The sequence below is a fragment of the Janthinobacterium sp. BHSEK genome, from assembly GCF_056174685.1.
Genome location: NZ_JBWBYV010000042.1, coordinates 1 through 53,862, shown reverse-complemented (window position 1 = coordinate 53,862; position 53,862 = coordinate 1). Strand labels below are relative to the sequence as shown.

The window sequence follows — 53,862 nt, the reverse complement described above, 5'->3', positions numbered from 1 at the left end:
TCGACAAGATCGCCGCCGTGCTGGTGAAGATCCGCACGGCCAGCGAATCGGTCAAGGTCTCGTCGATGGAAATCGCCGCCGGCAACCAGGACCTGTCGTCGCGCACGGAACAGCAGGCGAGCTCGCTGGAAGAAACGGCCGCCTCGATGGAGGAGCTGACGTCCACCGTCAAGCAGAACGCGGACAATGCGCGCCAGGCCAATCAGATGGCGCAATCGGCGTCCGGCGTGGCCAGCAAGGGCGGGCAAGTGGTGGCGCAGGTGGTCGACACCATGGCTTCGATCAACGATTCATCGAAGAAGATCGTCGACATCATCAGCGTCATCGACGGCATCGCCTTCCAGACGAATATCCTGGCCCTGAATGCGGCCGTGGAAGCGGCGCGCGCCGGAGAACAAGGACGCGGCTTTGCCGTGGTGGCGACGGAAGTGCGCAGCCTGGCGCAACGCTCCGCTGGCGCGGCGAAGGAAATCAAGCTGCTGATCGACGATTCGGTGGGCAAGGTCGACTCGGGCGCGCGCCTGGTCGACGAGGCGGGGGCGACGATGCAGGAAATCGTCGACAGCGTGCGCCGCGTAACCGACATCATGGGCGAAATCACGGCCGCCAGCCAGGAACAAAGCTCGGGCATCGAACAGGTGAACCAGGCGATCGCGCAAATGGACCAGGTGACGCAGCAGAACGCGGCCCTGGTGGAGGAGGCGGCCGCCGCGGCGGAAAGCCTGCAGGACCAGGCCGGCACCCTGGCGCAGGTGGTGGGTGTGTTCAAGCTCGATGACGGGCAAGCGCCGCCGCCGCAGCAGCAGCAGCAGCCAGCCAGGCCCGTGGTGCGCGCGCCCATCGCGCCGCGCATCGCCAGCCGTCCCGCCGCAAAAACGCCCGTCGCCAAGCAGGAGCGCAGCGACGAGTGGGAGACGTTTTAAACTTTAAGTACGCCGGGGCGCCAGGGTCGGCGCCATCTGCTTGGCCACCTCGAAAAAAGCGTTGGTGGCCGGCGTGTTCTGGCGCCGGTCGCGCACGGCCAGGCCCACCTTGCGGCTGACGGGCGGACTCAAGGGCCGGGCCACCAGTTCCGGATATTGTTCCCGCAAGCGCTGCGGCAGGGCCAGTTCGGCGACGATGGAGACGCCGTCGCCGCGGCTGACCATGTCGAGGATGGTGATGACCTGGCTGATGCGGTAGGGGACATTCGGCTGCAGCCCCGCGTTGGCGAACAGGGGTTCGATCAGGCAGGCGCAGCCCGCCTCGGACATGATGAACGGCCCTTCGCACAGCTGCGCCAGGGTGATGGTGGTTTCGCTGGCCAGCGGGTGGCTGCGCGGCACCAGCGCCATCATCTGGTCTTCCACCAGCGGCGCCGTGTCGAAACGCTCGTCGGGCAGCACGACGAAGCCCACATCCACGCGGCGTTCGCGTATCCACTGCACCACTTCATGGTCGGCGCCTTCGTCGATGCGCAGGGCGATGCCCGGATAGCGCAGGCGGAATTGCGCCGTGATGGCCGGCAGCAGGTTCAAGGACGAAGTAGGGCCGAAGGAGCCGATGCGCAGGCTGCCCTGGCGCTGGCCCAGCACGTCGGCTGCTTCCTGGCGCATGGCTTCCGACAGGCCGAGGATTTCGCGCGCGCGCACCAGCAGCTGGCGGCCCACGTCCGTCAGCTCGGCCGACGCCTGGTGGCGCACGATCAGGTCCACGCGCATCTCCTTTTCCAGCGCTTTCAAGGCATGCGAGACGGCCGACTGGCTGATGCCCAGCTGCGCGGCGGCGGCGGAAAAGCCGTGCAGTTCGGCCACCAGGGTAAAGATTTCCAGTTGCGTGAAGGTCATCTGTGGTTTTCCTGCTCTATGAGTATTTGCTCATTATTTCATGAGTTTATATTAGTATTAATATATAAGTGTACAGCATGTACACCACCCGCCGCGCAAGCGGCCTCACAGGAAATCCCATGTCTTCATCCGCCTTGCCCTCTGCCGCCTTGCCTGCCGCGCAATCGCCGCTCGTCTACCTCAAACTGATTTTCGTCGCCCTGTTCTGGGGCGGCACCTTTATCGCGGGCCGCGTGCTGGCGCAGCAGATGCCGCCCATGACGGCCGCCAGCGGGCGCTTCGGCGTGGCCGTGCTGCTGCTGGTCGTGCTGGCATGGAAACTGGAAGGGGGCTTGCCGCGCCTGGACCGCAAGCAACTGGCGACGACGGCGGCGCTGGGCCTGACGGGCATCTTTTTATATAACCTGTGCTTCCTGGCGGCACTGTCGCGCATGCCGGCGGGGCGCACGGCCCTGTTCGTGGCCTTGAACCCCATCGTCACGGCGCTGGCCTCGGCCATGCTGTTCCGCGAGCGGCTGGGATCGTTCAAATGGCTGGGCATCATGCTGGCGTTTTGCGGCACGGCCATCGTCATCACGCGCGGCGACCTGGCCGGCGTGCTGCACGGCACGGGCGGCGGCATCGGCATGGGCGAAGTGTTCATGTTCTGCGGCATTTCCAGCTGGGCCGCCTATACCCTGATCGGCCGCGTCGCGCTGAAGGGACTGAGTCCGATTGCCGCCACCACGTATGCGTCGATGTGGGGCCTGGCCTTTTTGCTGGTGGGGGCGGTGGTGGAGTTTCCCACGGTGCCATGGCACAGCTTCGGCTGGCAAGTGTGGGCCGCCATCGGCTACCTGGGCGTGTTCGGCACGGTGATCGGTTTTGTCTGGTATTACGAGGGCGTGAAGGCGCTGGGATCGTCGCGCACGGCCGTGTTCAACAACCTCGTGCCCGTGTTCGGCATCGTGCTGGCGGCGGCGCTCCTGGGCGAGCCGGTGCTCGCCTCGATGCTGGTGGGCGGGGCGGTGACGATTGCCGGCGTGGTGATGACCAACCGGCAGGGGAAATAGTTATGGGGTCAGACCCGTCGGGTCCGACCCCGGCATTCAGCCGTGCTTAGCGGGCGCGGCGGCGCTTCGATGGCTTGGCCGGCGCCTTCTTGTGCCGGCTGACGGAAGCGCGCATCACTTTCGGCTCTTCGATGCCGTTCTCGGCCGCAAGCATGCGGCGGATGTTGACGGCGTCCATGGCGCGCACGGAATTGGCGCGCGCGTTGAGCAGGATCATGGTGGCGAACTTGCCGGCCGATTTGATGCGCATGATCAGGCAGCGGCCCGCTTCATTCGTGTAGCCCGTCTTCGACAGACCGATATCCCAGCCCTTGGCGCCCACCAGGCGGTTCGTGTTGTGGTATTCCACGTCGCGGCCCTTGATCTGGATGACGTCCTTCGAATCGGTGGTGATGCGGCTGATTTCCGGGTAGCGCGAGGCCGCCACGGCCATCTTGACCAGGTCGGCCGCCGTCGACTGGTTATTCGGCGACAAGCCCGTCGGCTCTTCGATCACGGTCTGGCGCATGCCCAGGGCCTTGATCTTGGCGTTGACGGCCACGGCAAACGCCGTCGGGCCGCCGGGGAAGGTGCGCGCCAGCGAGGCGGCGGCGCGGTTGTCGGACGACATCAGTGCCAGCTGCAGCACGTCGTGGCGGCTCAGGGTGGCGCCCACGGGCACGCGCGAGGTGCTGTGTTTCAGGGTATCGACGTCCTCGCGGTCGATGCTGATCTCTTCCTGCATATTCGCCTTGGAGTCGAGCACGACCATGGCTGTCATGAGTTTGGTCAGCGAGGCGATGGGCACCACCACGTTGGAATTTTTTTCAAGCAAGACTTTGCCTGTGCCGTCTTCGACCACCAGTATCGACTGGGAACCGAAGGGCACGGCGATGGCCGCTGTCGAAAGCGTCATCAGCACCGCGGCGAACATTTTTTTGAGCATGGGATCGTATGTGGAAAAGCAGTTTTGGGGCGCCATCGTGGGCGCTGCGCGCAAATCCGGAACAGGGCCGCGCGGGGACGCGGCATGTGTATCTCGGAGGCAATATTTGCCAAGCTTAAACAATACCATTAAAGATCAAGCGATGTCTACGGTACAAGCCCGCGACAGGCGGCGTTGCGGCCAATTTGGCAAATAAATGGGTCTATTCTTGCCGTAGTGAAAATTGTTGCGCAATTATTGATTTCATCCTGGAAACTTCGTATGATTTCAGCAAGATTGGCAGCCTTGATGCGGCAGGCGCCGCGCTTCGTCGTTCATGCCTACCCCTTCGTGCTTCGTCGCCCCGCGCTAGGCCCCGCAAGCGGGGCGCCGTAGACTGCGTTCATGCCTGCATCACGGACTACGGAGAACGCATCATGTTAAAAAAATATACGGACTGGTACCGCAGCATCGATGAGGAATCGCTGCGGGTGCTGAAACACCCCGAAATGGCGACGCAGGTGCAGGGACGGGTGCGCCGCTACGTCGCCATGAAGCTGGTCAAGCTGACGCCGATCGAGCGCCAGCAATTGCACGATTTCCTGCTCAAGTACCGTGGCGCCGGTTTTTACATCGCCGCGTTCAAGCTGATGCTGCTGTTCAGCGCCATCGGCGTCGTCCTGCACCTGCTGCTGCCGGCCAGGTTCGAACTGCTCAAGGCCCTGGTCTTCAGCAACGGCCTGGGTTTTGCGCTGGCGTGGGGCCTGGTGGGCGTCTGGTTCAATTACCGCAGTTCCGTGCGTTACAAGTTCAAGAAACTCCTGCTGATCGTCTCGACCTGCGCGGCTGGGGTGGCGGCCGGCGTGCTGCTGGCCGGCTTGAGCGATACCGGTTCCATGGCCATGGCTTTCGAGCGCTTGCTGCGCGTGGGCGGCGTTGCCCTGCTGGTGGCCGGTTTGTTCTACATGGTGCCGCTGGCGATCGTGACCACCTGGCGCAACCGCCAGTACGAAGCGCTGACCCTGCAGTTGCAGCAGGATGCCGAGCGCGACCGCCTGGCGCGCGAACTGAGCGAATCGCAGCTGCGCCTGCTGCGCGCGCAGATCGAGCCGCATTTCCTGTTCAATACCCTGGGCGCCGTGCAGCAGCTGGCCGAGCAGGGTGCGCCCAGGGCAGCGGCGCTGACGGCCGACCTGATCGCCTTCCTGCGCGCCAGCCTGGCGGAGATGCGCAGCGAGCAAGTGTCCTTGCAAAGCGAGTTCGACATGGTGGCCGCCTACCTGCGCGTGATGCAGGCGCGCATGGGCTCGCGCCTGCGCTGCGCGCTGGACTTGCCGGCCGAGCTGGCGCACGCGACGATACCGAGCATGATCTTGCTGACCCTGGCGGAAAATGCCATCAAGCATGGTATTGAACCATCGTTGCGCGGCGGCGAGATCAGCCTGTCGGCGCTGCGGGTGGACGGCATGCTGCGCCTGCGCGTGCGGGACACGGGCATGGGCTTGCCGGAAAGCGGCGAGGGCAGCGTGCCCGGAGGCGGCCTGGGCCTGGAAAACGTGCGCAGCCGGCTGTTGCTGTCCGCTCCCTCCGCCAGCTTGAGCCTGCGCAACGGCGAAGAGGGCGGCGTGATCGCTGACATAGTGTTGCCCATCAAAATTGCATCCAGCCTGAAAGAAGCCACCGCATGAATCCCACCATCCTGATCGCCGAAGACGAACCCCTGATGCGCGAGCGCCTGCAAATGCTGCTGGCGCAAGCCTGGCCCGAGGCACAGGTCGTGCTGGTGGCGGAAAACGGCAACGATGCCTGGGACGGTTTCCTCGAACATGAGCCGGACGTGGTCTTCCTCGACATCCGCATGCCGGGCCTGTCGGGTCTGGAAGTGGCCGAGCGCATCGGCAAGCGGGCCCACGTGGTGTTCGTCACGGCCTACGACCAGTACGCCGTCGACGCGTTCGACGCGGGCGCCGTCGATTACCTGCTGAAACCCGTGCAGGCCGAGCGGCTGCAGCGGGCGCTGGCCCGCCTGCGCGACAAGCTGGGCGCCCAGCCGGCCGACATGGCCCATTTGCTGCAGTCGCTGCGCGCCGCCTTGCCGGCGCCGCCGCGCGACAAGCTGAAATGGATCAGGGCCAGCGTGGGCAGGCAGATCCGCCTGATCGACATCGACGACGTGCTGTTCTTCCAGGCCGACACCAAGTACACGCGCGTGGTGCTGGCCGGCTCAGAAGCGCTGGTGCGCACGCCGCTGAAGGATTTATTGGGCGGCCTTGATCCGGAACAGTTCTGGCAAATCCACCGCGGCACCATGGTCAACGTGAAAGCCATCGAGGCGGCCGAACGCATCGACGCCGAGCGCATGCAGGTGCTGGTGCGGGGCAGCACGGAAAAGCTGCCCGTCAGCCGCACGTTTACCTATTTGTTCAGGGATTGATATGATGCCAATGTTTTTAATCTGACACTGAATGGACATCTCATGACAATCTTGCGCCGCTGGTTCACCGCCATCCTCCTCGCCTTGCTCTCCTGCACCGCCGCCACGGCCGCGCAGAAGGAGGAAAAGGTGGTGTACCACGTCAATGACGCCAGCAATGCCACGGCTGCGCTGAAAAATATCCGCAACCACCTCGACGCCAGCCCCAAAGCCACCATCGTGCTCGTCGCGCACGGCCCCGGCATCGATTTCCTGCTCGACGGCGCCACCGACAAGAACGGCACGCCGTATGACGCGGTGGTGCGCGAGCTGGTCCAGCGGGGCGTGAGCTTTCGCGTCTGTAATAACACCTTGCAAGGACGCAACATCGACCGCCAGCGCGTGCTGCCCGAAGCCGTCATCGTGCCCTCGGGCGTGGCCGAGCTGAGCCGCTTGCAGTGGCAGGAAGGCTATGCGTATATCAAGCCCTGAAGTCAGTGGGGGCGGGCAACGCTTACTGGATCTTGGCGATCGACACTTCCGTCGACTTGACCAGCGCGATGACCTCGCTGCCCACTTTCAGGTCCAGGTCCTTGATCGAGCGCGAGGTGATCACCGAAGTGACGATGCCGTGCGGCGTTTCCACGTCCACTTCGGACACCACGGGCCCAAAGATGATTTCCTTGATCTTGCCGCGAAACTGGTTGCGTACATTCACTTCCGAGATAGCCATGATGTTTCCTTTGTGCCCGTTATACGCCGTATGGCGCGACAGGGCCAGAGTACGGCGCGCGCACGCTTTTGACCACGAATCGATGCGCATATCGATATGCGAAAGTGTTCCAATGCACGCTGTTTTTATTGTGTCATCATCAATGTTTGTTGATCCGGGTTCGCCAGGTTTTTTTTGATGGCGGCCTCGAATACCTTTGTGCACAGCGCAGTCATGGCCTGAAATGGCGCGTCGCTGCGCTCCGGCTGCTGTTCTCGTATGGCACTCATGAAATTGATGCAGTTGTCGGTCATGTGACCCTTCTCCAGCACGGCTTTCACGATCTCGACGCTGGCCCTGGCCAGATGGCGCGCCGTGGCGGGCGACACATTGCTGCGGCCTCGGCCGCCGCTGAACTGTGCCGTTCCCGCTGCCGATGCGCTGCTGTCGGCCAATGCCGCGTCGAGTTTTTTCTCCAGGGTATCTCTTTCGCTTTCGGCCTTGTCGACGGCCTGCTGGGCGGCGGCCAGGCGCGCGTCGAGTTGGGCCAATTTCAGCTGTGCGGAACTCGCCGTATCCTGCAGGGCCTTGATTTCAGCGGCGGTTTTTTTGGGTTCTGTCTTGGCTGCTTCCTGCAGCGCCTGTTGTGCCTGCTCGCTTGCGCTGGCTTGGGCAATGCGCGCATCGCGGACATCATCGAGGTCAGCTTCGCGTTCTGCGAGTCGTTCCTCCGCCTTGTCAAGCTGGGCCTGGGTTGCAAGGACGCCAGCCGATGCGGCGGACTGGCCTTGCCCCGTCAATGCTGCCTGGCGCGCCACGACGGCGCCCGTCAGCTGTTCGATGGCGAGCACGCCCATCGTCAGGTCTTGCGAGCGTTCCATCAGCAGCATGGTGTCGGCAGGATTGATCGACTTGTTTTGCGCGTATTCGCAGATACGGAACAGATGTTCGCGCATCAGGGTGATCGACTGGGAATGCAAGCCGACGCTGGCGGCATTGGCGCTCAGGGCCGTTGAAATGGACGCGGCGTTCTGACCACTGTTCACGCCGGCGCCAGCCGACGAGATATAGGCTTGCAGGGCGTCTGGCGTCGGCTCCGCGCAAGTGTGCCCTTGAGCGTTTGAGTAGACCAGGCGCTGAGGGGCGTCCAGGTGGATGGCTTTTCCATGTAGAGGCAGTTCCGTCGTGCGGTTGATGGTATGCAAATTGGCGCAGGCCGAGAGCGACAGCAGGATGGCGCTGCCCACGGCCAGGCGCCGGAAGGCATGGGGAATGTGAGTCGGCACGGGAATCGACACGGTATGGGCGGAAGCGGTGGCAGGCATGATATGGCTCCTTGAACGTGGGTGGGTAGCAATCACCGGCTGGCGGCCGCACTGGATGCCGCCGCACTTGCTGCCATGATGCTGGCCTTGACGCGCATGCGCATCCTTCATCTGAAGGAGGTAGCGTGGTTAGGCGGGGAAAGAAGGCAAGAAGGCACGCATATGCTCATCGCTGCGTTTTGCCGGGCGGCTGCTGATGGGGAAGGCCATAAAAAAACCGGGACAAGTCCCGGTTTCTCGTTGATGCAGATCAGATTACTTCTGATAGATCTTGTCGAACTCGCCGCCATCGTCAAAGTGTTTCTTTTGTGCCTGTTTCCAGCCGCCAAACACGTCATCGATGGTGAACAGGGTGATCGGCTTGAAGCTGGCCGCGTATTTCTTCGCGACCGCGGCCGAACGGGGGCGCAGGTAGTGCTTGGCGACCAGTTCCTGACCCGCTTCCGAGTACAGGTATTGCAGGTAGGCCGTGGCTTCCTTGCGGATGCCGCGGCGGTCGACCACCTTGTCGACGACGGCCACGGGCGACTCGGCCAGGATGGAGATGCTTGGATACACCACTTCGAAGTTGTCGCCGAATTCGGCGCGCACCAGCTGCACTTCATTTTCAAACGTCACCAGCACGTCGCCGATTTCGCGCTGCGTGAAGGTGGTGGTGGCGCCGCGGCCGCCGCCGTCGAGCACGGGCACGTTCTTGAACAGCTTGGTCACCAGATCGCGCGCCTGCGCTTCGCTGCCGCCTTTTTTCACGGCATAGCCCCACGCCGCCAGGTAGGTGTAGCGGCCGTTGCCCGAGGTTTTCGGGTTCGGCACGATGACCTTGATGCCGGGCTTGGCCAGATCGTCCCAATCCTTGATGTGTTTCGGGTTGCCTTTGCGCACCAGATATACCATGGTGGAATAGAACGGCGCCGCATTGTTCGGGAATTTCCTGGCCCAGTCGGCCACCACGAGGCCGCGGTCAACGAGGATATCGATGTCATTGGCCTGATTCATGGTCACGACGGACGCTTCCAGGCCGTCGGCCACGGAGCGCGCCTGCTTGCTCGAACCGCCGTGCGACTGCTTGATGGTGATGGTTTCGCCCGTTTTGGCTTTCCAATCAGCAATAAACGCGGGATTCACATCCTTGAACAGTTCGCGCATCACGTCGTACGAGGCGTTCAGCAAGACCACGGGTTCGGCGGCGGACACGCTCATGGGCAGGCTCATGGCGGCAGCGGACGCGGCCAGGGCGCTGGCCAGGAACCAGCGGCGCGAGCGTTGGGTGAGTGTCGCTGCGGCAGTCGATACGGCGTTGGAATGGGGCATGTTGAACTCTTGTTGTGAGAATAGACAGTCATAGTCTAAAATTCCGGCCGGAAAAGAAACGAATTTTTCGTAATATGCTTAGATCCGATTCCCGTTTGCGCTAAAAAACAGATATCGTTTTTTGGAAACATTCGTGGGCAAGGCGCGCATCAGCACTTAGTCTGCAGGCATGGCGCCATAGGCAAAACCGGCGCGTGGCGCGCGGCAAAAAACCCGATTGCGCCGCTTGGTGTATAGTCGAATCGCACGATACAGGGGTAAAGCCGCCTGCATCGGCAACTGGAATATTTTGTGAGCGTACATGAGTCTTGAAATTCGTATTGCAACATCGACCGACGCTTTCGAGGCGTGCAACGTATTACGACGCTCCATCGTCGAATGCTGCAGCCTCGATCATCGGGACGATCCGGCCATCCTGGAAGCCTGGCTGGGCAATAAAACACCGCAGATGGTGGCGTGCTGGTTCGCGTCGCCCACCAATTTTTCGCTGGTCGCAGTCGAGCAGGGTGCCGTCGTCGGCGTCGGCTTGCTGACGCGCGCCGGCAAGCTGGCCCTGTGCTATCTGCTGCCCGAAGCGCAAGGCCGCGGCGCCGGCAAGGCGTTGGTGGAGCAGCTGGAAGCGCAGGCGCGCGAGTGGGGCATCAAGGCCCTGCAACTGCACAGCACGGCCAGCAGCCAGGCCTTTTTCGTCAAGCAGGGCTATATCGAGGCGGGCAATGTGCGTTCGCCGTATGGCGTGGAAACGATTTTTTGCTGGAAACAGATTGACCCCGCAGGCATCGCCAGCGGCGACCCCAAGCGCAAGCGCTTCTGCAACTGCAATTCGGCCTGACGGCCCGCCAGCATTTCAGCCCGCCCATCCGGCGGCGGGCCTTTCCCTCCATTTGAATATTTCCCTTTAGTTTCCCTTCAGTAGCTGATCTGGATATACACGCCTTGCGGCGCGGCATCGTTTGCCGGCAGCAAGGTGCCGCCGGCAAACAGTTTCAGTTCGCCGGGCGCGAACGCCAGCCAGTCTTCGTCCTGCGTCAGCGGATGCGTGGCGATGACGGCGATGCGGTCGTCCAGGTGGTTGTGCTGGCGAAAATCGATGCTGCGCTCGCAATCGATCAGGTGCGCCACGGAAAACGGGTATTCGCGGATCACGTAGTGCAGATGCGTGGAACAGTGGGCAAACAGCAGCTCGCCGTCCGACAGGATGAAATTGAAGCTGCCGTGCGCGGCAATCTCGCGCGCCACCTCGGCGATGGCGGCGCGCAAGTCGGCGCGCGCGGGTTCACCGGCGGGAAACCGCGTGCGCAGACGGGCCAGCAGGTGGCAGAACGCCTGTTCGCTGTCCGTGTCGCCGCTGGCCTGGTAGTGGGCATTGACGGGCGCGCGCCACGTCTTGAGGTCGCCGTTGTGGGCGAAGGACCAGGTCTTGCCCCACAGCTCGCGGGCGAACGGGTGGGTGTTTTCCGGCGCGATGCGGCCCTGCGTGGCCTTGCGGATGTGCGCGACGATGTTCTTCGCTTTCACGGGATGCCGCTGCACCGTGGCGGCCAGCGGGGAATCGATGGCGGCCAGATGATCCGTCAGCAAGGTGCAGCCGCTACTGGAATGATAGGCGATGCCCCAGCCGTCGCGGTGCTCGTCCGTGCGGCCGCCCCGCTCGGCAAAGCCGGCAAAGGAAAATCCCAGCGCGGCCGGCTTGCTGCTGTTCATTGCGAGTAACTGGCACATGGTGGCCCTTCCTGATGGTATCGGTACACGCCCACAGTAAAGGCCGGGGCAGGCCGCTGGAACGAATGTTTCCGACTATCGTTATGCGCTGGCCGTGGCATCCCTTATGTGCTGGACGCATATCAAATGGCGAAACCATTCGTTCTCCTTTGGTTCGCCTTGCCTTAGTCTGCACGCTTTGGCGCCGCTTTTCCCGCGAGGACAGCCTGGCGCAGCCTTACGAAGGAGCACGTATGCCATTTCCCGTCCTGAAAAACTACCTGGCCCGCCTGTCGCACCAAACCCAGGCCGGCACCAGCGTCTGGCTCGACGGGGAGGGCAGGGCGCTGGGGCGCTTTTTCAATTGCACCATGACCAGCGCCTTCCAGCCGCTGCGCGAACTCGACAGCGGCAAGCTGGTGGCGTTCGAGGGGCTGGCGCGCAGCGTGTCGAAGGCGGACGAGGGCTTGTCGCTGTGGCGCTTGCTGGACCACGCGGCCAGCGACGACGAATCGGTGGAGCTGGACCGGCTGTGCCGCATGCTGCACGCCATTAATTTCTTCCGCCAGGGCGAAGCGGAGCAGTCGGACCTGTACCTGAACGTGCATGACCGCTTGCTCAGCGCCGTCAGCAGCAATCATGGCCACGCCTTCCAGCGCATCCTCGACGCGCTGGGCTTGCCCATCGAGCGCATCGTGCTGCAATTGCCGACGGTCACGCCGAATCAGGGCTGGCTGCTCAACTACGTGGCCGACAATTACCGGCGCAACGGTTTCCGCCTGGCCATCAACGTGGCCAGCGTGCAGGAGGCGGCGGGCATGCTGGAACGTTTGCACCCGCACGCGTTCAAGCTCGACGCGGGTAACCTCAGCGACGAGCAGGCCGTCGCGAGCTTCGTCAGCGTGTGCCATGCGGCGAAGATCCGCGTCATCTTCAAGCGCCTCGACACGCCGGCCGCGCTGGCCGCGCTGCAGCGCATCGCCGCCATCACGGGCTTGCCCATCGTGGCCCAGGGATATTTATTGGACAAGCCCCTGACGGCGCTGGCGCAGGCAAATCGGGACGTTGCCGCCACTGCCTAGGGCGCCGGAAGTCGAAATGAGGGCGGCACGATAGGCATTGAGGGTTTTTCTTCGCAGCACAATACGCTATAGTATTCCCATCGTTACATTGGACTGACTATGGCATCGCGCAGAAATTTTCTACACCACGGTATGGGCCTGGCCGCGCTGGGCCTGGTAGCTACCCCTCTCATCGGCTGCGCCTCGCGCACGGCCGCTCCCGCCGCGGCTTCGGCCAGCGCCAAGCCGCGCGCGCCGCGCACGGGCGTGCTGCCCCAGCCGACGCAGCTGGCCAGCGTCGACCGCTCGATCACCGCGCAGTCGCGCCAGGCGATCACGGAACTGGAACCGCCACCCGACATCTTCGATGCGCAGGCGCTGGACCTGGAATTCTGGCTCAAGCCCCGCACCCTGGAAGTGGTGCGCCCGGCCAGCAATGAAAAGGCGAAATTGCTGTACTGGAAAGATGGCGAAGTCATCGATTCGGCCTACCAGGAACTGTGCCACCTGCTGCGCGACGTGAACGGCAAGAAGACGGCGCCCATCGACCCGAAACTGCTGGAAACCCTGTGGGGCACGCAAGCGTTCGTGGCCCGCTACGGCATCGAGCAGCCGCTGGAGATCCTGTCGGGCTACCGCACGGCCGAATCGAATGGCAAGCTGCGCGAAGCGGGCGTGCCGGCCGCGCGCCAGTCGCTGCACATCTCGGGCCGCGCCGCCGATATCCGCGTGGCGAATCTGAACGCGGAAGTGCTCGGTTCGCTGGTGCGCAGCTTCAAGCAGGGCGGCGTGGGCTTCTATTACCGCTCGGGACCCCGTGGCGGCTGGATCCATGCGGATACGGGATTGCAGCGCGTCTGGAAAGGCTAAGGCTTTCTAATCGTAGTGATACGGCGGCTCCGGCACGCTATCGGTGCTGGTGCGCCGCCATTCATCGAAATTCACGGGGCGTTCCCAGTAAATGCGCCAGCCCAGGCGCTGGCTGGTTTGCGCTTCGGGATGCTCGCGCAGATAGCCGTCGATAAAGCGGGTAAACTCCGAGACATAGCCGCCGCGGCGGTAGGGAAGTGGACGAGTCATGGCCCCTCCTGCTATCGAGATTTCTGCCATTCTATCGCCGGCGGCAGGAACGCGTCGCCCGTTTCCAGCTTCCCACGCTTCCCATTTCCCCTTCCCATGAAACTGTCCAGCCATAACATCGAACTGTTCCTGGCCGTCGTCGACGGCGGCTCGTTCTCGGCCGCCGCGCGCGCCTTGCGCCGGGCGCCGTCGGCCGTCAGCATGGCGATGGCCAATATCGAGGCGGAACTGGGCATCGCCCTGTTCGACCGGGGCGCGCGCGAAGCCGTGCCCACGCCGGCCGCGATGGCGCTGCTGCCCCACGCGCGCCTGATCGCCGAGCAGCTGAAGCAGTTGCACCTGCACGTGCAGGAATTGTCGCAGGGGCTGGAAAGCCGCATTTCGCTGGGTGTCGCGGCCGAACTCGACCATGCGCCTTTTCTCGCTGCCGTGCGCGCGCTGTCGCAGCGCCATCCGCTGCTCGACATCGAGGTGCTGACGGCGCCGCAGGACGATGTGCTCGACATGCTGCACCGGGGCCGCATCAGCGCCTGCATGGCCTTTGCCGGCGGGCGCATTAATCACGAGGAACAGTTCCAGCTGGTGGGCAGCGATGCCTTGCTGGCGATTATCTCCACCCAGCATCCGCCCGACGCGGCGGGCCGGCCCCTGTATATCGAGGAATTGGTGAATTTGCGCCAGATCATCGTCGCCAGCCGGGAACTCGACCTGGCCGATGCGCGCCCCGTGGTGGGGCTGTCCTACTGGCGCACGGACAGCTTGCCGATGGCGCTGGCGATGGTGGAAGCGGGGCTGGGCTGGGGCAACTTCGCCGCCTCGGCCATCCAGGACTCGCTGGCGGCGGGGCGCGTGCGCCGCGTGGCGTTCAAGAATACGGGTAATGGCCTGGTCGTGCCCATCCACCTGGTGTGGATGAAGGACCGGCCGCTGGGCATGGCGGCGCGGTCCTTTCTTCAGTTGCTCAGCGAAGCGGCCTGAACGTCGCTGGGCTCTTCCTTCGGCTGCTGCGCCGACAGGGGCACGCCGAACAGGCCGTCGAAGAAGTAGTTGAAGATGAAGCTGTAGCAGGGGATGATCAGCATCAGCGCGAAGTCCAGCACGAAGGCTTGCCACAGGCTGATATCGAGCCACCAGGCGATCAGCGGGATCAGGTAGATGACGAGCGTGATCTGGAAGCCGATCGCATGCAGGATGCGGCGCCAGACGGTGCGCGTGCGCGATACTTGCCGGATTTCCCAGTATTCGAACGCCGTGTTGTAGAGCAGGTTCCAGATCACGGCGATGGTGGTGATCATGATGGCCAGCGGGCCCGTGCTGGTGGGCGACTCGCCCGAAAGCAGGGTCAGCCAGGCCGTGGAAATGGCCATGCCAATGATTTCAAAGGCGGTGACGTAGACGATTTTGCGTTTGATGCCTTGCATGTAAAGCCTGTAAAGAAGAGATGGCGCGTATTTTAAGTCAGTCATGCTGATGTTAAAAGTTAATAGCTATCAGTTTTTCTGATGTGTTGATGCGCGTAATCGCATATTGCCTGCGAACGAGGGATAATGGCGTCTGGCGGGCCAACGCTCCCGCGCATCACCGCAGAACATCACCGCAGAAAAGGTCACGAGCATGCAAGGCGCAGCAGACAGCAACATCCCCGATATCCCCGATATCCCCGCCGGCGCGGACGAACGTCCCCGTTTCCGCCCCCGTCCGTGGGAGCACCTGGAGACGCCGTACGACGTGGAAGTGTGGATCGAGGAACATAACCGCAGCATGCAGGACAATATCCGCGCCACGGAAACGGGCGTGGGCATCTGCTTTACCCTGGCCGAGGGGGGCGACATCTATATGCAGACGAGCGCCGACGGCGCCGTCGTGCTCGACGTGACGCCGGACGCGGCCTGGGTGTCTCCCCTGATCAGCGCGGCCACGGGTTGCGAGACGCCCGCTTCGTCCTTGTGGATATTGCCTGACGATAAGCTGATCCAGCTGATCGTGGGACTGTCCAGCCTGGTGGCCAGCACCTTGCTGGTGGTCGGCCATGATTTCGGCTTGCGCCGGCGCGGTATGGGGCAGGGCCGCTGACCGGCTTTGTTGCGGAAACGTTATCCGCGGCAGGCATGGCTCGACACTGCGCGTGACGCGTGCTAGTCTCGCTACTGCACCCACCTGTTTGCCAGGGCGGCGGTGCAAAGGATAGCCATGGACACACCACCGTCAGCAGTACCTGCTCCGGATTCCTCCCCGCGCGTCCACGACGGCGTGCCGCGGCACGTCGCGCCCCTGCTTGACGATGGCGTCTTCAGTCCGGAACGGATGAAGGCCGAACGCGAGCAAGCCTATTTCAACGATTTATACCTGCTCGCGCCCGTCGCCTATTTCGTGCTGGGCCTCGATGGCGTGATCCTGCAGGTCAACCTGGTGGCGGCCGAACTGTTCGGCCTGGCGCGCGGGCATCCCGGCCACGTGCTGTTCCGTTCCTTTGTCCACGAGGCGTTCCGCCACGATTACGAGCGGTTCGTGCAGCGCGTGCTCAATAGCAGCGAGCCCGAGCGTATCCAGCTGCAGGTGCAGCTGCCGCCGCCGCGTCCCGGCGCGCGCGAGGCCAGCTTGCCCGTCAGCCTGCTGGGCAGCGCCGATCCGAACGGCCAGGCGCTGCGCCTGGTGCTGGAGCAGGCCGAGGGCAAGCTGGCCGCGCTCGAACGCAGCGAAGAGCGTTTCCGGCGCATCGTGCACAGCGCCGAGGAGGGCATCTGGGAAATCGATGCGCAGGCGCTGACGAGCTTTGTCAATCCGAAGATGGCGCACATGCTCGATTGCCAGATCGAGGATATGCTGGGCCAGCCGCTGGCCGCCTTCATGGATGAGGAGGGGCGCGCCATCCTGGAGCGCAACATTGCGCGGCGCCAGGATGGCATTGTCGAGCGCCACGAATTCAAGTTCCTGCGGCGTGACGGCAGCACCTTGTGGGCCACCCTGGCCACCAACCCCATCTTCGATTCCAGCGGCACCTATCTGGGCGCGCTGGCGCTGGTCAGCGACATCACGGCGCAGCGCGCGGCGTCCGAGCGCATCTGGCGGCAAGCCAATTTCGACCAGCTGACGGGCTTGCCGAACCGCCACATGTTTCTCGACCGCTTGCAGCACGAGGCGGCCCATGCCAAACGCGAGGGCGCCTGCCTGGCCCTGCTGTTCATCGACCTCGACCATTTCAAGCAGGTGAATGACCGTCTCGGCCACGAGAAGGGCGACATGCTGCTGCGCCAGGCGGCGCGCCGCATCAGCGAGCGCGTGCGCGCCACGGATACGGTGGCGCGGCTGGGGGGCGACGAATTTACCGTCATCCTGGCCGGCGTGGGACAGCTGGGCGGCATCGAGCGCGTGCTGCAGGAACTGACGGCCGCGCTGGCCCTGCCTTTCATGCTCGACGGCGACACGGCGCAAGTGTCGGCCAGCGTGGGCGTGGCCCTGTATCCGGCCGACGCCGAGTCGCCGGACGCCTTGCTGCGGCATGCCGACCAGGCCATGTACGCGGCCAAGAGTGCGGGGCGCAACGGCTACAGCTATTTCACGCCGGCCTTGCAGCAGGCGGCCGAACTGCGCCGCAGCACGGTGCGCGAGATGCGCCTGGCGCTGGCGCAGGACCAGTTCGAAGTGCACTACCAGCCCATCATCCGCCTGCGCGATGGCGCCATCGAGCGGGCCGAGGCGCTGCTGCGCTGGCGCCATCCGCTGCGCGGCTTGCTGGTGCCCGCCGATTTCATCGCCTTTGCCGAGGCGAACGGCCTGATCATCGATATCGGCGAGTGGGTGTTTCGCCAGGTCGTGCGCCAGGCGCGGCTGTGGCAGGATGAATATGGCCCTGCGTTCCAGATCTGCATCAACAAGTCGGCGATGGAATTTCGCTGCGACGCCGCGCTATACCAGGACTGGGGCGGCCATCTGGCGCGCCAGGGGCTGGCGCCGGGCGCCATCGCCATCGAGGCGAGGGAAGCGGTGCTGCTCGACGAGGGGCGCCAGGTGGTCGACCGCCTGCGCCAGTTCCGCGCCATGGGCCTGGCCCTGGCGCTCGACGATTTCGGCAGCGGGCAGGTGTCGCTCGCGTGCATCAAGAAGGCCGATATCGATTTTCTCAAGATCGGCCGTTCCCTGGTCGGCGAGCTGGGGCGCGAGGGCGCCGGGCAGGGCCTGTGCGAGGCGATCATCGCGCTGGCGCAGCGGCTGGGGCTGAAGGTCGTGGCCGAAGGCGTGGAGACGGCGTCGCAGCGCGATCTGCTGCGCGCCGCCGGCTGCGACTATGCGCAGGGCTATTTCTTCTCGCGCGCGCTGCCGGCGGGGCAGATGGACCGCCTGCTGGCGTCTCAGCCGGCGGCCTGAAGCGTCTCCTGCGTCTGCCCGGCGCCTTCCATCAGCTCTTCCACGGCGGCCAGCGTCTCGGCATCGCTGACCGAGGCCAGGGTCAGGCCCGGCGCCAGGATGACGCGGTAATGGCGGCTGGCCGGATAGAACCAGCGGTAGTTGTCGGTGCGGATGTAGTAGCCGACGATTTTCTTGTCGTACGCCGAGGCGATGTGGATCACCGACGTGTCGGGCGACAGCACCAGTTCGCAGCGCCGGATCAGGGCCGCCAGTTCCAGGATGTGGCCGGTGGGGGGCGCGCGCATCACGTTGGCATGGCCGGCGCCGCGCACGATCTCGGCGGCGCGCGCCTCGGTGCCCGGCGCGGCGATCACCAGCAGCGCATGGCGCGGATAGCGTGCCGCCAGGGCGGCGCAGCAGCGCTGGGCGTCGGCCACGCTGACCGTGCGCTGCGCATTGCTGCCCTGAAAATTGAGGCAAAACAAGCCTGCATGTGTGCGCAGCAGGGTGTCGCAGGCGGCATCGACCCGGGACGCGTGCGTGTCCACGCCGAACAGTTCGTAGCGCATATCGATGTCGCGCAAGCCAAATTGTTCGAACGTGGCGAAAAAGCTGTGCAGGATGTGGCGGCTGCGGTCGCACGGCACCGTATGGTCGAACATGCCCAGCTTCGCCGTCGAGGTGCCGTACTTGGGAATGGCAAAGCCCGTCAAGTAGCGCGCACCGAGCCATTTGATACGCAGCAGCAAGGGAATCGAAAAGCGGTTGTAGGGATTGAAGATGACGTCGTAGCGGCGCCGGCGCAGGTCGGCGATGGTGGTGCGCAAGTCGCGCAGCAGCGGCTGCTTGTCCCAGATGAGGATCTCGTTCACGTGCGGGTTGTCGGCGATGACATCGCGGTTGGCGCTGCTGGCGGCCACGTCGATCTGCCAGTGCGGATAGTTTTTCTTCAGCTCGCGCAGCAGGGCCGAGGTGACGATCATGTCGCCGATCTTGTCATTGCGCAAAATCAGTACCTTGCGCACCTTGGCAATATCGAGGGGCTGCTTGCCGGATTTGCCCAGCAGGGCATAGCTGATCAGCCGGGCGGCGGTTTTTATCAAGGAAACTCCGGAAGTGGATGGCGACAGCAGCATCTTACGGATTGGCTATGTCACCGTCAAATGTGGGAACTCTCCCAGCGTTGCCTTCAATAATGTTTCTGGGGAGCGGATGCGCCCGGCGTCCAGTATCCAGCGCCACCCCAGGTAATTCGGCAGATAACGGCTGGCCACGCCATGGAAGATGCGCAGCCAGCCGCGCAAGCGGCTGTGATACGCGTTGACGTTCTGCACGTGGGCGGCGCCCTGCACGCGGATGCCGGCACGCAAGTTGACGGCCTGGTGACTGATGCCCGCTTCACGCGCGAAGGCGCGATAGGCAGCGTGGCCGTCGGTCATCAGCAAGACGTCCTTGTCGATCACGGGTGGCAGGCAAGCATGCAGCTGCGCCTTGGTCAGCGCCCCTTTTCCCGCGACGAAATCGAGGGTTTGTCCCGTGCGGTCACGCGCCACCAGGATGCAGACTTGTTCACTGGAAATGCCGCGCTTGTGGGCATGGCCGCCACGGCGGCGCGCCGGCCGCGTCAGATGCCGCGCGCCCTTTTCTGACTCCAGCACATACAGCTCGTCCGCTTCGGCGATGCCATGCAGGCAATGGGGCCGGTCCGTCTTGGCCAGGCTTAAAAACCGGTGACGCCAGCGAAAGGCGGTGTTGCGGTGCACGCCCAGCTGGCTTGCTGCCTTGCGCACGGAAGCCGACTCGAGCAGGCAGTCGGCGTAGTCGAGCCACAAGGTCTTGTGGCGCAAGCGGGCCAGCGGCGTGCCGGTGAGCGCATTGAAGGTGCGCCCGCACGGCACGCAGCGGTAGCGCTGCAGTCCGTGCGCATGACCGTGCCGGTGCGCATGGCTGCTGTTGCAGGCGGGACAGTGTAGCCGCTGCCGGGCCACGCTTTCGACCAGTGCCACGACGGCGTTCTGCGATCCTGCCCCGCGCAGCAGAGCAGTGCTCGCCAGACGCTGGCGACGGCTCAGTGCGGCAAACTGGGCGATGAAGGTTTTCCATTCGGCTGGCTGCATGGAAGGCTCCCGTTTGTCTGATATGAACAGTCAGACAGCCGGGGCTGGGGAAGATTCCTTGAGTTCCCCTATTTGTCGGGGACAGAGCCTACGGATTTTCACCGTCCTGAGCCAGGGGGCGTGCCCCATTATTGTCGCGTGTCCCAAGGCACGCGCGAAGAGCGCTTATTCCAGGCCCAGCAGGGCGACGACTCTTTCGCGGCTGATGCCGACCAATGCCGAGCTGATCGCCAGCAGCGATTCGTAGCCGGGCTCGCTGGCCTTTTGCGTGAAGTTTTCCGCCAGGGTATCCATGCTGACGTTCACCTGCACCGGTTGTGCGCGGGCGACCCGTCCCGTCGCCTGCGCCAGGGCCAGGCTGACGGCGCTGCGCGCCGCCTGCAGCTGCGCCAGCGCCTGCACCACTTGCTGCAGGGTGGCGCGCAGGGCTTCCACGTCGCCCGTATTCCATTCTTCCGGGGCGATGGCGGCCGGCTCCGCATCCGTGCGCACGCGGCTCATCTGGCCGGTCGGGTAGCGGATGCCGCTGCCGCGCACGGACAGGCTGTCGCGCACGTTGGCCCAGGCCGCTTCCGGCGTGCTGAACACCAGTTCGCCGTTCTCGCCCTGCTTGACGCTGATGCCTGACGGCATGAGGGCGCGGTCGAAGCGCGAGACGATTTCGTTCGCGCTCAGGCCAGGCTCGATATTGACCGAGCGCAAGGCCTGGTTCGCGCCGCCCACGGAAAACGCCAGCACTTCCTGCGGGCCTTCCTGCAGGCTGGCCATGGTCAGGCCGCGGATGCTGAATTGCTGCTGTGCCGCCTGCGGGCTGGTATAGCTGAGCTGTGCGTCGAGCGTGCCGCCCGAGGCGCTGGCGCGCTGGCGCCAGGTATTGCTGAACTGGCGCACTCTTGCCTCGACTTGCCCTTCGCGGCCCTGGCGCGCGGCCAGCTTGGCCGCCAGCTCGCTTTTCAGCGCCTGCAGCTGGCTGCTGCTGCGTTCCAGGTAATCGAGTGTTTGCTGCGCGTTGGAAATCTCCCCCTGCAACTGGTGATCCCAGTTGCTCAGGCCACGCTGCAGGCTCGCCGTCGACCTCTTCGCCGCCGGCGCCTCGCCGCGCGCGCTGGCGCTGCCGCTGCCGTTGATCGCGGCGGACGCGTCATCGACGACGCGGGCGGTGCCGGCGCCTTTGGCATTGACGCCGGAAGAGGAGGAGGTCTGAACGATTTGCATGATGGTCAGAGAAGATCAAACAGGGAAATAGTGCCAACCTTGGCGTAGGCCTTGTATGTTGCCTGCAGGGCCGTCTGGTAGCCGGTCAGTTCAATGGCCGCCGCGCCCATGTCGGTCTTTTTCAGGTCCAGCAGGGCCGAATTGTTCGACAGCGAGACATTGGCCAGGTTGCCCGACAGCGTGGTAAGGATGTTTTGCGCGCCGCCGAAGATGGCGATCTTGCCTGAGAGTAAATCCATGCCGTCATCGGTGCCGCCGAGGCCGTCGTTGACGATGGCGCGCACGGCCGGATCGTTGGGGTTCACGCCCGGCGCACCGAGGGTGGCGACGACCTGGTCGATCTTGTTGAGCCATACTTCCAGGTTCTTCACGTCGACGTTGGCCGCCTGCGTCACGCCATTGCCGACCACCACGGTTTGCGTGTCGGTATTGCCGATGTAGCTGTAGCGCGAGCCGACGGCCGCCGCCGGGTCGTACTTGATCGCGGGCTGGTCGGTGGCGGTGCCGGAAAACATGTAGCGGCCTTCCTGGTCCTTCAGGTTGGCCGTGTACAGCACGCTGTCGCGCATGGCCGTCAGCGATTGCGTCATCGCGTTCAGGTCGCCCGGCGTATTGCTGCCGTCGGCGGCCCACACGAGCAGGTCGCGCGCCTGGCCCATGTCGGTGACCATGCTCGACAGGTAGTTTTCATTCTTCAGCAGGCGCACTTTGACCGTGGCGATATTGTCCTGGTACTGGGTGACCATGGCTTGCTCGCGCGTCAGGCGCGAAATGCGCACGTTGCCGATCGGATCGTCCGATGGCAGCTGGATGCGCAGGCCCGACGACATCTGCTGGGTCAGGAAGTTGATGCGTTCCTGATTTTGCTGAAGCGAAATATTGATCAGCGATTGGTACTGGCTACTGGCAACACGCATGATCTTCTCCTTAACCCATCATTTGCAAGGTGGCGTCAAACAAGCTGTTCGCCACGGAAATGACTTTCATGTTTGCTTGATACATATTCTGGAATTCGACCAGGCTCATCGCTTCTTCATCCTTGTTCACGCCGCTGGTCGATTTCCAGTCGTCGATCGCTTGCGAGCGCACCGTGTTGGCCGTCTTCAGCAAGGACTGGTTCTGCTGGCTGTAGATGCCCAGCTTGCCGACCAGCTGCGTATCCGCGTCGCTCATCAGGACAGAACCCACCCAGCTGACGGTGATCGGTTGATTCTTGATTTCGATCAATTTTTGCAAGTTGCCGCTGTCGCCGGCCTGGCCCGTCAGCGACAGGGCCAGATCCTTGGCGTTGAAGCCGGGGGTAATGCTCAACTTGCCATTCGCGTAGACCAGCAGGGGACCGCCGGCCGTGCCAGCCATGGTCTTGCCCAGGGCCAGCTGCGCGTTGACCTTGCTGGTCAGCTGGGTGGCCATGTCTTGCAGCGACTGCTGCAGCGGTTTCAGGGTGTTTTGCTCGAACTCGCCCAGGCCGCCCATCTGGCCGCCGATGGCCACCGGGTCGAGGGTGTACGTCGACTTGGCGAAATCGAGACTCAGGGTTTGTTCGCCCGTGTTCGTCATGTTGCTGCTCAGGGTGCCGGCCAGGCTGCCGATGACCAGTGGCTGGCCCGACTTCAGCGAGACATTGCGCGAGCCGTCCGGCTGGTCGAGCACTTCGATACCCATTTGCGAGGCCAGGCCATCGATCAGCTGGTCGCGCGCATCCATCAGCGACGACACATTCGTGCCCGCCGCCGTGGACGTGCTGATGCGCTGGTTCAGCGCGGCGATATTCGCCAGCGTGGTATTGGCTTGCGGCACGATCGCCGAGCGTTGCTGCTGCACCGACAGCAACTGGTTGCTCATGACGGTGCTGATGCTGTTGAAGCGCTGCGCCATGGCGTCGGCGGAGGTGACGATCTGCTGGCGCAGCGGCGTCGACGTCGGGTCGACGGCCGAGGCGTTCAGGGCGGCGAAAAAGCCGTCGATGCCGTTGCTGATGCTGGAAGCGTCGTCGCCCATCACGCGTTCGAGCTGGGTCAGGTAAGGCTGGGTCTGCGACCGGGCGCCCTGGTCGGACGCGGCGCGCCACATTTGCTGGCTCTTATAGGCATCGGCAAAGCGCAGCAGGGCGGACACTTCCACGCCATTGCCGGCCGAGCGCACGCCCACGCCGGCGCCAAGCGAGGACAACAGCACGCCCTGGCGCGTGTAGCCCGCCGTTTGCAGGTTGGCGATGTTCTGGCTGGCCGCGTTGAGTGCGGCCTGGGCGGCGATGCTGCCTGACAATGCATTGCTGATGATGCTCATTGGGCAAGTTTCTTTCGTGAAGAGAGTGGCGCGTGCGGGTAGGCAGGCATTGATTCGTTGTTACCTTGTACAGGCGACGCTTCAGACGGATTTATTAAGCGGCGCTGCAATATTGTCGGTCTTGACAGCGCCACGGGCCGCCACGGGAGCGCCGGCAGGCGGCAGCAGCTGGCGCAGGATGGCGTCGGCGATGCCGAACGCGCGCTGGCTGGCCATCTTGTCGGCCACCAGATTGTCGGCCATTTCCAGCATGTCGCTGTTGACGGGGTCCTTGAAGACGCTGTCCTCGCCCGCCATCTCGCGCGTGCCCGAACGCATCTGGCGCAGCATGTGCGAGATGAAGAAGGCTTCGAACTTGACGGCCGCCTCGGTGGCCTTGGCCGCATAGCGGGGATCGGCCGGCGTGGCTGCCGCAGGGGAGCGGTCGTCGAGCGCCGAGGGCAGGGCGCTGCTGCTGTCGTTTACATTCATTTCCATTCCGCTTTCAGTGCCACGTTAGATGACCACCAGTTCGCCTTCGATGGCGCCGGCCTGGTCGAGGGCTTGCAGAATTGCCATGATGTCGTCGGGCGAGGCGCCCAGGCTGTTGACGACGTCGATGATCGACTGCAGCTTGGCGCCGGCCGGCCATTTGAACATATTGCCGTTGCCCTGGTCGACGGACACTTTCGACTGCGGCGTGACGGTGGTCTGGCCGCGGCCGAACGGCGCCGGCTGGCTGACGGCCGAGCTTTCCGAAATGACCACTTTCAGCGAGCCGTGCGTGACGGCGGCGGCCTTGACGCGCAAGCCTTCGGCGATGACCACGGTGCCGGTGCGCGAATTGAACACCACTTTCGGCGTATCGACGCCCACGTCGACGGAGAGCGCTTCGAGCTTGGCCATGAAGGCCACGCGCTGGGTCGGGTTTTCCGGCGCCAGCACTTCCACGCTGGTGGCGTCGCGCGTGGTGGCGACGGCGCCGAAGCGGCGGTTGACGGCTTCGACGATATTGATGGCCGTCTCGAAATGCGGGTGGCGCAAGTTCAGGGTGACGGTCGGCTTGGTGGAGAAATCGCTGAGAATCTCGCGCTCGATGTTGGCGCCGTTGGGAATGCGGCCCGAGGTGGGCGTGTTGACGGTGACGGACGAGCCGCTCTTGCCGGTGGCGTTGAGGCCGCCGACGACGACGTTGCCTTGCGCCAGCGCATACGTTTCATTGTCGGCCGCGCGCAATGGCGTCAGCAGCAAGGTGCCGCCACGCAAGCTTTTCGCGTCGCCCAGGGAGGAGACGGTGACGTCGATGGCCTGGCCGCGGCGGTATCCTGGCGGAAATACGGCGCTGACCATGACGGTGGCGACGTTCTTGCTTTTCGCTTCGGCGCCGTCCGGCATCTTCACGCCGAACTGCTTGAGCATGTTGACCACGGACTGGCTGGAAAACTTCACCTGGGTGGTGTCGCCACTGCCGTTCAGGCCCACGACGAGGCCATAGCCGACCAGCGGGTTGTCGCGCACGCCTTCGATGCTGACCAGGTTGCGCAGCACTTGCGCGGCGCTGGCGGGCAGGGCGAGGCCGGAGAGCGCGGCCAGCATGGCTGCCAGGGGCAGGGCGGAACGAAATTTCATGAGCTCACCTTAAAACGGCATCCATGGGCCGACGAAGAAGCGCGTCAGCCAGCCTGGTGTATTGGCTTCGGCCAGGGTGCCCTGGCCGGAATAGGCGATCTGTGCATTGGCGATGCGCAAGGACGAGACCTGGTTGTTCGAATCGATGTCGGCCGCGCGCAGGTAGCCGCGCAGGCGCACGAATTCCTCGCCCTGGTTCAGGGTCAGCGTTTTTTCGCCCTGCACGCGCAGCAAGCCGTTCGGCAGCACTTCCTGCACGATCACGGTGATGGCGCCGGACAGCGCATTTTGCTGCGTGCTGGTCGAGTCGCCGGCGAAGTTGCGGTCGGCCGACAGGTCGATGCCCGTCTTCGGGAAGGTCTTGCCGAGGATGTTGGCCGCATTCACGCCGACGGACGAGCCCTTGTTGAACGAGGTGCCGGCCTTCTTGCTCGCCTGCGTGGTTTCCTGCAGGGCCACCGTGACGACGTCGCCCACGCGGAAGGCGCGGCTGTCCGAGATCAGGTCCAGGCCCGCATCGGCATTGAAGACGCCGCCGCCCACGCCGCCGCGCGCGGCGCTGCGCGGCGCCACGGGCAGCGGCGTATCGGAAAAGCTGGGCGCCACCGGCGCGGCCGGCCGGCTGGCGCAACCGGCGCCCAGCACCAGCAGCAGCGCCGCCGTGGCTTTCATGGCGACTGTCATCAGCGTGCCGCTTGCGCCAGGTATTGCAGCATATTGTCGGCGGCCGACAGCACCTTGGTGTTCATTTCATAGGTGCGCTGGGCAGCGATCATGTCGACCATCTCCTCGACCACCTGCACGTTCGAGCCTTCCAGCGCGAACTGCTTCAGCTTGCCCAGGGCGCCTTCGCCGGGACGGCCTTCCGTCGGCGTGCCGCTCGATGCCGTTTCCTGGAACAGGTTTTCACCGAGTGCCAGCAGGCCCGTCGGGTTGATGAAGCTGGACAGGTTCAGCTGGCCCAACTGGGTGCCGTTGACATTGCCCGGCACGGTGGCCGTGACCATGCCGTTTTCGCCGATGGTGATCGCCGTGGCATTGTTGGGCACGGTGATCTGCGGCACCAGCGGCAAGCCCTGGGCGTTGACCATCACGCCGTTTTCATTGATGCCCAGCTGGCCGGCGCGCGTGTAGGCCGCTTCGCCGTTCGGGCGCAGCACCTGCAGGAAGCCGTTGCCGGTGATGGCGACGTCGAATTCGCGGCTCGTCGTTTGCAGGCTGCCCGTGGTAAACACCTTTTGCGTGCCCACCATGTGCGTGCCGTTACCCAGCTGTACGCCCGATGGCGACAGGGTATTGTCGGCGCGCTGCGTGCCCGGCTGCTGCTCGACCTGGTAGAACAGGTCTTCGAAGACGACGCGGTCGCGCTTGAAGCCAACGGTATTGACGTTGGCCAGGTTGTTTGCGATGGCTTGCAGTTTGGCGTCCTGCGCCTGCACGCCGGTCTTGCTGATCCACATTGCTGGATTCATGATTTACTCCTGGTAATTGGTTGGCGTTGGGCTTAGGCGCCCAGCAGGCGGTTGCCGGACTCGGTCATCGCGTCGCTGGCCTTGAAAATTTTCATCTGCATCTCGAAACTGCGGTTCAGGCTCATGGTGGCGACCATTTCCTCGACGGCAGAGACGTTGCTGCCTTCCAGGTGGCGGTCGCGCAGGCGCACCGCCGGATCGGCCTGCAAGTCTTCGCCGCCGCGCGCCACGATCAGGCCCGCCTCGTTCTTCGTCAGCTCGCCCGCTTCCGCATTGACCAGCTTGAGCTTGTCGACGGTCTGCATCTGCGCCGTCCCCGGCACCTGGATGGAAATCGTGCCATCGGCGCCGATCGACAGGCTGGTGTGCTCGGGAATCGTGATGGGGCCGCCTTCGCCCAGCACGGGCCGGCCGTTGATGGTCAGCGCGCCCGTCTCATCGAGGTCCATGGCGCCAGCGCGCGTGTAGGCTTCGCCGTTTTGCCATTGCACCGCGAGAAAGCCGGGGCCCGTGACGGCCACGTCGAGTTCGCGTCCCGTTTCCTTGATGGTGCCCGTGCGCGTGCCGACGGCGCTCGACTGCGTCTGCGTCATGTGGCGGTCGTCGTAGCCATAGCCGTTTTGCAGCGGCTGGGCAGTGGACACTTCCAGGTTGGCGCGAAAGCCGCCCGTCTCGATATTGGCCAGATTGTTGGCGTGTACCTGCTGTGCCCGCAGGGCGCGGTCGGCCCCGCTCATGGCGGTATAAATCAGCGCATCCATTGCTCTTTACCTTTGCGTATCGTGGATTACAGCGCTTGCATCAGCGATTGCAGCATGGCGTTCTCGGTCGAGATGACCTTCGAGTTCGCCTGGTAGTTACGCTGCGACGTCATCAGGCCCACCAGTTCCGAGGTGATGTCGACGTTCGACTGTTCCAGCGAGCTCGTCACCAGTTTGCCGGCCATGCCCACGCCCGGGCGGTCATACATGGCGGTGCCGGAGGTGGTCGAGGCGACCCAGCTGGTATCGTTGACGGCCGTCAGCGCGCCTTCGTCGGGGAAGGTGGCCAGGGCGATCACGCCGATGCTCTGCTTTTGGCCGTTCGTGTACTTCGCCACGACGGAGCCGTCGTCGGCCAGTTCCACGCCCGTGTAGGTGCCCGAGGCATAGCCGTCGGCGCGGTCGGTCGAGGTCGTCGCCTCGCCGGCGAACTGGGTCGTGCCCGTGTAATCGATGGCGACCGTCATCGGCGCCGCGCCGGGCGGCGTCGGCAGCACTGGCGAGGCGGACGCGCCCGTCACCAGCTTGCCGTTCGTGTCGAAGGTCATGCTCGTTACTGGCGTCACGTCGGCGTTGTCGAAGGTGTAGTGCACGTCCACGCCCGTCGCCGTCTTGACGAAGTACTGGCCCAGCGAGTGCTTGGCGCCCAGCGAATCGTAGACGATCGAGGATTTGGCGCTGTTGTAGCTCAGTTCATTGGTCTTGCTGAAAGGCGGGGTTTTCACGGCCCATTCGGACGACATATTGGCCGCATACGCCAGCTTGGTCGTTGCCACGGCGGGAATCTGGCCCGTCGGAATGAGCATGTCGCCCATGGTGCCCAGGGTGGTGGTGCCCTTGACGGCGGCATAACCCTGCACCAGGCGGCCGTTAGAGTCGATCAGCTTGCCATCATTACTGGCCGAAAAGATGCCGACGCGGCTGTAGGTCATGGTGTTTTGCGCATCGCGCGTGACGAAATAGCCGCGGCCGTCGATGGCCGCGTCGAGCGCCCGGCCCGTGTTCAGCACGCCGCCATTGAGCGACATGCTTTGCGTCAGCGAGCCGATTTCCGTGCCCGTGGCGCGCGAACCGGCATACATGGCCGAAAAGTTGGCGCGGCTGCTCTTGAAGCCGTAGGTGCCGGCATTGGCGATATTGTTACTGGTGCTGTTCAACTGCTGGTTGATGGACTGGATACCGGACAGGGCGATGTCGAAACTCATGTTGATTTCCTTTAGTGAAGGACGATATTAGTGTTCAGGAAACGAAGGAAAGGGCGAATCAAGCCGTCTTGCCGTTGAAACCGGTGATCGCGCCAGGGTTGACTTCGCCCAGGTTCGACACGCTCAGGATCATGCTGCCGCCGGACGACAGGCGCACGCTGTTGAGCTTGCCTGCGATGTCGACCGTCGGCTTTTCGGTGCCGCTGGTGCTGACCTTCATGCTGTAGGTGCCGGCAGGCAAGCCCAGCGCGACGGGGTCGATGGTGAACGGTACCGTGCCGGCTCCCTTGGCGCCCAGTTCGATCTTGTATTCCTTGTCGTCGATGCCTTTCAAGGTCACCGTGGTCTTGGTGGTGCCGGCGGCCAGCGCGATGCTGCCGCTGACCTTGCTCTTGTCGAGCTGCACCGTGTCGCTGTTGACCATGACTTCGGAACCTACTTGCGCGCCCAGGGCCAGCACTTGCATCGATTGCAGCACGCTGGCATTGGCGCTGGTCAGCGCCGACAGGTTCTGCATCGCTTCCGTCTGCGCCTGCTGCGTCAATTGATTGACGAACTGGCTCGGGTCGGTCGGCGCGAGGGGATCCTGGTTCTTGATCTGCGCAACCAGCAATTTGGTGAACATGTCCTGGGTGGCATTGCCTTGCGACTTGACGGCATTGCTGCCGTTGTTGCTGCCGCTGGTGTTATTTGTAAAGAGATTGGTTTCCATGGATTATGCTTCACCTAATTTGAGGAGCGATTGCTGCATCGACTTGATACGGCCCAGAACTTCGACATTCGTTTCAAAAGCGCGCGACGCCGACATCATGTCGGTCATCTCGGCAACCTGATTGACGTTGGGGTAGAACACCATGCCATCGGCATTGGCCATCGGGTGGCCCGGTTCATACACCTTGCGCAGCGGCTCATCGCTTTGCACCACGTCGAGCACCTGAACCCGTCCGCCGGCGCCGCTGGCGCCGGGGCCATCCATCACGGCCGCAAACACGGGTTTGCGCGCGCGGTAGGTTTCGCCTTCGGAACCGGCAACGGAATCGGCATTGGCCAGGTTGCTGGCGATGGTATTGAGGCGCACGGTTTGCGCCGCCATCGCCGAACCGGCGATCTTGGAAATATCCTGGAAGCTCATGCTGATCCTTATTGTCCGGAAATGGCCTTGGACAGCCCCTTCAGTTTCATGTTGACGAAAGTGAGGCTGGTCTGAAAGTCGGTGGCATTCTGCGAGAACGCCGCCTGCTCCACGCCGATTTCGACGGTATTGCCGTCGCGGCTGGGGTGGTAGGGAACGCGGTACAGGGCGCTGGCGTCGTCATCGGTCGACAGCAGGCCGGCCTCGTTGTCCTGCAACTGCTGCAGGGCGCTGCCGAAATCCATGTCCATGGCCTGGAAGCCGGGCGTGTTTTCATTGGCGATGTTGGCCGCCAGCACGCGTGTACGGTCGGCGCGCAGCGCGAGCGCATCGGCGTGCACGCCCAGCGCATCCTTGAAATTAATCCCCATGGTCATCCTTTGTATTGAATTCGATCGTGCTTTTTGCGGTTCGGGCCAGAAAATAGGTGGTGCAGAGGTAAAATCCCAGCCTGGTCATGTTGACGCATGGTAAGGTCATGCCGCTTCAGTATCTTTGATTAAGGTTAGCAATGATTTACTTTGAGAACTATTCCGTGATGTGGAACAAGGCGCAATGTCGCTACATACTGCTTCCTGGCCTCTTTTTACTGACCAGCCTATATAGTAGTGCAGGTCGCGCAGAATTGCCAGCCGACAATATATTTTCACGTGTGGAACAGTTGGCGCGGGAGCAATTGGCACAGCAGGCGGCCACGGCAGGATTGCTGGAACCGCAGTTTCAAGTGGCCGTCGTGAAAAGCACGCGCCCCGTGCCGGCGTGCGCGGCGCCCGTCACGCTGGAAACGGCGGACAGCCGCTCGGCGCAGCGCATGCGCTTTGTCGCGGTGTGTCCTGGAAGCAACGGATGGCGCTATGAAATGCTGGCGCGCGGCAGCATCACGGCGCAAGTGGCCGTCACCAGCGCCCCCGTCACGGCGAATACGCCGCTGCAGGCGGGCGACGTGACGATGGCGCGGCGCGACGTGACGATGGTGCCGGACAGCATTTCTTCCTTGCCCGGCGCCGTTGGCCTGTCGAGCCGGCGCAGCTTGCGTACGGGCGAAGTGCTGCGGCAAGGGCAGCTGGCGTCGCCCGTGCTGGTCAAGCGGGGCAGTGCGGTGAATATCGTGGCGCGCAAGGAACAGGTGGAAGTGAGCATGGCCGGCGAAGCGATGGACCCGGGCGCGCTGGGCGAGCTGATCCGCGTGCGCAACGCCACCAGCGGCACGGTGATACGTGCCAGGGTGGTCGATGCGGGCGTGGTGGAACCGGCCGAACTTCCCGGCCGTTGAGGGAAATTTACTCGGCGGCGGCCGTGCGCTGCAGCCGTGTCGCCAGCTGAGTCAGCTTGGCGGCGTAGTTGGGATCGGTGGCATAGCCGCCGCGCGCCAAGCCTTGCGCGAAGGCGCCCGCATCGGCGCCCGTGTTCAGGGCGGCGCGGTAGCGCGGGTTGTCGAGCAACACCTGCGCATAGTCGCGGAAGGCGCTGGCCTGGTCCGGGTAGCTGCGGAAGCGCTCCGTTTTCTTCAGGGCCGTGCCGCTGCCCGCTTCGTATTCGGTGGTGACATTGCTGGCCACGTCGCCCTGCCATTTCCCGCCGGCCTTGATGCCGAACAAGTTATTCGTATCCGCGCCCGTGCCCTGGCGCAGCGGACGCTGGCCCCAGCCGGATTCCAGCGCCGCGTGGGCGGCAACGATTTCCGGCGCCACGCCCAGGCGCGCGCCCGTTTCCTGCGTCCATGGCTTGATCGAGGCGAGGAATTGCTGCTGCGTTTCGCCGATCTCGCCGCCCTGGCTGATGGCGCCCAGCACATTCACGGGTTGGCTTTGTTCCAGGTAGGCGCGTCCTTGCGGGCTCAGGCTGGTGGCATTGCCGCCGCCCTGTTCGATGAAGCGGGCCACTTCGCCCTGTACTTGCCGGAACACGCTGCCAAAGCTGTCGCCGGAGGCGGCGGATTCGGTGGCGCGCATATTGCTTTGCGCGGCATGGGTCGCCGCCGTCGATGGCGTCGCCGCCGTGGCGCGGGTGGTCAGGAAATCAGCCTGGCGCATACGTATCTTCCTCGCCATGCAGCACGCGCTGCATGATGCTGTACTGCTCTGTTAATAAATCGCTGTTGCGGGCATTCAGGCGCTTGCATTCAAGCACCATCTGTTCCAGCGCGGCCCACTCAGCCTGGGCCTTGCTGCGCGCGTCTTCTTGCAACAACGCAAACAATTGCGCCATATCGCCTTGCGGGCCCAGCAGGGCAGTGACCAGGCTGACCCGTTGCCGGCGGCGCGCATCGAGCGGTTCGACGGCGGCGATGACCTGGTCGGCCAGCGCCGTCAGCCGGGCGCTCTGGTGTTGCAGGGTGGCCTGGAATTGCTCTTCCAATAAGGTTTGCAGGGCGGCATAGCCGGCGCGGTCTTCCGTCATGCCTAGCAGCACGCGGCGCACGGCTTCCTGGCGCGTGATGCCCTTGCGCGGCGCGGTCACGATTCGCCGCCGTGGAACCGCTGGATCAAGCCTGCCAGCTTCGATGGATCGAACGGCAATTCGCCCTTGGCCAGCGCATCGCGCAGCATGGCCACGCGCTCGTGGTCGATCTCTGGCATGGCGCGCAGGGCGGCCATGGCCGGTTGCAGCACGGCCGATTGCAGTTCCGCCCCGGCCGACGAGCCGGCCATGGCGCCCGCGGCGCCCGCGTTCTCGGCGATCGCCTCGGCCGGCGCGACGGCGCTGCTGCGCACGGCGGCGCCGGTATTGCCGGAGGAGATTTTCATACGTTGTCCCTTGCCCTTAATTTGCATGCTCGTCACGTTCCTTCTTTGCGGGCAGGCCCAGTTTGTCGCGCAGGCGCTGCAAGGTGCCCGAGTCCGGCTCACCCACCTGCAGCTCCTCGCCTTGCGGTTTTTGTCCGGCCATGCCGAACATGGCGGCGATGCTGTCGGCCTGGCCACGCGTCAATATTAACAGTTCGATGCGGCGGTTGATGCCGGCGCTGGCATTTTTCACGTCCAGCGGCGCGCGGTCGGCCATGCCCACCACTTGCAGCACGCTGTCCGGACTCATGCTGCCGATCAGCAATTGTGCGCGCGCCGACATGGCGCGGTTGGCCGACAGGGTCCAGTTCGAAAAGCCTTCATAGCCGGTATTGGCGTATTGCATCGAGTCCGTGTGGCCGACGATCAGCATCTGGTTGTCCATTTGCGCAAACACGGGGCCCATCTGGCGCAACAGCTTGCGGAAACGGTCGGTCGGCACGGCGCTGCCGCGCACGAACATGCCTTGCTTGTCCGTATCGTGCAGCATGACGCGCAAGCCGTACGGCGTGATCACCGATTGCAGGTTGCTCTTCAATCCCGCTTCGTCGCTGAGCTTGTCGAGCGCGCGCGACAGGCTCAGCAAGTCTTCCGGCGACTGGTAGCTCACTTTCGTCTGGTTTTGCGGCGCGGCGCCGGCCTTGCCTTCCTGCGTCTGCTTGCCTTCCGTGCGCGTGTCGCCCGAGCCCTTGCGGGGCATGGGGAAGCGCTCGATGAGGCTGCCACGGGGACCGCCGCTCTGTTCCGGCATGACGCCCTGGCCTTCGCCCTGGCGGCTGCTGGCCGATGCATCCATCATGATTTCCTTCATCGCCTGCTGCTCGCGCGCGGCCATCAGCCACAGCACGAGGAACAGCGACAGCAGGGCCAGGCAAAAGTCGGCGAACGCTACTTTCCAGGCGCCGCCATGGCCATCGTCGTCGTGCTTGCGTCCGGCACGCTTGATGATGGCCTGTTCATGTTTCTCATGCGGCTTTAGCACGGCGGCCTCCCCGGCCTTGGCCTTGCTCTTGTTCGGCACCGCCATCTTCCAGCGCATTGATCCAGCTTTCCAGCTGGGCGAAGCTCGGCTTGATGTTCAGCTGCACCAGGCGGCGGCCCGCATCGATGGCCAGCAGGGGCGGCTTGCCCGCCACGTGCGTGACCAGCACGACCTTCACGCATTCCATGGTCGAGCCTTCCTCGCCCACCAGCTGTTTCATCATGTTGCACATCGGATCGAGCACGCCGTAGCAAAAGAAGATGCCGATGAAGGTGCCGACCATGGCGGCGCCCACTTTTTCCGAGATCTCCGCCGCATCGGCGCCGTCGGCCACGGAATTCATGGCCATCACGATGCCCAGCACGGCGGCCAGAATACCGAAGCCGGGCATGGCTTCGGCGATCTTGTGCAGCGACTTCGACGGTTGCAGCAGTTCGTCGTGGATGGCTTCCAGTTCCTGCTCCAGCACGCCTTCGAGTTCATGCGCGTTGATCTTGCCCATCGCCATCAAACGGAAGTTGTCGACGATGAAGGCGAGCAGCTTCGGCTCTTCCAGCACCAGCGGATAGCGCTGGAACAGGGCGCTTTCGCGCGGCGCCTCGACGTGGGCGTCGAGCGCCTTCAGGCCGCCGGCGGCCGTTTGCAGCAGTTCATACATCAGCAGCAGCAACTGGCGCTGGAATTCCGAGCCTTGCTTCTTGTGCGTGACGATCTTGCGCATCTGGTGCAGCATTTCGCCGAGTACATGCTTGGGGTTGCCCAGCACCAGGGCGCCGACGGCGGCGCCGATGATGATGATCAGCTCGACCGGTTGCCAGATCGCGTGGACGGTGCCGCCCATCAGGGCGAAGCCTCCGAATACACACCCCATCACGATTAAGATACCGATAATTACCATGTCAACTGCCTTTCTGCGTCATTGTGCTGCGTCAATTTGATGGATAGTGCTGAAACTTATGCGTCTTGCAGCATGGCTTTCATCTTGCCCAGCGCCGTCTTGTTGAGCTGGCAGACACGGGCGTCGCTCAGGTCCAGTACGGCGGCTATTTCTTTGTAGCTCAGTTCGAATTCGTAATACATCTGGATCACGCGCTGCTCGCGTTCGTCCAGAGCGCGCAGCGCTTGTTCCAGGCTGCGCCGCACCATCAATTGCTCTTCCGGGCTCGGTGCGCTGTCGGCCTGTCCCAGGCTTTCCTGCAGTACTTCGTCGAAACTGGCGATCAGCTCGGCGTTTTCCGCCAATTGATATTCCTGGAAGGCTTCCGGCGTCAGCTTCAGGGCCGCCATGATTTCCGCTTCCTGCGGCTCGCGTCCCAGGCGCCGGGTCAGGGCGCGCACGCTGTCGCGCAGGCGGTGGCTTTCCTGGCGCACGGCGCGCGGGCGCCAGTCCTGGCGCCGCAGTTCATCGAGGATGGCGCCGCGGATGCGCAGACTGGCATAGCTGCCGAAAGACTGGTCCGGCACGCCGTAGCGGCGCAGGGCTTCGAGCAGGCCCATCAGGCCGATCTGTTCCATGTCGTCGCGGTCGATGGCGCCCGACACCTGCGAATTGAGCTGGCGCACGATGCGTTTCACCAGCGGGGAGTACGCCACCAGATGTTGTTGCTCTTCAGCAACGCTGAGCACGGCCGCGCAAGCGCTGGCGGCGGCATATTCGCCGGCGCCATACGCTTCCTGGTATTGCTCTACATAGGCCAAGGGATCTCCCACTAGGTCGGCTGGCGTGTTGGCTTATTCAATGATCAGCTTGCCGACCATGACTTCGGTGAACGGCTTTTCCATCTGTTCGCGCTCGTAGCTGACATTGAAGGCCTTGTTGATCTGCTCGGCATACTGTTCCACGGTCATGGTTTGCGCCTTGTCCAGCGGGAAACTCGACAGGGTGCTGACGGCGATCGAGCGCATCAGCGGCAAGTGATCCTTGGTCAGCTTTTCCTTTTCCTCGGTGGTGGCGATCACCAGGTCGGCCGACAGGTAATGCGTGTCGCCTTCGCCGGGGCCGCGGCGCAGCATCACGATGACCTTGTCCAGCGTGATGAACTTGCGCGCCTTCTTGCCCGTGGCGGGCGGCGGCGGGGCTTTCGCTTCGGCGGCATCGGCATGGCCGGCGACCGGCTTGGCCAGGTACCACATGGCGCCGCCAGCCGCGCCGGCGGCCAGCACGGCCACGCCGACAAAGCCGGCGATCAGTTTCATTTTCATATTCATCAGGCGCTCTCTCGCTCGTGCATGGCGTAAGTGGTGGCGGCAGTGCTGCCGTCGGACAGGGCGCGGCCCGGTTCGGCATCGTCCTGCTGGCGGCCCGGCTGACGCTGGCCGCGCGCATCGCCTTCGGCAAACGCCTGGGCGGCGGGGCTGCGCGGGGTGGCGCTGATATTCACGGCCACGTCGGTGTACTGGCGCTGCGCCAGGTCGCTGCGCATGTTTTCGCCGATGCCTTGCAGCTGGCGCAACACTTCCGAGTTCGACGCCGTGACGTTTACCTGCAGCGCGCCGGCCGTGTGGCGGATGGAAATTTCAATGCGGCCCAGCATGGGCGGCTCGAGGCGGATCGTCGCGTGTTCGCTGTTGCGGCCGATCTGCGTCTGCAGGCGTTCGCCCAGCGCTTCGCGCAGCGGTTCCTGCCACTGCTGGGCTGGACCGTTGAGTTTGATGGTGTCGCCGGCCGGGGCCGCCGTGGCGGTGTTGGCCACCGCGCCCGCCAGGCCCAGGTTGGGCGCGGCCGGCGCCGCGGCGCCGCGTTCGCCTTCGCGCGCGGTGAACGCGGTGACGGCAGGGGCGGCGGCTGTCACCGGCGCGTTCTGCTGCAGCAGCGATTCGAACGGCTGCGCCGGCGCGCTGCCTTTGGCGGCTGTCGCCGGATTGGCGGCGGCCAGCGGTTCGCGCGTGTCGCGGCCTGCCGCTTGCGGCGTTGCCGGCGCAGCCGCGTTCAGGGTGACCGCCGCCGGATGCAGGCTGATGTTGAGTGCCGGGTTCGCTTGCGCCACATTCGCCTGCGCTTGTGTCTGTGCCTGCGCGCCGGCGCGCGCTTCGGCCGCATCCGTTGGCGGCAGCATCGTCACCGGCAAGCCGATGACGGGGGCGGCCATGGCCGGCAGGTTGCCATCGGCCTGGCTCTCGGCATCGCCGTCCTTGGCGGGCGCGGGCGTGCCGGCGTCGGCCTTGTCCACGCCCGTCACGTCGAGCACCTGCGCAAACAGGGGCAGGGCGGCGGGGACGGCGCCATTGCCGCCATAGCCTGGCGCGCCGGGCAAGGCGGCCTGGGAAGGCGCTGGCGCCGGTGCTGGTGCAGGTGCGGCTGGGGCCGCCCGTGCCGGAGCGGCCGGCGCCGTGTTGAAGTTCATGATCATGCTTGATTCCCGTCCGAGTCGTATTCGCCGAGCGCGGCGTAGGCGACCCAACCTTCCTTATTTGCCTGTAATGCACCCAGGTGTAAGCCCAGGCGTTCTTTTTCCTCAGAGCAAATTTTAACCGCTTGCGCGTGAATTTTGCGCAATTGCAACAATTCTGTTTGTTCCAGCGCAGTCCATGCGCCACGTTCGGCCAGCAGCGGGATGTTTTTCGCCAGGCTGGCCGAGAGTTTTTCCATCGCCGCCCAGTCCGGCTCGGCAAGCGCCGCGCTCAATTGCCGGCTCAGCTGCTGCAGCGCGGCGCGCCTAGGCATTGTTGGCCTGGACGCCCACCCAGCCGCGCTTGATGGTGGTCATCAAGGTCGTCACTTCGTCGATCAGCGTCGGGTCGAGCTTGATGCCGGCCGTGTACAGGCGCGCCACGCAGTAGTCGTACAGGCGCGCCAGATTGACCACCACCTCGCCGCCATTGTCGAAATCGAGCGAGCTCGACAAACCATTGATGATTTGCGTGCACTTGTCCAGGCTGATCGCCTTCTGCTCGTAGCGCTTGCCCACGATATGCCCGCGCGCGCGCGCCAGTTCTTCCAGCAGGCCGTCCGTCAGCACCAGTACCAGTTCGACCGGTGTGGCGCGGGCGGTCTGGGAGTCCAGGTTGACGGCGTGGTAGCTGCCGTAAGCTTCATTGTTCAACATTGTTATCTTCTCGCTATGTTAACTGTGGCGGCGCGGCTGGCACGTCCGCCTTAGGATTTGTCGTTACTGAACATGGCATCGAACATGTCGGAATTCCGCGTCATTTGTTCCTGCAATACTTGCAGGCGGGAATACTGATCCAGGAAACGGGTGTACGCCGTGTTGTACTGGTTGGTCAGACGCTCGCTGCTCTTGGCCAGGCTTTTCTGCAACTTGTCCGTCGCTGCCATGCGCTGGGTGATCTGGCCTTTTGTGACATTGCTCCACTGGCCCAGCACCTTGTCCAGGCCGCCGAGCACGCCGGCAGGGGCCGACAGGCTGTTGTTGCCGAACAGCTTGTCCAGGCCGCCTGGATTGTCCGCCAGCTTGGCCGTCAGCTTGGCCGTATTCAGGCTGATCGTGCCGTCGCGCTGGGCGGTAATGCCATACGCCACCAGCGACACGCCATCGACGTTCAGGCGCAAGGCATCGCCCATGCTGCTGCGCAGGGCGTTCAGGCCGGAGTCGTGGGCAAAGATGCCGGCGGCGATATTTTTCTCCGGATTGCCGGGGCTGGCCAGGCCATCCATCACGCTTTTCAGCTTGTTGTAGGCGTCGACGAAGGCTTGCACGTTGGCGATGGTGCCGGCACTGTCGGTGCCGACGGTCACGGTCAGGGGATTCTCGCCTGCCGTCATGGCCTTGGTGAACGTCATTTTCACGTCGGGCACGTTGGTAAACGTGTTCGATGCCTGGGTGATCTTGGTGCCGGTGCCCTGGGCGCCCAGCCAGACGATGGCATCCTTGGGTGCCACGAGGCTTTTCATGTCGCTCTGCAGCGCCGTCTGCAGCGCCGGATCCGTCACGCTGCCGGTGTCGATCGAGACGGCATTGGCCACGCCCGTGAGATTCGACGTCAGCACCAGTTGCGCCTGGCTGCCGATATTGATGACGGAAGCGGTGACGCGCGCGTTATTCTTGCTGTTGCCATTGATGGCGGCGGCGAGCTCCTGCGGCGTCAGGTAGGCGTCGCCATCCTTGTTGGCGGCTGCCAGGTCGATGTCGAAGGCGTTGTCGGCCGTGACAGCGGCCAGCGGGTCGCCGATGCGGATGGTCATGTTGCCGCCATTGGCGGGCGTGGTGCTGCTCAAGCCGCCATACGAAGTCTGGCTGGCCGTGGCCAGTTGTTCGACAAAGAACGCATAGCTGCCCGGCGCCGCCTTGATGCCGGCCGTGGCCGTGCCATACGCGGTATTGCTGAAGGTGGCGGACTGGCTCAGCACGGATTTGCTGGACGTCATGGTCGTCATCGCCAGCTGGAATGCCGAGATGGCCGATTTCAGGCTGCTCAGCGCGCTAGTGGTGTTGTTGGCCAGCGTGGTCTGAGCCGCCAGGGCTGCCTTTTGCGCCGCGACCGATTTGGTTGCCAGTTGTTCTGCTGTGACGAGCGGATCGTATCGTGGTGCGGTAATTGCGTTTGCCATGCCAGACTCCTGAATAAAGGGATATACCGGTACAAGGCGACCCCCATTCCCGTTTCGTGAAGTTTTCCTGAAAGAAACTTACACAAGCCTCATTTTACCTGCCCGCGGAACCAGAATTGCGTCGCCAGCTCGTCTTGTCGCTTGGCATCAACTCGGTGTTGCTCATTCGCAACATGCTTTTGTTTTTGCGTCAGCACCTGGTCCAGCACCTCGCGCTTGGCCCAGGCCGTATTCAGGGCGCGTTGCGAAACGGCCATGTTGGCTTCGTGCAAATGCAGGTCGGTACGGTGCTGGTCGGCCATCTGCATCACCGCCTGCTTGAAGTTGCCGCAATTGACGGACAGGGCCAGGGGCAGGGCGCCGCTGGGGCCGCTATCCGTGTACAGGCCCGTCAGACGCTCCAGGTTCTTCTGGTAGCGCTCGCGCACGGCCGTCTGCGCCGCCATTTCGCCTTGCAGGCGTTCCACTTCGGTGCTGCGCAGGCCGACCAGGGTGGTCAGGTTGCGGATGGTATGCGCGTCGCTCACGTATGCTCCTAGGCCATGATCTGTTCAAGTTGTTCGATGCACGGTCCCATCGGCGCCTCTTCCTTCGTGCCCTGGCACAGGAAGGCTTCGATGGGCGCGTGCAGCTGCACGGCGCGGTCGGTGATCGGATCGGCGCCGGGCACGTAGGCGCCCAGCGGGATCAGGTCGCGCACGCGCGCATGGCGCGCCATCGACGCTTTCAGCGCGCGCGCCGCCTGCATGTGCCCGGGCGTGATCACCTGCGCCATGCAGCGGCTGATCGAGGCGGCGATGTCGATGGCGGGGTAGTGGCCCCGCTCGGCCAGCTCGCGCGTGAGCACGATGTGGCCGTCGAGAATCGCGCGCGCCGTGTCGACCACGGGGTCCTGCTGGTCGTCGCCTTCGGCCAGCACCGTGTAGATGGCGCTCATGCTGCCGTCAAGGTGGGCGCCGTTGCCGGCGCTTTCCACCAGTTGCGGCAGGTTCGAAAACACGGACGGCGGATAGCCGCGCGTGGCCGGCGGCTCGCCCAGGGCCAGCGCCACTTCGCGCAGGGCCATCGCATAGCGCGTGAGCGAGTCGACCAGCAGCAGCACGTGCTTGCCCTGGTCGCGGAAATGCGCGGCGATCGAATGGCACAGTTCGGTGGCCATGATGCGCATCAAGGGCGATTCGTCGGCCGGCGCGATCACCAGCACGGCCTTTTTCAAGCCTTCGGCACCGAGCGACTTTTCCACGAATTCGCGTACTTCGCGGCCCCGTTCCCCGATCAGACCGACGACGACGACGTCGGCCACCGTCTGGCGCGTGATCAGGCCCAGCAGCACGCTCTTGCCCACGCCGGAGCCGGCCATCAGGCCCACGCGCTGGCCCTTGCCCAAGGTCAACATGCTGTTAATCGCCCGCACGCCCACGTCCAGCGGCTCGACGACCGGTTGTTTCTTCAGGGGATTGATTTTCGGCGGCGTCACTTCCAGGACGTGTTCGCCGCCGAGGCGGCCCAGGTCGTCGATCGGTTCGCCCAGGCCGTTGACCATGCGGCCCAGCCACGAGGGGCCGATCTGCAGGCTGGCCTTGTCGGGCAGGGGCAGGACTCTGGCGCCCGTGGTCAGGCCCGTCGCCTTCTTGAACGGCATCAGGTAGGACAGTTTTTCGCGGAAACCGACGACTTGCGCATCGAGCCACTCGCCGCTCACAGTTTCAATCTGACAACGCTGGCCCGTGTGCAGGCGGCAGCCGGCGCTTTCCAGCAGCAGGCCGGAAGCGCCGACCAGGCGGCCGGTCGGTGTCGCGACCGGGATATCGCCGATCTCGAAGCTGCGCAGCGTGTCGGCGATCATGCAGGCGCGCCCTGGTCCGCGTGTTCGGCGGCCAGCGCCAGGTGGCTGCTGACCTGTTCCATGCAGGCCGACAGGCGCTGATGGCAGCCGGCGTCGACTTCATTGTCGCCGGCCTTGATGCGGCATTCGCCCGCGTCGAGGCGCGCATCGGCGATCAGGTTCCAGCGCTTGGCGCGCTTCGGATCGAGTTCGCTGATGCGTTTCAATTCTTCCGGATTGAGGAAGACGTCGATTTCCTCGCGCGTAGGCGGCATCGACGCCAGGGTCTCGTCGACCAGGGCCAGCAATTGCACCGGCTGCAGCGCCAGTTCCGCGCGGATCACCTGGCGCGCCACCTTGGCCACCAGGTCGACCACTTCCTTGCGCTGCGCTTCGCGGTAATCGGCGCGCACTTTCTTCAGGTCGCGCAGGATGGCGTCGACGGGGCGGGCCAGGCGGTCCAGCGCCACCAGGGTTTCATTGCGGCCTTCTTCGCGGCCCTGCGCCATGCCATCGCTGCGCCCGGCGTCATAGCCGTCCTGCTGGCCTTGCACCAGGCCCACTTCGTAGCCGTCGCGCTGGCCCTGCTCGAAGCCTTCCGAGACGGATGCCTGCCACTGGCCGTCCGTGTCCTCGCTGGCGGCGCGCTGGCCGGCGGCGATGAATTGCGACAGGGGCGGGAAACGATACGAGCGGAAGTGTTTCATTCGATCACCGCTTCAGCAAACAACTGCACTTCGATCTCGCCCGCATCGGCGAGGCCCTTGACGGTGGCCATGATTTCCTGGCGCGTCTGTTCGATGCGCGACAGCGGCACGGGACCGGAACGGCGCATCATGTCTTCGAAGCTCTGCGCCTGGCGGCGCGGCATGGTCTTCAGCACGGCGTCGCGGATCGACGGTTCCGCGCCCTTCAGGGCGATGGCCCACTGTTCCATCGGCACGTCTTCCAGGATGCGCGTGAGCGTGACGTCGCTCTGCGTGGCCAGGATCAGGAAGTCGTACATGCTCAGTTCGATTTCCGAGACGACGTCCGGGTCGTGCGCGCGCAGCAGTTCGACCAGCGCGGCGCGGTTGCCCGGCATGCGGTTGAGAATCTCGGCCGCCTGGCGGATGCCTTCCACGCTGGTGCTTTGCGTGTCGAGCGTGCCCAGGCAGCGGCCCACCAGTTCGTCGAGCTCGACCAGCAGGTCGCGGTCGATCTCGTCCAGGCGCGCCAGGTTCAGCAAGACCAGGTCGCGGCCTTCAGCGGGCAGGGCGTCGAGGATCTGGCCGGCCAGCGCGGGCGGCAGGAAGGCCAGGAACACGGCTTGCATCTGCACGTGCTCGTTGACGATGTATTCGGCCAGCCACTTTGGCGAGGCCCACTGCAGGCGCGCCATTTTGGGACGGATAGCGTCGCCGTAAATGTTGTTGAGCACGCTATTTGCGATATCGCTGCCCAGCGCCATGTCCAGCGAACGCTTCAGGTAGCTGCGCGAGGCGCCATGCACGCCGCTTTGCTGGCGGTAGTCGTCGAAGAAGGTCTGCATGGCCGTTTTCACGGATTCGACCTTGATGCCGCTCATGCGCGACATCACTTGCGTGACTTCCAGCAATTCTTCGCGCGACAGGCAGCGCAGCACGTTGGCGGCCTGTTCTTCGCCTATGCTCAGCAGCACGATAGCGGCCTGTTCCACGGGAGTCAGGCTGACGCTTTCGTACTCTGCGCCGTCGGAGGGATTATTGTTGTTGAGTTCGGCCATTTTTCTGCATCCATTGTTTGACGACTTCGGCGACACGCTCGGGTTCTTTTTCAGCCAGCACTTTCAGGTGGTCGACCATCACGTCGACCGCCGAGCCTGGTGGCGGCAAGTCATAATTTTCCAGCAGCGGCACCACCGGCATGCTGTTGCCGGCGGCGGCCTCGCCTTCGAGCGCCAGCGGGCTGCCATTTACGCCCAAGGCCGGCGCGCCGGCTGCGGCCACGCCATTGGCGCCGGCGGCGGCGGCGCTGCTGCTGCCGCCCAGTGCCAGGGCCGGATCGAGCTGTTTCAGTGGCGGCGGCGCCAGGCGCGAGGTCAGCAGGCGCAGCAGCGGACGCAGGATCAGGAAGTAGCCGAGCACGGCGCCCAGGGCGTACAGCAGCCAGCCGCTGAAATCGACGACGGTGTCGCGCTCTTCCCACCACTGCGCCACGGGCGGCTTGGCAGGGAAGGCCAGCGCCGTCAGGCTCAGGCTGTCGCCGCGCTGGGCGTTGATGCCCAGGCCGCTGTTGAGCATTTTTTCAATATTGCCCAGTTCGGCAGGGGTCCAGCCCGTTTTCGGGTTCGGTGCGGCGGCGCTGTTGAGGACCACGGCGACGCTGAGTTTTTCCAGGCGGCCACGGCTGCGCTTGATCTGCGTGATGCTGCGGTCATACGCGTACTGGCGCGTGGTGGCGTTCTTGCGGGCCGTGCCGTCGTCGGATGGCTTCGGTGCGCCATCGGCGGGCGCGGCGCCGGCGGCGTCGGCCGGTGCCGGCACGGCGGCCGCCGGAGGACGGTTCGACAGGCTGCCGGGAATGCCGGCCACGGTGCGGTTGCGTTCCTGCTCTTCGCGCATCGCTTCGCTCGTCACTTTCGGGGCTTCGCCGTATTTTTCCAGCGTTTCGTCCACGCGGTCGTTGTTCACGGCGGCCGTCACGCTGAGCTTGAAGTTGTCTTCGCCGATGACGGGGCCGAGCAAGCCCGTGACGTTGCGGCGGATTTCATCCTGGAAACGTTTCGCGCCTTCATTGCCGGCGGCCGACGCATCGAAACCGTCCGTCAGGTCGACGTGCGAGGACAGCAGGTTGCCGCCCTGGTCGACCAGGCTCACGCGCGTGGGCGCCAGGCTGGCGACGCTGCCGGCCACCATGTTGATGACGGCGGCGATCTGTTCCGGCGCCAGGGTGCGGCCCGGTTTCAGCGCCACCACCACGGAGGCGGACGATTTGTCGCCATCGCTGGCGACGAACGAGGTCGACTTGGCGATCGACAGATGGACGCGCGCCGAAGCGATCGCGTCCATCGTCATGATGCTTTGCGCCAGTTCGCCTTCCAGGCCGCGGCGGAAGCGCACGTCCTGCACGAATTGCGACACGCCCAGCGGATCATTCTTGTCCATCAGTTCCAGGCCGGCCGGCAGCTGCGCCGTCACGCCCTTCGAGGCGAGCAGCATGCGCACCTTGCCCAGCATGGCGTCGGGCACCAGCACCTGGCCGCTGTCCGGATGCAGGCGGTAGGGGATGTGCTCGGCGTCCAGCGTGGCCATCATATCCGTCACGGCCACCTTTTCGCGCGCGCCAAACACCGGCTTGTAGTTGGCCTGGTCGCGCCAGGCATACATGGTCACCATGGCGGTGATGCCGATGGCCAGCGCGACGATGGGAACCAGGTTTTTCAGCAGGGCGGGCGGGATGGCGGGCTGGGCGCCAGGGCGCCAGCGCGCAAATGCGGACTTCATGGTGGTAATCACTTGGGGTAACTTTCGCTGGGAGGCTGGGCGTGGATCAGGACGTGAAGATTACAGAGGCAGTTTGATGAGTTCGTCGACGGCGCCCATGACCTTGTTGCGCACTTGCATCAACATGGAGAAGGACAGGCTTGCTTCCTGGCTGGCCAGCATGGCGCCGACCATGTCGTCGCTCTTGCCGCTGTCGACGTCGCTCATTTTCTGCGCGGCCAGGCGGTCGTCGCCGTTGACCTTGCCGATGGCGTCTTGCATGCTTTGCGCAAAGGAGAAGCCCGATTGTTCCGGCGCGCCGAACTGGGCGGCGGGCGCGATGCTGGCGCCCAGGGCGCGCGCGTCATTGCTCAGTGCTGCCAGATCGGCCTTGATCAGACCTGCGAGTTCGTTGCTCATCTTGCCCTCTACTTTCAATATGCGGTGACGTATCAATAGAATTACTGGTGTTGCCAATCCGGCAGCAGTGCAATCATGCCATCCTGCCCGGCCCGGTCCACAAGGCCCATCAGTTTTATCAGTTGCCACACCATCCGCTGAAGCAGACTCGAACAAACTCAGCAAACCTGCGCCGACATGATTCACATGGCCATGACAACTAATATTTATCTGATAAAAGTTTCTTCTGGTGGCAATAACGGAATGGAAACTGCCATAAAAACCGGAATCAGGTAAGCGGAATGGCGCACTGCAAATCACTATTTTGTCGCTATAAGCTTACCTCGCGGCAACTATAAAGTAAAGAGTGGATTGGCTCAAGGAATATTGATACATGGCAATATTTAGCGTTTTCATGTATTGTTCAGCACCGTAGTCATCTACCATGCGATACGATGCGCAATCGTTTGCTTGCGGGCCTGCCGGCCAGGCCAAGATGATGCTGTATTTAATTTCGGGCGATCCGTATAATTTGTTCTGCCACCGCAATACCGACATGACCACTACATGACAATCATTACCAAGACAGATCAAACTGCGCGCCATCAAGTCCTCGATTCCTGTCTGCTTGGACGTCCTGTCCATTTGCTGCATGTATTCGGCGCCCAGCTGCGCGACGACCTGGCCGTGGCCCTGCGCCAGCCCATGAGCCGTCGCTACTGGGGCAATTTCCAGATCGATGCCGTGAGCTTGTCGCGCGTGGAGAACGAGGACGGCGCGAACCGCTGGCTGAGTTTTTCCGCGCCGGCCGGCCAGCCGGGCTTTGCGCTCGAGCGGCAGATACTCTTGAGCGTGCTGAACTATCGCTATGGTAGTGCCGGCGCCAAGGGGGCGCTGCCCGATCCGGCGCAGGTGCGCGTGACGGCCACGGAGGAGCGCCTCGCTGTGGTGCTGGGACAACAGTTGGTGGGCAGCTTGTTTGCCCGCATCCACAAGAACCTGCAAACCCTGGGCAAGAGCAGCGACATCGATACCAGTGCCGAGGTCGCCGTGCAGTCGGGCGTGCATCCGGCGCGCGGCAGCTGGATCATCACGGTGGCGCTCAGCGACGTCGAGGCGGGGCAGAGCGGCCAGTTCTGGTTTTCGCTCGACAAGCGCCTGATGGCCGACGTGCTGCGCGGCCTGCTGCCTGAGCGCGCGCAAGCGAAGAAAGCCTTGCGCGGCAGCGTGCGCCCGCTCGCGTCGCGCCTGCAAGTGACCCTGGAAGGCCGGCTGGTCAGCAAGCAGATGCAGCTGGGCGCCTTGTTCGACTTGCGCGTGGGCGACGTGATTCCCGTCAGCCTCAGTCGTACCGACGTCATGCTGGACGACTCCCGTTTATTTACAGCGGCTGTTTCCGAACACAAGGGCAAGCTCTGTTTAACCTCATTTGAAGATGTCGAATAATATGAATATGACCGATACCAACCAGAGCGAAACCCTGCTGGAAGACCTGGGCGATGACATGATCATCGACCAGGGCGACGTCTCCGACGTGGCCAGCACCCGCGCGCGCCGCGACATTCCGCAGATGATGCGCAAGATTCCCGTCACCCTGACCCTGGAAGTGGGCTCGGCCCGCATTTCGCTGGAAGAGCTGATGGCCATCGGCCCGGAAAGCGTGATCGAACTCGACATGCTGGCCGGCGAACCGCTGGTGATCAAGGTCAACGGCACGCCGATCGGCCGCGCCGAAGTGGTGGTGGCCGGCGAGAACTATGGCCTCAAAGTCATCGACCTCGACGGCCTCAATCTCGACCTGATGACAGCATGAAGCTGGCGGTACCCGGTTTGAGCCGGCGCCGCGGCGCGCTGGCTGCCGCGCTGGCTGTTCCTCTTTTGATGCTGTGCTGCGGCGCCGCCGGCGCGCAGGACCTGCTGGCCGGCGTGGTGCCGGGCGCAAAGACCGACCTGTCGGTGAAGATGCAGATCCTCGTTGTCATGACCCTGCTCGGGCTGCTGCCCGTGATGGTCATGATGATGACCAGCTTTACCCGCTTCGTCATCGTGCTGTCCCTGCTGCGCCAGGCCCTGGGCCTGCAGCAGGGCTTGCCCAACCGTATCGTCACGGGCATCGCCCTGATCCTCACCTTGCTGGTCATGCGCCCCATCGGCGACCAGGTGTGGAAGGAAGCGTTCGTGCCGTACGACCGCGACCAGATCGGCATGCAGGAAGCCCTGAAGATCGCCGAAGTGCCGATTTCGCGCTTCATGCTGGCGCAGACGAGCAAGGCCGCGCTGGCGCAGATCGCCCACCTGGCCGGCGAACCGTCGAGCATGCGTCCGCAAGACCACAGCTTCACGGTCAAGCTGGCCGCGTTTGTCTTGTCCGAACTCAAGACGGCGTTCCAGATCGGCTGTATGCTGTTCATACCGTTCCTCATCATCGATCTGGTGGTGGCGTCCGTGCTGATGGCCATGGGCATGATGATGCTCTCGCCGCTGGTGATCTCGTTGCCGTTCAAGCTGCTGCTGTTCGTGCTGGTCGACGGCTGGACCCTGACCGTCAACACCTTGGTTACCAGCATACAGGGCTATTGAGCGATGTTTACCCCTGAAGTCGCCGTTGACCTGATCATCGAAGCGCTGCATGTCGTGATGCTGCTGGTGGTCATCCTGGTCGTGCCGGGTTTGCTCATGGGCCTGCTGGTCGCGCTGGTGCAGGCGGCCACCTCGATCAATGAACAGACCATGAGTTTCCTGCCGCGCCTGCTGGTCACCTTGCTGGCCCTGATCCTGGCCGGACGCTGGATGGCCGGCTACCTGATGGATTATTGCGTGTCCATTTTTCAGCGCGCGGCCACCCTGGTCGGATAGCGCCGCGCGCCATGGATCAGATTTTCAATCAGCTGCTGCCGTTTCTGCTGGCCGTGTGGTGGCCGTTCTGCCGCATCCTGGCCATGCTCAGCGCCTCGCCCGTGATCGGCGACGCCATGGTGCCCGTGCCCGTGCGGGTGCTGCTGTCGCTGGTGCTGGCGATCCTGATGCTGCCCGTGATGCAGGCGTCGGGCATCTCGCAGGACTTGCTGAAGATCGATCCGTTTTCCCTGCACGCCGTCGTCGCCACCCTGGAGCAGGCCATCGTCGGCTTCGTTCTGGGCCTGGCCTTCCACTTCGCCATGTCCGTCATGTCGGTGCTCGGCTACCTGGTCTCGAGCCAGGTGGGCTTTTCCATGGCCGTCATGAACGACCCGCTCAACGGCACTTCGTCGGACGTGATCACGGGTTTGCTCACCATCATGTGCATGATCGTGTTTTTCGCCATCGACGGCCACCTCGTGCTGACGGGCGTGATCGGCGCCAGTTTCAAGGCCTGGCCAGTGGGGCAGGGCTACGGGCCGTTGCTGCTGCAGACCGTGGCGTACAACGTGGCGTGGATCTTCGCCGCCGCCATGCTGCTGGCCTTGCCCATCATCTTTTCCACCATGGTGGTGCAACTGGGCTTTGGTTTCCTGAACCGCGTGGCGCCGTCGCTGAACCTGTTTTCGCTGGGTTTTTCCATGATCACCATGTTCGGCCTGCTGATGCTGATGCAGATCGTGCGCTTTATCCCGGAACACTATGTCGCCATGACGAACCGTGTGCTCGATATGATCGCCGAACAGATGCGGGTGGCCCATGGCGGATAGCAGCACGGGCGACAAGACAGAAAAGGCGTCAGCCCAGAAGCTGAAGAAATCGCGCCAGGAAGGGCAGGTGGTGCGTTCGCGCGACCTGTCGACGGCGCTGGGCATTTTGATCAGCATGAAGGTCTTCATCTACCTGCTGCCGGGCTATCTGGTGAGCTTTCGCGAACTGTTCGCCATGGCCTTCATGCCGCTCGACAGCAAGGGCGCGCTGGACAATGCCATGTCGATGGCGTTTACCACCTCGGTGGGCTTGCTGATCAAGATGATCGTGCCGCTGTTTTGCGTGCCCCTGTTCGTCGTGCTCGGCTCACTGATCCCCGGCGGCTGGGTCGTCAGCACGAAGAACTGGATGCCGAAGATGGAGCGCCTGAGCCCGGCCAAGAACCTGGGCCGCCTGGTGTCGCCGAAGCATGGCTTTGAATTCGGCCTGTCCATCGCCAAGGCCGCCGTGCTGGGCATGGTGCTCGTGCACGTGAGCCGCTCCAGCCTGACGCAGTACGTGGATTTGCAACACCGGCCCCTGCAGCAAGCCATGCTCGACGGTTCCGCGCTGATGCTTGACGGCCTGATGGCGCTCATTTCCGTCTTCGTGCTGTTCGCCATCATCGACGTGCCGGCGCAGGCGTTTTTCTTTGCCCGCAACCAGCGCATGAGCAAGCAGGACGTCAAGGAAGAACACAAGAGCAGCGAAGGGCGGCCCGAAGTGCGCCAGCGCATCCGCCAGCTGCAGCAGCAGATCGGCCGGCGCAGCGTGCGCAAGACCGTGCCCGACGCCGACGTGGTGATCGTCAATCCCGAGCACTACGCCGTCGCGCTCAAGTATGACCAGGACCGCGCCGAGGCGCCGTTCGTCGTTGCCAAGGGCGTCGACGAGATGGCGCTGTATATCCGGCAAGTGGCGAAGGAACACGATATCGAAACGCTGGAGTTGCCGCCGCTGGCGCGCGCCATCTACAACACCAGCCAGGTGCAGCAGCAGATTCCCGTGCAGCTGTACCAGGCCGTGTCGCAGGTGCTGAACTACATCCTGCAATTGAAAGCATTCCGGTCCGGGCAGCGTGCTGCCCAGCCCGTATTACCCACCGAGATGGCCGTGCCATCTCATTTGAGCGAGGTCGTACCGCCATGAATTTCCTGAACCGGTTGGTTGCCGAAATGCGCCGCCACAAGTTCGCCACGCCGCTGTTCCTGCTGGTGATCCTGGCGATGATCATCCTGCCGCTGCCGCCCGTGCTGCTCGATATCCTGTTCACTTTCAATATCGTGCTGGCACTGATCGTCATCCTCGTCAGCGTGTCGGCCAAGCGGCCCCTCGATTTCTCCGTCTTCCCGACGGTGATCCTGGCCACCACCATGCTCAGGCTGACCCTCAACGTGGCGTCCACGCGCGTGGTGCTGCTGCACGGCCATACTGGCGCGGACGCGGCCGGTAAGGTGATCGAGGCCTTCGGTAACGTGGTGATCGGCGGTAACTTCGTCGTCGGTATCGTGGTCTTCGTGATCTTGATGATCATCAACTTCGCCGTCGTCACCAAGGGCGCCGAGCGTATTTCCGAGGTGTCGGCGCGCTTCACCCTCGATGCCTTGCCGGGCAAGCAGATGGCCATCGATGCCGACCTGAACGCCGGCCTGATCAACCAGGAAAAAGCCCAGATCCGCCGCAAGGACGTGGCCGCCGAAGCGGATTTCTACGGCGCCATGGACGGCGCGTCGAAGTTCGTGCGCGGCGATGCCGTCGCCAGTATCCTGATCCTGATCATCAACATGGTCGGCGGCGTGGCCATCGGTTCGCTGATGCACGATCTGTCGTTTGGCGATGCCTTCCGTCAATACGCGCTGCTGACCATCGGCGATGGCCTGGTGGCGCAGATCCCGGCGCTGCTGCTGTCGGCCGCGGCTGCCATCCTGGTGACCCGCATCAGCGATTCGGGCGACTTCGAACAGCAGGTGGCAGGCCAGGTACTGACCTCGCCAACGGTGATCTTCAGCGCGGCCGGCATGATGGTGGCGCTGGCCCTGATTCCGGGCATGCCGTGGTTCATGTTCATGACCTTCGCCGCCGTGCTGGCCTTCGTGGCCTGGCGATTGACCAAGCGCGTGAAGGGGCCGGACGCGGCGGGCATGGCGGCCATCGAGGCGGCCTTGCGCGACGACAAGCCGGCCGAACTGGAGTGGCAGCAACTGCCGGCCGTGCAGCCATTGATGGTGATGCTCGGCTATAAACTGGTCGGCATGGTGGATAAAACGCAAGGCGAGCCGCTGAACAAGCGCGTCAAGGGCGTGCGCCAGAGTTTGTCCGAGGCGATGGGCTTGCTGCTGCCGAATATCGGCGTGCGCGACGACCTGGCCCTGAAACCGTCGCAATACGCGATCGTGCTGTCCGGCACCGTGGTGGCGCAGGCGGAAGTGCAGGCCGACCGGCTGATGGCGATCCCGTCGCCGAACGTGTATGGCCAGCTGGACGGCATTCCCGGCATCGAGCCGGCCTACGGCATGCCCGTCACGTGGATCGAACCGAGCGAAAAGGCGCATGCACTGGGCCTTGGCTACCAGGTCATCGAGGCGCCCAGCGTGATCGCCACGCACTTGTCGAAGATGGTGCGCGAATACCTGCCGGAACTGTTCCGCCACGAAGATGTGTCGAACATGATGGAGCGCCTGACGGCCCTGTCGCCCAAACTGGCCGGCGCGCTGGACAAGGCGCTGACGCACACGCAGCTGCTGCGCGTGTTCCGCGTCTTGCTGGCGGAAAACGTGTCATTGAAGGATATCGTGCCCATCGCCACCACCTTGCTCGACAGTTCAGAAACCACCAAGGATCCCATCCTGCTGGCGGCCGAAGTGCGTTGCGCGCTGCGGCGCCAGATCGTCAGCGGCCTGTTTGGCCAGAAGATGGAAATGCAGGCGTTCAACCTGGGCGGCGAGCTGGAAAACATGCTGCTCGGCTCATTGAACCAGGCGCGCCAGTCGGGCAAGGTGACGCTCGATAACTATCCGATCGACCCGCATCTGCTGTCGCAGCTGCAGGTGAACATGCCGGTGGCGCGCGAGCAGATGAAGCAGCAGGCCACGCCGCCGCTGCTGCTGGTGCTGCCGCAGATCCGTCCGCTGCTGGCCCGCTACGCGCGCCTGTTCGCGCCGGGCCTGCATGTGCTGTCGTACAACGAAATCCCGGAAAACCGCGAAGTGAGCATCATCGGCACGGTGGGCTAGTAGGGCGGGATGAAAAGAAAAACGGCGCTGCGGGCGCCGTTTTTTGTGCTGTATCAATCCTGCTGTATCAATCCTGCTCGTCGATGGGCGGCAACAGATCGTGCTCCTGGCCATCGGCCAGCAGCAGCACGGTGCCGCCTTGCGCCGCTTCTGCCTCGTTGCCATAGTCGTAGCCGAGCGGCGCCGCCACTTCCTTCGAGGCGGCGATGGTCTCTTCTTCTGCTGCCGCCGCAGGTGCTGCGGGCGCATCGGGATCGGCCGCCGCTTCCGCTTCCGGCTGCGTCAGCAGCAAGGCCACTTCGGCCATGGCGCGGAACAGGGGCAGCGACAGCGCAGCGGCACCCGCCTGCATCGGGTAATTGCCGTGCATGCGCTGCGCGTGCAGCTGGCGGTTCAGGCGGCAGCGCACGACGCGCAGGCCCGCGCGCCGCACGGCGCCGGCGATCTCGGGCAGGGCCAGGCGCAGGTGGCGCAGCGCCGCTTCCTCGTCGGCGGCCAGTTCCAGCAGCACGCCGTCGCCGGCCGGCTCCATCTGGATCACGACCCGGCCGATGCCGATGATGATCAGCTCGACGCGCAGCGCCACCTTGCCGCGCCGCCTCGGCGTTGCCTCATCGTCTTCATCGCTGGCCAGCACGCGCAGCAGCAGGCGCTGGCCGCCCCAGCCATACACGGCAAAGCGCCACGCTTCGCTGTCGACCGTCAGTGGCGGACGGGCGCCTTCACGCAGCAGCGCCGGTTGCTGCTCGGCCATGAACAGGCTGCCCGGCACGTGCTGGCCGCGCGCCTGTTCCTGCAGCGCCGCATACTGTTCGCCATAGGTCTTGACCATCACGCGCCACGAGGCGGCCAGCTGCGCCGCGTCGGGCGGCTGCCACACCAGCTGGCGCGTGAAGAACAGCTGATTGACCTGCATGGCGCTGCTGTCGCGCGGCATGGCGCCGCCCGTGCCGTCGGCGTTGGGCTTGATGAGGGACGCCAGGCTGTCCTGGCCCTGCTGCTGCAGCTGGGCGGGCAGGGTGCCGGCGTCCGGTGCGGGTGCCATGTAGGGCCCGATCGGCACCAGCGGCTGGACCACGCCCGGCACCATCGGCGTCGCGGGGCTGACGTCGAAGCGCTGGGTAATCAGGGGCACGGGATTGCCCGATGCAATGCGGTCTATCGCCATGCCATTGCTTCCTGCTGATACCTATTCATCCGATCCGCCATCGCGTCCTGCCAGTCACTATTGTAGTAAAGAAAGAATCAGCTTGCTCATGCTCTGGCTTTGCTTGAGCATGGCCGTGCTCGCCTGCATCAGCATTTGCGCCGAGGTCATGTTGGCGCTTTCGGCCGCGTAATCGACATCCATGATGCGGCCGATGGCGGTCTTGGTGTGGGTGATCATGTTGGACAGGTTATTGTAGACATGACCGAGCCGGTTCGCCGTGGCGCCCAGCGCCGAGCGCACGCTGCCGACCTTGTCGACGGTCGCCGCCAGCAGGTCTATCATGCCGTTGGCGCTGCTGTTGCTGGCAAATTCGCTGCCGGGCGTGGCGCCTGGCGCGAAATTGGCCGAGATCGCCTGCAGCGCCGCATCCAGGCCGGCCATGTCGCCCGCCACGCTGAACTGCATGGTCTCGCTGCCGCTGGCGCCGATCTGGAACGTCATGGCTTGCGACAAGGTGCCGTTGCCGGCGCCGCCGTTGCCCAGCAATAAGGTGCCGCCGTAGCGGGTGTTCGTCATCACGTTGTACAGTTCGGCGCCCAGCGCATCGTATTCGCCCTGCATGGCGTCGCGGTCCTTCTGGTTCGACGAGGCGTCCGCTGCCTGGGTGGCCAGGTCCTTCATGCGCACCAGCATGCTGGTGACTTCGCCAAACGCGCCTTCGGCCGTCTGCAGCAGCGAGGTGCTGTTTTGCGTGTTGCGCATGGCCACCGCCATGCCGCTGGTCTGGGCGCTGAGCCTGGTGGCGATCTGCAAGCCGGCCGCGTCGTCCATGGCCGAGTTGATGCGAAAGCCTGTGGAGAGGCGCGTCATCGACGTCGACAGCAGCTGCTGGGCCCAGCCCATGGCCCGCTGGGCAGACAGTGCGGCGGTATTGGTATGAATGCTCAGCACGCGGCGGCTCCAGTGGATGATTGTTCGGTGTTCTGCCTTGTATAGGCGACTATGCCGGCAACATCGTTAAACGTGATGGCAATTTAGTTCAATTTGCCTGAATGCGTCGCGCTGCAGGCGAAAAAAAAGCCAGACCGGAGTCTGGCTTCGATAGGTTGGCCGCACGCGGCCAAGTCCATATTATTGCAGCAGGGACATGACCATCGAGGACATGCTGTTGCTTTGTTTCAGCATCGCGGTGCCAGCTTGCAGCAGCATTTGCGACGACGTCATGTTCGAGCTTTCGGTCGCGAAGTCGGTGTCCATGATGCGGCCGGTAGCGGCTTTGGTGTTGGTGGCGATGTTCGACAGGTTGGTGTTGACGTGGTCCAGACGGTTGGCCGTCGCGCCCAGTGCCGAACGCAC

General features: G+C 63.9%; 61 protein-coding genes (1 of these 61 only partly in view). 19 read left to right on the top strand and 42 right to left on the bottom strand.

The genetic code is table 11. From position 1 onward, the window contains the following. A protein-coding gene (locus AC0V2Y_RS15630) for a methyl-accepting chemotaxis protein (RefSeq protein WP_475415805.1) crosses the window boundary here: on the top strand, positions 1-923 show its end. It extends 1,018 nt beyond the left edge of the window; the window shows 923 of its 1,941 coding nt (coding positions 1,019-1,941); the start codon falls outside the window, past its left edge; its stop codon occupies positions 921-923. Positions 924-926: 3 nt separating this feature from the next. On the opposite strand, the gene AC0V2Y_RS15625 is transcribed toward AC0V2Y_RS15630, so the two are convergent. Continuing rightward, positions 927-1,826, bottom strand: a complete 900-nt coding sequence (locus AC0V2Y_RS15625; protein WP_475415806.1) for a LysR family transcriptional regulator — start codon at positions 1,824-1,826, stop codon at positions 927-929. Between the two features lie 119 nt (positions 1,827-1,945). Between AC0V2Y_RS15625 and AC0V2Y_RS15620 the strand changes: the two genes are divergently transcribed. Beyond that, positions 1,946-2,878: a DMT family transporter gene (locus AC0V2Y_RS15620; protein ID WP_475415807.1), complete on the top strand. Its 933-nt coding sequence runs from the start codon at positions 1,946-1,948 to the stop codon at positions 2,876-2,878. 46 nt (positions 2,879-2,924) lie between these two features. Here the strand turns inward: AC0V2Y_RS15620 and AC0V2Y_RS15615 are convergent, their stop codons facing one another. Further along, on the bottom strand, positions 2,925-3,803 hold the full coding sequence (locus tag AC0V2Y_RS15615) for a serine hydrolase (RefSeq protein WP_034778183.1): 879 nt from the start codon (positions 3,801-3,803) through the stop codon (positions 2,925-2,927). Between the two features lie 416 nt (positions 3,804-4,219). On the opposite strand from AC0V2Y_RS15615, the gene AC0V2Y_RS15610 reads away from it, so the two are divergent. From AC0V2Y_RS15610 to AC0V2Y_RS15600, 3 genes are read left to right on the top strand one after another with little or no spacing between them, the layout of a single operon-like run. Further along, the gene (locus tag AC0V2Y_RS15610) at positions 4,220-5,470 is read left to right on the top strand and encodes a sensor histidine kinase (protein ID WP_475415808.1); all 1,251 of its coding nucleotides are present in this window, start codon (positions 4,220-4,222) and stop codon (positions 5,468-5,470) included. Continuing rightward, complete coding sequence (locus AC0V2Y_RS15605; protein ID WP_475415809.1) at positions 5,467-6,216, top strand: LytR/AlgR family response regulator transcription factor; 750 nt, start codon at positions 5,467-5,469, stop codon at positions 6,214-6,216. The genes AC0V2Y_RS15610 and AC0V2Y_RS15605 overlap by 4 nt, the downstream gene beginning before the upstream one ends. A 42-nt stretch (positions 6,217-6,258) precedes the next feature. Further along, positions 6,259-6,687, top strand: a complete 429-nt coding sequence (locus AC0V2Y_RS15600) for a DsrE family protein (protein ID WP_099411546.1) — start codon at positions 6,259-6,261, stop codon at positions 6,685-6,687. A gap of 22 nt (positions 6,688-6,709) precedes the next feature. Here the strand turns inward: AC0V2Y_RS15600 and AC0V2Y_RS15595 are convergent, their stop codons facing one another. The 3 genes from AC0V2Y_RS15595 to AC0V2Y_RS15585 form a co-directional block, all read right to left on the bottom strand. Further along, positions 6,710-6,928 (bottom strand): TOBE domain-containing protein, encoded by a 219-nt coding sequence (locus tag AC0V2Y_RS15595; protein WP_034757699.1) that lies wholly within the window; start codon positions 6,926-6,928, stop codon positions 6,710-6,712. Positions 6,929-7,053: 125 nt separating this feature from the next. Next, positions 7,054-8,232: a hypothetical protein gene (locus AC0V2Y_RS15590; protein ID WP_475415810.1), complete on the bottom strand. Its 1,179-nt coding sequence runs from the start codon at positions 8,230-8,232 to the stop codon at positions 7,054-7,056. Between the two features lie 255 nt (positions 8,233-8,487). Next, positions 8,488-9,543 (bottom strand): sulfate ABC transporter substrate-binding protein, encoded by a 1,056-nt coding sequence (locus AC0V2Y_RS15585; protein WP_475415811.1) that lies wholly within the window; start codon positions 9,541-9,543, stop codon positions 8,488-8,490. A 301-nt stretch (positions 9,544-9,844) separates the two neighbouring features. Between AC0V2Y_RS15585 and AC0V2Y_RS15580 the strand changes: the two genes are divergently transcribed. Continuing rightward, on the top strand, positions 9,845-10,375 hold the full coding sequence (locus tag AC0V2Y_RS15580; RefSeq protein WP_070291260.1) for a GNAT family N-acetyltransferase: 531 nt from the start codon (positions 9,845-9,847) through the stop codon (positions 10,373-10,375). A 77-nt stretch (positions 10,376-10,452) separates the two neighbouring features. Here the strand turns inward: AC0V2Y_RS15580 and AC0V2Y_RS15575 are convergent, their stop codons facing one another. After that, a complete protein-coding gene (locus tag AC0V2Y_RS15575; RefSeq protein ID WP_475415812.1) occupies positions 10,453-11,265 on the bottom strand; it encodes a class II glutamine amidotransferase in 813 nt (270 codons plus the stop codon). A 233-nt stretch (positions 11,266-11,498) separates the two neighbouring features. On the opposite strand from AC0V2Y_RS15575, the gene AC0V2Y_RS15570 reads away from it, so the two are divergent. Next, the gene (locus AC0V2Y_RS15570; protein WP_475415813.1) at positions 11,499-12,326 is read left to right on the top strand and encodes an EAL domain-containing protein; all 828 of its coding nucleotides are present in this window, start codon (positions 11,499-11,501) and stop codon (positions 12,324-12,326) included. A gap of 99 nt (positions 12,327-12,425) precedes the next feature. Then, on the top strand, positions 12,426-13,175 hold the full coding sequence (locus AC0V2Y_RS15565) for a YcbK family protein (protein WP_475415814.1): 750 nt from the start codon (positions 12,426-12,428) through the stop codon (positions 13,173-13,175). Positions 13,176-13,181: 6 nt separating this feature from the next. Here the strand turns inward: AC0V2Y_RS15565 and AC0V2Y_RS15560 are convergent, their stop codons facing one another. Continuing rightward, on the bottom strand, positions 13,182-13,385 hold the full coding sequence (locus AC0V2Y_RS15560; protein WP_475415815.1) for a DUF3460 family protein: 204 nt from the start codon (positions 13,383-13,385) through the stop codon (positions 13,182-13,184). A gap of 96 nt (positions 13,386-13,481) precedes the next feature. Here AC0V2Y_RS15560 and AC0V2Y_RS15555 point away from each other — a divergent pair, with 96 nt between their 5' ends. Beyond that, the gene (locus AC0V2Y_RS15555; RefSeq protein WP_475415816.1) at positions 13,482-14,363 is read left to right on the top strand and encodes a LysR family transcriptional regulator; all 882 of its coding nucleotides are present in this window, start codon (positions 13,482-13,484) and stop codon (positions 14,361-14,363) included. On the opposite strand, the gene AC0V2Y_RS15550 is transcribed toward AC0V2Y_RS15555, so the two are convergent. After that, positions 14,339-14,806, bottom strand: a complete 468-nt coding sequence (locus tag AC0V2Y_RS15550) for a PACE efflux transporter (protein WP_314608180.1) — start codon at positions 14,804-14,806, stop codon at positions 14,339-14,341. The two genes, AC0V2Y_RS15555 and AC0V2Y_RS15550, sit on opposite strands and share 25 nt — an antisense overlap. Positions 14,807-14,999: 193 nt before the next feature. Here AC0V2Y_RS15550 and AC0V2Y_RS15545 point away from each other — a divergent pair, with 193 nt between their 5' ends. Then, on the top strand, positions 15,000-15,458 hold the full coding sequence (locus AC0V2Y_RS15545; protein ID WP_475415817.1) for a hypothetical protein: 459 nt from the start codon (positions 15,000-15,002) through the stop codon (positions 15,456-15,458). Between the two features lie 117 nt (positions 15,459-15,575). Beyond that, the gene (locus AC0V2Y_RS15540; RefSeq protein ID WP_475415818.1) at positions 15,576-17,750 is read left to right on the top strand and encodes a putative bifunctional diguanylate cyclase/phosphodiesterase; all 2,175 of its coding nucleotides are present in this window, start codon (positions 15,576-15,578) and stop codon (positions 17,748-17,750) included. On the opposite strand, the gene AC0V2Y_RS15535 is transcribed toward AC0V2Y_RS15540, so the two are convergent. The 14 genes from AC0V2Y_RS15535 to flgB form a co-directional block, all read right to left on the bottom strand. Further along, positions 17,735-18,835: a glycosyltransferase family 9 protein gene (locus tag AC0V2Y_RS15535; protein ID WP_475415819.1), complete on the bottom strand. Its 1,101-nt coding sequence runs from the start codon at positions 18,833-18,835 to the stop codon at positions 17,735-17,737. The genes AC0V2Y_RS15540 and AC0V2Y_RS15535 overlap by 16 nt on opposite strands. Before the next feature lie 45 nt (positions 18,836-18,880). Next, positions 18,881-19,849: an IS1595 family transposase gene (locus AC0V2Y_RS15530; protein WP_475415820.1), complete on the bottom strand. Its 969-nt coding sequence runs from the start codon at positions 19,847-19,849 to the stop codon at positions 18,881-18,883. Positions 19,850-20,014: 165 nt separating this feature from the next. Beyond that, positions 20,015-21,064, bottom strand: coding sequence for a hypothetical protein (locus AC0V2Y_RS15525; protein ID WP_475415821.1), 1,050 nt, complete (start codon positions 21,062-21,064; stop codon positions 20,015-20,017). Positions 21,065-21,069: 5 nt separating this feature from the next. Then, positions 21,070-21,981, bottom strand: coding sequence for a flagellar hook-associated protein FlgL (flgL, locus tag AC0V2Y_RS15520; RefSeq protein ID WP_475415822.1), 912 nt, complete (start codon positions 21,979-21,981; stop codon positions 21,070-21,072). Positions 21,982-21,991: 10 nt separating this feature from the next. Beyond that, positions 21,992-23,353, bottom strand: coding sequence for a flagellar hook-associated protein FlgK (flgK, locus tag AC0V2Y_RS15515; RefSeq protein WP_475415823.1), 1,362 nt, complete (start codon positions 23,351-23,353; stop codon positions 21,992-21,994). A gap of 81 nt (positions 23,354-23,434) precedes the next feature. After that, complete coding sequence (locus tag AC0V2Y_RS15510; protein WP_475415824.1) at positions 23,435-23,830, bottom strand: rod-binding protein; 396 nt, start codon at positions 23,828-23,830, stop codon at positions 23,435-23,437. A gap of 18 nt (positions 23,831-23,848) precedes the next feature. Further along, positions 23,849-24,961, bottom strand: coding sequence for a flagellar basal body P-ring protein FlgI (locus tag AC0V2Y_RS15505; protein WP_475415825.1), 1,113 nt, complete (start codon positions 24,959-24,961; stop codon positions 23,849-23,851). Positions 24,962-24,970: 9 nt separating this feature from the next. After that, positions 24,971-25,633, bottom strand: a complete 663-nt coding sequence (flgH, locus tag AC0V2Y_RS15500; RefSeq protein ID WP_475415826.1) for a flagellar basal body L-ring protein FlgH — start codon at positions 25,631-25,633, stop codon at positions 24,971-24,973. Between the two features lie 11 nt (positions 25,634-25,644). Next, positions 25,645-26,433 carry a flagellar basal-body rod protein FlgG gene (gene flgG / locus AC0V2Y_RS15495; protein WP_167389655.1) on the bottom strand — a complete coding sequence of 263 codons (789 nt, stop codon included), beginning with the start codon at positions 26,431-26,433 and terminating at the stop codon, positions 25,645-25,647. A 32-nt stretch (positions 26,434-26,465) separates the two neighbouring features. Next, positions 26,466-27,194: a flagellar basal body rod protein FlgF gene (locus AC0V2Y_RS15490; protein WP_475415827.1), complete on the bottom strand. Its 729-nt coding sequence runs from the start codon at positions 27,192-27,194 to the stop codon at positions 26,466-26,468. A gap of 26 nt (positions 27,195-27,220) precedes the next feature. Beyond that, positions 27,221-28,399 carry a flagellar hook protein FlgE gene (locus AC0V2Y_RS15485; protein ID WP_475415828.1) on the bottom strand — a complete coding sequence of 393 codons (1,179 nt, stop codon included), beginning with the start codon at positions 28,397-28,399 and terminating at the stop codon, positions 27,221-27,223. Between the two features lie 58 nt (positions 28,400-28,457). Beyond that, positions 28,458-29,111 carry a flagellar hook capping FlgD N-terminal domain-containing protein gene (locus AC0V2Y_RS15480; protein ID WP_475415829.1) on the bottom strand — a complete coding sequence of 218 codons (654 nt, stop codon included), beginning with the start codon at positions 29,109-29,111 and terminating at the stop codon, positions 28,458-28,460. A 3-nt stretch (positions 29,112-29,114) separates the two neighbouring features. Continuing rightward, positions 29,115-29,531, bottom strand: a complete 417-nt coding sequence (flgC, locus tag AC0V2Y_RS15475; protein WP_034757795.1) for a flagellar basal body rod protein FlgC — start codon at positions 29,529-29,531, stop codon at positions 29,115-29,117. A gap of 8 nt (positions 29,532-29,539) precedes the next feature. After that, the gene (gene flgB, locus AC0V2Y_RS15470) at positions 29,540-29,902 is read right to left on the bottom strand and encodes a flagellar basal body rod protein FlgB (protein WP_034758109.1); all 363 of its coding nucleotides are present in this window, start codon (positions 29,900-29,902) and stop codon (positions 29,540-29,542) included. A gap of 305 nt (positions 29,903-30,207) precedes the next feature. On the opposite strand from flgB, the gene flgA reads away from it, so the two are divergent. Beyond that, on the top strand, positions 30,208-30,804 hold the full coding sequence (flgA, locus tag AC0V2Y_RS15465) for a flagellar basal body P-ring formation chaperone FlgA (protein ID WP_475415830.1): 597 nt from the start codon (positions 30,208-30,210) through the stop codon (positions 30,802-30,804). 7 nt (positions 30,805-30,811) lie between these two features. Here flgA and AC0V2Y_RS15460 read toward each other — a convergent pair whose 3' ends face one another. From AC0V2Y_RS15460 to fliE, 17 genes are all read right to left on the bottom strand, one after another. Further along, positions 30,812-31,564, bottom strand: coding sequence for a glycoside hydrolase family 73 protein (locus AC0V2Y_RS15460; protein WP_475415831.1), 753 nt, complete (start codon positions 31,562-31,564; stop codon positions 30,812-30,814). Continuing rightward, positions 31,551-31,991 carry a flagellar export chaperone FlgN gene (gene flgN / locus AC0V2Y_RS15455; protein ID WP_475415832.1) on the bottom strand — a complete coding sequence of 147 codons (441 nt, stop codon included), beginning with the start codon at positions 31,989-31,991 and terminating at the stop codon, positions 31,551-31,553. Before flgN ends, AC0V2Y_RS15460 begins: the two co-directional genes overlap by 14 nt. Further along, positions 31,988-32,278 carry a flagellar biosynthesis anti-sigma factor FlgM gene (flgM, locus tag AC0V2Y_RS15450; RefSeq protein ID WP_100872639.1) on the bottom strand — a complete coding sequence of 97 codons (291 nt, stop codon included), beginning with the start codon at positions 32,276-32,278 and terminating at the stop codon, positions 31,988-31,990. Before flgM ends, flgN begins: the two co-directional genes overlap by 4 nt. A 16-nt stretch (positions 32,279-32,294) precedes the next feature. Next, the gene (locus tag AC0V2Y_RS15445; protein WP_475415833.1) at positions 32,295-33,356 is read right to left on the bottom strand and encodes a flagellar motor protein MotB; all 1,062 of its coding nucleotides are present in this window, start codon (positions 33,354-33,356) and stop codon (positions 32,295-32,297) included. Next, positions 33,283-34,197, bottom strand: coding sequence for a flagellar motor stator protein MotA (gene motA, locus AC0V2Y_RS15440; protein ID WP_034757817.1), 915 nt, complete (start codon positions 34,195-34,197; stop codon positions 33,283-33,285). Before motA ends, AC0V2Y_RS15445 begins: the two co-directional genes overlap by 74 nt. A gap of 56 nt (positions 34,198-34,253) precedes the next feature. Then, positions 34,254-34,997: a FliA/WhiG family RNA polymerase sigma factor gene (locus AC0V2Y_RS15435; protein ID WP_326456117.1), complete on the bottom strand. Its 744-nt coding sequence runs from the start codon at positions 34,995-34,997 to the stop codon at positions 34,254-34,256. A 33-nt stretch (positions 34,998-35,030) separates the two neighbouring features. Next, positions 35,031-35,495 carry a flagellar basal body-associated FliL family protein gene (locus AC0V2Y_RS15430; RefSeq protein WP_475415834.1) on the bottom strand — a complete coding sequence of 155 codons (465 nt, stop codon included), beginning with the start codon at positions 35,493-35,495 and terminating at the stop codon, positions 35,031-35,033. Between the two features lie 11 nt (positions 35,496-35,506). Next, positions 35,507-36,649 carry a flagellar hook-length control protein FliK gene (locus AC0V2Y_RS15425; RefSeq protein ID WP_475415835.1) on the bottom strand — a complete coding sequence of 381 codons (1,143 nt, stop codon included), beginning with the start codon at positions 36,647-36,649 and terminating at the stop codon, positions 35,507-35,509. Beyond that, on the bottom strand, positions 36,646-36,963 hold the full coding sequence (locus AC0V2Y_RS15420; RefSeq protein ID WP_475415836.1) for a hypothetical protein: 318 nt from the start codon (positions 36,961-36,963) through the stop codon (positions 36,646-36,648). Before AC0V2Y_RS15420 ends, AC0V2Y_RS15425 begins: the two co-directional genes overlap by 4 nt. Next, positions 36,956-37,345, bottom strand: coding sequence for a flagellar export chaperone FliS (fliS, locus tag AC0V2Y_RS15415; RefSeq protein WP_034757830.1), 390 nt, complete (start codon positions 37,343-37,345; stop codon positions 36,956-36,958). Before fliS ends, AC0V2Y_RS15420 begins: the two co-directional genes overlap by 8 nt. 50 nt (positions 37,346-37,395) lie before the next feature. Next, positions 37,396-38,808, bottom strand: coding sequence for a flagellar filament capping protein FliD (gene fliD / locus AC0V2Y_RS15410; protein ID WP_475415837.1), 1,413 nt, complete (start codon positions 38,806-38,808; stop codon positions 37,396-37,398). 89 nt (positions 38,809-38,897) lie between these two features. Continuing rightward, positions 38,898-39,335: a flagellar export protein FliJ gene (locus AC0V2Y_RS15405; RefSeq protein ID WP_046684908.1), complete on the bottom strand. Its 438-nt coding sequence runs from the start codon at positions 39,333-39,335 to the stop codon at positions 38,898-38,900. Positions 39,336-39,343: 8 nt separating this feature from the next. Next, positions 39,344-40,654 carry a flagellar protein export ATPase FliI gene (gene fliI, locus AC0V2Y_RS15400; protein ID WP_475415838.1) on the bottom strand — a complete coding sequence of 437 codons (1,311 nt, stop codon included), beginning with the start codon at positions 40,652-40,654 and terminating at the stop codon, positions 39,344-39,346. Then, a complete protein-coding gene (fliH, locus tag AC0V2Y_RS15395) occupies positions 40,651-41,340 on the bottom strand; it encodes a flagellar assembly protein FliH (RefSeq protein WP_076569647.1) in 690 nt (229 codons plus the stop codon). Before fliH ends, fliI begins: the two co-directional genes overlap by 4 nt. Further along, positions 41,337-42,377, bottom strand: a complete 1,041-nt coding sequence (locus AC0V2Y_RS15390; RefSeq protein WP_475415839.1) for a flagellar motor switch protein FliG — start codon at positions 42,375-42,377, stop codon at positions 41,337-41,339. Before AC0V2Y_RS15390 ends, fliH begins: the two co-directional genes overlap by 4 nt. After that, on the bottom strand, positions 42,355-44,097 hold the full coding sequence (gene fliF, locus AC0V2Y_RS15385) for a flagellar basal-body MS-ring/collar protein FliF (protein ID WP_475415840.1): 1,743 nt from the start codon (positions 44,095-44,097) through the stop codon (positions 42,355-42,357). Before fliF ends, AC0V2Y_RS15390 begins: the two co-directional genes overlap by 23 nt. A 60-nt stretch (positions 44,098-44,157) precedes the next feature. Beyond that, on the bottom strand, positions 44,158-44,496 hold the full coding sequence (fliE, locus tag AC0V2Y_RS15380) for a flagellar hook-basal body complex protein FliE (RefSeq protein ID WP_152252600.1): 339 nt from the start codon (positions 44,494-44,496) through the stop codon (positions 44,158-44,160). A gap of 546 nt (positions 44,497-45,042) precedes the next feature. Between fliE and AC0V2Y_RS15375 the strand changes: the two genes are divergently transcribed. From AC0V2Y_RS15375 to AC0V2Y_RS15345, 7 genes are read left to right on the top strand one after another with little or no spacing between them, the layout of a single operon-like run. After that, complete coding sequence (locus AC0V2Y_RS15375; RefSeq protein ID WP_475415841.1) at positions 45,043-45,921, top strand: FliM/FliN family flagellar motor switch protein; 879 nt, start codon at positions 45,043-45,045, stop codon at positions 45,919-45,921. A 1-nt stretch (position 45,922) separates the two neighbouring features. Further along, entirely contained in the window at positions 45,923-46,288 is a 366-nt protein-coding gene (locus AC0V2Y_RS15370; protein ID WP_046684914.1) for a FliM/FliN family flagellar motor switch protein, read from the top strand. Continuing rightward, the gene (gene fliP / locus AC0V2Y_RS15365) at positions 46,285-47,055 is read left to right on the top strand and encodes a flagellar type III secretion system pore protein FliP (protein ID WP_475415842.1); all 771 of its coding nucleotides are present in this window, start codon (positions 46,285-46,287) and stop codon (positions 47,053-47,055) included. The genes AC0V2Y_RS15370 and fliP overlap by 4 nt, the downstream gene beginning before the upstream one ends. A gap of 3 nt (positions 47,056-47,058) precedes the next feature. Further along, the gene (locus tag AC0V2Y_RS15360) at positions 47,059-47,331 is read left to right on the top strand and encodes a flagellar biosynthetic protein FliQ (protein WP_034757874.1); all 273 of its coding nucleotides are present in this window, start codon (positions 47,059-47,061) and stop codon (positions 47,329-47,331) included. An 11-nt stretch (positions 47,332-47,342) separates the two neighbouring features. Continuing rightward, positions 47,343-48,143, top strand: coding sequence for a flagellar biosynthetic protein FliR (locus AC0V2Y_RS15355; RefSeq protein WP_475415843.1), 801 nt, complete (start codon positions 47,343-47,345; stop codon positions 48,141-48,143). Then, complete coding sequence (locus tag AC0V2Y_RS15350; RefSeq protein WP_475415844.1) at positions 48,133-49,272, top strand: EscU/YscU/HrcU family type III secretion system export apparatus switch protein; 1,140 nt, start codon at positions 48,133-48,135, stop codon at positions 49,270-49,272. Before AC0V2Y_RS15355 ends, AC0V2Y_RS15350 begins: the two co-directional genes overlap by 11 nt. After that, on the top strand, positions 49,269-51,356 hold the full coding sequence (locus AC0V2Y_RS15345) for a flagellar biosynthesis protein FlhA (protein WP_326457476.1): 2,088 nt from the start codon (positions 49,269-49,271) through the stop codon (positions 51,354-51,356). Before AC0V2Y_RS15350 ends, AC0V2Y_RS15345 begins: the two co-directional genes overlap by 4 nt. Positions 51,357-51,423: 67 nt before the next feature. Here the strand turns inward: AC0V2Y_RS15345 and AC0V2Y_RS15340 are convergent, their stop codons facing one another. The 3 genes from AC0V2Y_RS15340 to AC0V2Y_RS15330 all read right to left on the bottom strand — a co-directional run. Beyond that, positions 51,424-52,524, bottom strand: a complete 1,101-nt coding sequence (locus AC0V2Y_RS15340) for a hypothetical protein (protein ID WP_475415845.1) — start codon at positions 52,522-52,524, stop codon at positions 51,424-51,426. A 57-nt stretch (positions 52,525-52,581) separates the two neighbouring features. Continuing rightward, a complete protein-coding gene (locus AC0V2Y_RS15335) occupies positions 52,582-53,457 on the bottom strand; it encodes a flagellin N-terminal helical domain-containing protein (protein ID WP_475415846.1) in 876 nt (291 codons plus the stop codon). Between the two features lie 180 nt (positions 53,458-53,637). Continuing rightward, the coding region (locus AC0V2Y_RS15330; protein ID WP_475415847.1) for a flagellin at positions 53,638-53,862 on the bottom strand (225 nt) is incomplete at its 5' end.

Excerpts from the sequence above, each read along its gene's own strand:
- AC0V2Y_RS15390 (WP_475415839.1), bottom strand. The coding sequence starts at position 42,377 with ATGGCCGAACTCAACAACAATAATCCCTCCGACGGCGCAGAGTACGAA.
- AC0V2Y_RS15355 (WP_475415843.1), top strand. The coding sequence starts at position 47,343 with ATGGATCAGATTTTCAATCAGCTGCTGCCGTTTCTGCTGGCCGTGTGG.
- AC0V2Y_RS15605 (WP_475415809.1), top strand. The coding sequence starts at position 5,467 with ATGAATCCCACCATCCTGATCGCCGAAGACGAACCCCTGATGCGCGAG.
- flgM (WP_100872639.1), bottom strand. The coding sequence starts at position 32,278 with ATGAAAATCTCCTCCGGCAATACCGGCGCCGCCGTGCGCAGCAGCGCC.
- AC0V2Y_RS15570 (WP_475415813.1), top strand. The coding sequence starts at position 11,499 with ATGCCATTTCCCGTCCTGAAAAACTACCTGGCCCGCCTGTCGCACCAA.
- AC0V2Y_RS15615 (WP_034778183.1), bottom strand. The coding sequence starts at position 3,803 with ATGCTCAAAAAAATGTTCGCCGCGGTGCTGATGACGCTTTCGACAGCG.
- flgH (WP_475415826.1), bottom strand. The coding sequence starts at position 25,633 with ATGAAAGCCACGGCGGCGCTGCTGCTGGTGCTGGGCGCCGGTTGCGCC.
- flgG (WP_167389655.1), bottom strand. The coding sequence starts at position 26,433 with ATGAATCCAGCAATGTGGATCAGCAAGACCGGCGTGCAGGCGCAGGAC.
- flgL (WP_475415822.1), bottom strand. The coding sequence starts at position 21,981 with ATGCGTGTTGCCAGTAGCCAGTACCAATCGCTGATCAATATTTCGCTT.
- AC0V2Y_RS15565 (WP_475415814.1), top strand. The coding sequence starts at position 12,426 with ATGGCATCGCGCAGAAATTTTCTACACCACGGTATGGGCCTGGCCGCG.
- AC0V2Y_RS15460 (WP_475415831.1), bottom strand. The coding sequence starts at position 31,564 with ATGCGCCAGGCTGATTTCCTGACCACCCGCGCCACGGCGGCGACGCCA.
- AC0V2Y_RS15555 (WP_475415816.1), top strand. The coding sequence starts at position 13,482 with ATGAAACTGTCCAGCCATAACATCGAACTGTTCCTGGCCGTCGTCGAC.
- AC0V2Y_RS15350 (WP_475415844.1), top strand. The coding sequence starts at position 48,133 with ATGGCGGATAGCAGCACGGGCGACAAGACAGAAAAGGCGTCAGCCCAG.
- flgB (WP_034758109.1), bottom strand. The coding sequence starts at position 29,902 with ATGGGGATTAATTTCAAGGATGCGCTGGGCGTGCACGCCGATGCGCTC.
- AC0V2Y_RS15585 (WP_475415811.1), bottom strand. The coding sequence starts at position 9,543 with ATGCCCCATTCCAACGCCGTATCGACTGCCGCAGCGACACTCACCCAA.
- motA (WP_034757817.1), bottom strand. The coding sequence starts at position 34,197 with ATGGTAATTATCGGTATCTTAATCGTGATGGGGTGTGTATTCGGAGGC.
- AC0V2Y_RS15580 (WP_070291260.1), top strand. The coding sequence starts at position 9,845 with ATGAGTCTTGAAATTCGTATTGCAACATCGACCGACGCTTTCGAGGCG.
- AC0V2Y_RS15590 (WP_475415810.1), bottom strand. The coding sequence starts at position 8,232 with ATGCCTGCCACCGCTTCCGCCCATACCGTGTCGATTCCCGTGCCGACT.
- fliS (WP_034757830.1), bottom strand. The coding sequence starts at position 37,345 with ATGTTGAACAATGAAGCTTACGGCAGCTACCACGCCGTCAACCTGGAC.
- AC0V2Y_RS15560 (WP_475415815.1), bottom strand. The coding sequence starts at position 13,385 with ATGACTCGTCCACTTCCCTACCGCCGCGGCGGCTATGTCTCGGAGTTT.
- AC0V2Y_RS15430 (WP_475415834.1), bottom strand. The coding sequence starts at position 35,495 with ATGAAACTGATCGCCGGCTTTGTCGGCGTGGCCGTGCTGGCCGCCGGC.
- AC0V2Y_RS15610 (WP_475415808.1), top strand. The coding sequence starts at position 4,220 with ATGTTAAAAAAATATACGGACTGGTACCGCAGCATCGATGAGGAATCG.
- AC0V2Y_RS15600 (WP_099411546.1), top strand. The coding sequence starts at position 6,259 with ATGACAATCTTGCGCCGCTGGTTCACCGCCATCCTCCTCGCCTTGCTC.
- AC0V2Y_RS15425 (WP_475415835.1), bottom strand. The coding sequence starts at position 36,649 with ATGATCATGAACTTCAACACGGCGCCGGCCGCTCCGGCACGGGCGGCC.
- fliD (WP_475415837.1), bottom strand. The coding sequence starts at position 38,808 with ATGGCAAACGCAATTACCGCACCACGATACGATCCGCTCGTCACAGCA.
- AC0V2Y_RS15540 (WP_475415818.1), top strand. The coding sequence starts at position 15,576 with ATGGACACACCACCGTCAGCAGTACCTGCTCCGGATTCCTCCCCGCGC.
- AC0V2Y_RS15620 (WP_475415807.1), top strand. The coding sequence starts at position 1,946 with ATGTCTTCATCCGCCTTGCCCTCTGCCGCCTTGCCTGCCGCGCAATCG.
- fliE (WP_152252600.1), bottom strand. The coding sequence starts at position 44,496 with ATGAGCAACGAACTCGCAGGTCTGATCAAGGCCGATCTGGCAGCACTG.
- AC0V2Y_RS15545 (WP_475415817.1), top strand. The coding sequence starts at position 15,000 with ATGCAAGGCGCAGCAGACAGCAACATCCCCGATATCCCCGATATCCCC.
- AC0V2Y_RS15550 (WP_314608180.1), bottom strand. The coding sequence starts at position 14,806 with ATGCAAGGCATCAAACGCAAAATCGTCTACGTCACCGCCTTTGAAATC.
- AC0V2Y_RS15490 (WP_475415827.1), bottom strand. The coding sequence starts at position 27,194 with ATGGATGCGCTGATTTATACCGCCATGAGCGGGGCCGACCGCGCCCTG.
- fliF (WP_475415840.1), bottom strand. The coding sequence starts at position 44,097 with ATGAAGTCCGCATTTGCGCGCTGGCGCCCTGGCGCCCAGCCCGCCATC.
- AC0V2Y_RS15340 (WP_475415845.1), bottom strand. The coding sequence starts at position 52,524 with ATGGCGATAGACCGCATTGCATCGGGCAATCCCGTGCCCCTGATTACC.
- fliP (WP_475415842.1), top strand. The coding sequence starts at position 46,285 with ATGAAGCTGGCGGTACCCGGTTTGAGCCGGCGCCGCGGCGCGCTGGCT.
- AC0V2Y_RS15375 (WP_475415841.1), top strand. The coding sequence starts at position 45,043 with ATGACAATCATTACCAAGACAGATCAAACTGCGCGCCATCAAGTCCTC.
- AC0V2Y_RS15575 (WP_475415812.1), bottom strand. The coding sequence starts at position 11,265 with ATGTGCCAGTTACTCGCAATGAACAGCAGCAAGCCGGCCGCGCTGGGA.
- AC0V2Y_RS15370 (WP_046684914.1), top strand. The coding sequence starts at position 45,923 with ATGAATATGACCGATACCAACCAGAGCGAAACCCTGCTGGAAGACCTG.
- AC0V2Y_RS15485 (WP_475415828.1), bottom strand. The coding sequence starts at position 28,399 with ATGAGTTTCGACATCGCCCTGTCCGGTATCCAGTCCATCAACCAGCAG.
- AC0V2Y_RS15360 (WP_034757874.1), top strand. The coding sequence starts at position 47,059 with ATGTTTACCCCTGAAGTCGCCGTTGACCTGATCATCGAAGCGCTGCAT.
- AC0V2Y_RS15505 (WP_475415825.1), bottom strand. The coding sequence starts at position 24,961 with ATGAAATTTCGTTCCGCCCTGCCCCTGGCAGCCATGCTGGCCGCGCTC.
- fliH (WP_076569647.1), bottom strand. The coding sequence starts at position 41,340 with ATGAAACACTTCCGCTCGTATCGTTTCCCGCCCCTGTCGCAATTCATC.
- fliI (WP_475415838.1), bottom strand. The coding sequence starts at position 40,654 with ATGATCGCCGACACGCTGCGCAGCTTCGAGATCGGCGATATCCCGGTC.
- AC0V2Y_RS15420 (WP_475415836.1), bottom strand. The coding sequence starts at position 36,963 with ATGCCTAGGCGCGCCGCGCTGCAGCAGCTGAGCCGGCAATTGAGCGCG.
- AC0V2Y_RS15445 (WP_475415833.1), bottom strand. The coding sequence starts at position 33,356 with ATGCGCTGGAAGATGGCGGTGCCGAACAAGAGCAAGGCCAAGGCCGGG.
- flgK (WP_475415823.1), bottom strand. The coding sequence starts at position 23,353 with ATGAGCATCATCAGCAATGCATTGTCAGGCAGCATCGCCGCCCAGGCC.
- AC0V2Y_RS15595 (WP_034757699.1), bottom strand. The coding sequence starts at position 6,928 with ATGGCTATCTCGGAAGTGAATGTACGCAACCAGTTTCGCGGCAAGATC.
- flgC (WP_034757795.1), bottom strand. The coding sequence starts at position 29,531 with ATGAGCTTCCAGGATATTTCCAAGATCGCCGGTTCGGCGATGGCGGCG.
- AC0V2Y_RS15525 (WP_475415821.1), bottom strand. The coding sequence starts at position 21,064 with ATGCAAATCGTTCAGACCTCCTCCTCTTCCGGCGTCAATGCCAAAGGC.
- AC0V2Y_RS15510 (WP_475415824.1), bottom strand. The coding sequence starts at position 23,830 with ATGGAAATGAATGTAAACGACAGCAGCAGCGCCCTGCCCTCGGCGCTC.
- AC0V2Y_RS15625 (WP_475415806.1), bottom strand. The coding sequence starts at position 1,826 with ATGACCTTCACGCAACTGGAAATCTTTACCCTGGTGGCCGAACTGCAC.
- AC0V2Y_RS15480 (WP_475415829.1), bottom strand. The coding sequence starts at position 29,111 with ATGGAAACCAATCTCTTTACAAATAACACCAGCGGCAGCAACAACGGC.
- AC0V2Y_RS15345 (WP_326457476.1), top strand. The coding sequence starts at position 49,269 with ATGAATTTCCTGAACCGGTTGGTTGCCGAAATGCGCCGCCACAAGTTC.
- AC0V2Y_RS15530 (WP_475415820.1), bottom strand. The coding sequence starts at position 19,849 with ATGCAGCCAGCCGAATGGAAAACCTTCATCGCCCAGTTTGCCGCACTG.